The sequence below is a fragment of the Streptomyces himastatinicus ATCC 53653 genome (assembly GCF_000158915.1).
In the GTDB taxonomy this organism is placed as follows: domain Bacteria; phylum Actinomycetota; class Actinomycetes; order Streptomycetales; family Streptomycetaceae; genus Streptomyces; species Streptomyces himastatinicus.
The window spans coordinates 2,099,536-2,154,793 of sequence record NZ_GG657754.1; the positions used below are offsets into that span (position 1 = coordinate 2,099,536).

Here is a 55,258-nt window from a genome sequence, read left to right on the forward strand (position 1 = left end):
CGTACGGAACAACGGGCACCCATCCGCCTCGACCTCCAGCGCGGCGCGAATCGCGTCACCCTGCGCGGGACCGCTGGTGGAGATGCCGACCGTGACGCCCTCCGCCGCGAGCCGGGCCAGTCGGGCGTGGAGGGCGGGGTCGGTGAGGGCAGGGGACTCCGGCGTCACGGAGTGGATCTGGTAGAGGTCCAGGTGGTCGCCGAGGAGGGCGCGGGTCTCCTCGCGCTGACGCTCGTACGTGGCAAGCGAGTGATCCTTGACCTCGTGCGCGTCGGCGTCCATGCGCCAGTCGGCCACATACGTGTAGCCCCACTTGCTGCCGACCACCACGTCCCCCGCCGCCTCCGGCCGGGCCCGCAGCCAGTCGGCGAGGAACTCCTCGGCAAGCCCGTACGAGCGGGCCGCGTCCAGATAGCGCACCCCCGCCGCGTACGCGGCGTCCAGCAGCTCGTGCGAACGGCGCCGCATCGCCTCGACGGTGCGGTCGGCCGGGAGGTCCCGGTCCCGGCCGAGGTTGATGTAGCCGGGGCGGCCGACCGCGGCCAGGCCGAGCCCGATCCGGGACACCGGCGTGGCGGCGGCAGCAGCGGCAAGGGAGACGGACATCAGCGCTTCGCGTCCGCCCACGCCCGCTGCGCGGCGAGGTCCGTCTTGACCTCGGCCAGCTGCGCGGCCACGGCCGAAGGGGCGGTGCCACCGCGCCCGCTGCGCGAGGCCAGCGCGCCCGGCACGTTCAGCACGCCGCGCACCTCGGGGGTCAGATGCGGGGAGATCTTCGCGAACTGCTCATCCGTCAGCTGATCCAGCTCGATCCCGGTCAGCTCGCACTCCTTGACGCACGCGCCCGCGACCTCGTGCGCCACCCGGAACGGCACGCCCTCCCGGACGAGCCACTCGGCGATGTCGGTGGCCAGCGAGAACCCGGCGGGGGCCAGCTCCTCCATGCGCTCCCGGTTGACGGTCAGCGTCGCCATCATGCCGGTGAAGGCGGGGAGCAGGACCTCCAGCTGGTCGCAGGAGTCGAAGACCGGCTCCTTGTCCTCCTGGAGGTCGCGGTTGTACGCGAGCGGCAGGGCCTTCAGCGTGGCCAGCAGCCCGGTGAGGTTGCCGATGAGGCGGCCGGACTTGCCGCGGGCCAGCTCGGCGATGTCCGGGTTCTTCTTCTGCGGCATGATCGAGGAGCCGGTGGAGAAGGCGTCGTGGAGGGTCACGAAGGAGAACTCCTTCGTGTTCCAGATGATGATACTCCTCGGCGATCCGCGACAGGTCGATGCCGATCATCGCGGTGATGAAGCCGAACTCGGCGGCGAAGTCACGGGCCGCCGTGCCGTCGAGCGAGTTGGCGGACGAGCCGTGCTCGAAGCCCAGGTCGGCGGCGACGGCCTGCGGGTCCAGGCCCAGCGAGGACCCGGCGAGCGCGCCCGATCCGTACGGCGAGACGGCCGTCCGCTCGTCCCACTGCCGCAGCCGCTCCGCGTTCCGCGACATCGCCTGGACGTGGGCGAGGACGTGGTGGGCGAAGAGCACCGGCTGGGCGTGCTGGAGGTGGGTGCGGCCGGGCATCGCGACGTCCGGGTGGGCCTCGGCGAGCCCGACCAGCGCCTCCTGGAGGTCGGCGATCAGACCGCCGATGATCCGGGCGTGGTCGCGCAGGTACATCCGGAAGAGGGTGGCGATCTGGTCGTTCCGGGACCGCCCGGCGCGCAGCTTGCCGCCGAGGTCGGGGCCGAGCCGCTCCAGCAGCCCGCGCTCCAGCGCGGTGTGCACGTCCTCGTCGGCGATGGTGCCGGTGAAGTCGCCGGAGGCGACGTCGGCCTCCAGCCGGTCGAGCCCGGCGAGCATCCGCTCCAGCTCGTCGGCGGTCAGCAGATCGGCCGCGTGGAGCACCCGGGCGTGGGCACGGGAACCGGCGATGTCGTACGGCGCCAGGCGCCAGTCGAAGTGCACCGAGGCGCTGAGCTTCTCCAGTGCCTCCGCGGGCCCGTCGGCGAAGCGGCCGCCCCAGAGCCGGACGTCGCCTCCTTTGCCGTTGCTCACGCTGTTGCTCCTCAAGGCTGTGGGTGTGCGACCGCCTCCCCGCCGGGTGGCGGGAGGCGTGTCGTACGTCTGCTACGCAGTTACTGCTGAAGGTCCCGCTTCGCGGCGATCTTGCTGGACATCCCGAACAGCTCGATGAAGCCCTTGGACAGCGACTGGTCGAAGGTGTCGCCCGTGTCGTAGGTCGCCAGGTTGAAGTCGTACAGCGACTGCTCCGACTTCCGGCCGGTGACGACGGGGCGGCCGCCGTGGAGGGTCATCCGGATCTCGCCGGTGACGTGCTCGTTGGCCTCGGCGATGAAGCCGTCCAGGGCCCGCTTGAGCGGCGAGAACCACAGACCGTCGTAGACCAGCTCGCTCCACCGCTGCTCGACCTGCCGCTTGTAGCGGGCCAGCTCGCGCTCGACGGTGACGTTCTCCAGCTCCTGGTGGGCGGTGATCAGCGCGATGGCGCCGGGGGCCTCGTAGATCTCCCGGGACTTGATGCCGACGAGCCGGTCCTCGACCATGTCGATCCGCCCGATGCCCTGCGCCCCGGCCCGCTCGTTGAGCTGCTGGATGGCCTGGAGGACGGTCACGGGCTGGCCGTCGATGGCCACCGGGACGCCCGCCTTGAAGGTGATGATGACCTCGTCGGCGTCCCGCTGGGTGGCCGGGTTCGAGGTGTACTCGTACACGTCCTCGATCGGCGCGTTCCAGATGTCCTCCAGGAAGCCGGTCTCGACGGCCCGCCCGAAGACGTTCTGGTCGATCGAGTACGGGGACTTCTTGGTGGTCGCGATCGGCAGGCTCTTCGCCTCGCAGAAGGCGATGGCCTTGTCCCGCGTCATCGCGTAGTCACGGACCGGGGCGATGCACTTCAGGTCGGGCGCGAGGGAGGAGATCCCGGCCTCGAACCGCACCTGGTCGTTGCCCTTGCCGGTGCAGCCGTGGGCCACGGTCGTGGCGCCGTGCTTCCGCGCGGCGGCGACGAGGTGCTTGACGATGGTGGGCCGGGAGAGCGCCGAGACCAGCGGGTAGCGGTCCATGTACAGGGCGTTCGCCTTGATCGCCGGGAGGCAGTACTCGTCGGCGAACTCGTCCTTGGCGTCCGCGACCTCCGCCTCGACCGCCCCGCAGGCGAGCGCGCGCTTACGGATGACGTCCAGGTCCTCACCGCCCTGGCCGACATCCACGGCAACGGCGATGACCTCGGCGCCCGTCTCCTCGGCGATCCAGCCGATGGCGACGGAGGTGTCCAGGCCGCCCGAGTAGGCGAGTACGACGCGCTCGGTCACGGGTTTCTCCTTACGGTCCATGCACTGACTGGCATAAGTATGCACTGGCCCGTATGTTTCGTCAACGCGGCAGGTGAGGACCGGGGCACCTTGATGAAGGGGCCGCGGCGCTGGTGGCCCGGTGCCGCCCCGAGCGGCCGGTACCGGCGCGATCGGGGCGGTTGTGGCGGCTAGCTCAGGTGCCGGGTGAAGAACCGGGCCGCGGCGTCCCCCGCGGACTGCGGGACGCCGGTGTGCCCGCCCATGTTGGCGTTCAGTGTCTTCTCCTTCGAGCCGAAGGCGTCGAACAGATCCAGGGCCGCCTGCCGGTCGTTCCCTTCGTCGTCCCACTGGAGCAGGACATACAGCGGAATGGTGACCTGCCGGGCCTCCTCGAACAGGGCGCGGGGCACGAAACTCCCGGCGAACAGACCGGCGGCCACGATGCGCGGCTCGACCACCGCCAGCCGGACCCCGATGGCGATCACTCCCCCCGAGTACCCGACCGGGCCGCCGATCCCGGGCAGCGCAAGGAGGGCGTCCAGGGCGGCCTGCCATTCCGGGACCGCCTTTTCGACCAGCGGGAGGACGAGCCGGTCCACGATCTCGTCGTCGACCGGCTCGCCGGCCTCCAACGCCCGGTGCAGGTCGGCGCGGGCCTGCTCGGCAGCGGCGGAACGGGGCCGGTCACCGCTCCCGGGCAGCTCGATGGTGGCCGTGGCGAAGCCCTCCGCCGCGGAGTGCCGGGCCCGGGCCACCAGTCGGGGGTACATCTTGTGCAGTCCGCCGGGGTGGCCGAGCAGGATCAGCGGCACCGGTGCGGATGCGGATGCGGATCCGGGCGTCCACAGGATGCCGGGGATCTCGCCGAGGGTGAATGCGCGCTCGAGGACGCCGTCGTCGAGGCGCTGCTCAGAAGTGAATCGCATGGTCGTGCCTTTCGGGAGTGCGCGTGAACGGCGCTCCCGGACGACCTGCCTATCGCCCGACCGTGACCCCGGAGGGGAGCACCCATGTCGATACGTTCACGGGTACCACCTCCTCGTTCTCTCGCACGGCCTCCGGAAACGTAGCAGTGGTCGCCGTGGTCCGCCAACGGGTTTTCCGCGGAGGCTCCGCGGTCACCGGCTACGCCCCAACTACCGCCTCGCCAGGGGCACTTCACCAGGTACGTACGGACTATCATGCCCTCGCCACACGCCCACCCCGTCCCGCGCCAGAAACGAGTGATCGCCCATGTCCCGTCGCCGCGCCCATATCGCGATGGTCGGCGTCCCCACCATCAGCCACGTTCTGCCCAGCCTCCCGCTCATCCGTGAGCTGGTGGCCCGCGGGCACCGGGTCACCTACGCCAACGACCCGTCCGTGGCCGACCGGATCGAGTCCACCGGCGCGGAGCTGGTGCCCTGCACCTCCACCTTGCCCGTCGCGCACAGCGACTGGCCCGCCGATCCCATCGCCGCGGCGGGCCTCTTCCTGGACAACGCCGTCCAGGCGCTCCCGCAACTGCGCGCCGCCTACGACGACGATCCGGCCGACCTGTACCTCTACGACATCGGTGCCAGTGCCGCGCGTGCCCTCGCGGAAGCGCAGGGCCGTCCCCTCGTGCAGCTGTCCCCGACGTTCGTCGGCTGGGACGGCTTCCAGGAGGAAGTCGCGGTGCATCTGCGGAAGCTGCCGGGCGCCGACGCGTACCGGGACAGGTTCGCGCGGTGGCTCGCCGACTGCGGTGCAACCACCACGGACGTGGACGCGTTCTCCGGCCTGCCCGCCCGGGCGCTCGCCCTGATCCCGCGAGCGATGCAGCCGCACGCCGACCGCGTCGACACCGACACGGTGACCATCGTCGGCCCCTGCCTCGACACCGAAGCGGACACGGCTGGCTGGACCCGCCCGGCGGCCGCGGACAACGTCATGCTGATCTCGCTCGGTTCGTCGTACACGCGCCAGCTGGAGTTCTACCGCCAGTGCGTCGCCGCCTTCGGCGACCTGCCCGGCTGGCACGTTCTTCTCCAGATCGGCAAGCACATCGAGCCCGAGGAACTCGGCACCATCCCGCCCAACATCGAGGTGCACTCCTCCTGGATCCCGCAGCGGGCGATCCTGGAACAGGCCGACGCCTTCGTCACTCACGCGGGCATGGGCAGCTGCGGCATCGGGCTCCTCGCCGGGGTTCCCATGATCGTCGTGCCGCAGGCAGCCGAGCAGTTCATGAACGCCGACCGGCTCGTGGAACTCGGCGTCGCCCGCCGTGTGGACACCGCCGACGCCACCGCCGAGACCCTTCGCGCGGCACTGAACGACCTGGTCACGAATCCGGAACGCAGCGTCCGGTCCAAGCAGTTGCAGGCCGACACCCTGGCCGAGGGCGGCACCCCGCGCGCCGCCGACCTCATCGAGAGCATGCTGGCCGCCCGCTGACGCGGACGGCCGCCTCGGAGATCCGGGCGAGCAGTTCGGCGGTACGCACGGTCGTGGCGGCCCATGCGGCGTGGCCGGGGTCCGCCCCCGTGGCCTGCGTCCGCCGAACCGCGTCGGCGAAGGAGGCCACTGAGTTGGCGAACTGGTGCTCGGCGGGGAGCACGATCTCCTCGGCGTGGTCCTGCTCGTCGATGCGGATCACCGGCGACATGGTGTGCGGCGGAGTGAACGCCCGGTCGACGGTCAGTCGCGCCTTGCTGCCCCACAGCGTGTACGTCGAGCCGTAGCTGTGCTCGAAGCCGAAGGTGAGCGCGGCGGTGGCCCCGGCCGTCGCCACGAGCAGGGCGCTGCCCGCTACGTCGACCCCCGCCTCCGGCCCCTCGCGCAGTGCGGAACCGGCGACGGTCAGCTCGTCGCCGAGGAAGTACTGGGCGAGCCGGACGGGATAGATCCCGGTGTCGAGGAGGGCCCCGCCGCCGAGGTCCGCCCGATAGCGCACGTCGGTGGGGGGCAGCGGCGGGATGCAGAACGACGCCTCGACGTGCCGGAGTTCCCCGATGCGGTCGTCCGCCACCATCCCGGCCACCCGCCGGTGCAGCCCGTGATGGACGAACGCGATGTTCTCCCGCAGCACCAGTCTTCGCTCCGCCGCCAGCCGCACCAGCTCCGCGGTGTCCTGTGGAGTGGTGGTGAGCGGCTTTTCGGCCAGCACGTGTTTGCCGTGGGTGAGCAGTTCACGCACCCATGGGTAGTGCAGGGCATTGGGCAGCGAGACGTAGACGGCGTCGATGTCCTCGCGTTCGATCAGCCGCTCATAGCCCTGTACGGCGGCGCAGCCGAAGTCGGCGGCGAAGTCATCGGCCTTCTTGCGGTCGCGGCTGGCGATGGCGGCGACCGTGGTGTCCGGGCACTCGCGCAACGCGGGGAGTGTCCGCCGCCGGGCGATCGAGGACGCGCCGAGAACGCCGACGCGAAGGGGGGCGGACCCGGAGGGCTTGTCCATCGCTCAGCACCGCTCCTCTTCGTGTATCAGGCTGTGCAGACCGTACGACTCTCCGTTCACTTCTGAAACCTGTCTCAGCCCTATCTGGCAATCATGGCCGAAAGACAGCGGTGTCGGCGCCGGTGCGGTGATGCCACCATGGCTGACGGGCGGGGGGCTCATCTGCGGACCGAGGGGGAGTCGGTGGCGGATAGGAAGAACCAGATGATCGTGCTCGGCGTGGTCGTGGTGGGGGTCCTGTGGATCAACGGCCGGGGCGACGTCGACGACAAGGGCGACGGCAAGTCGCCCACGCCGCACCAGACGGGGAAGTATCCCGTCCACTTCGAGAACGACGACGCGAAGAAGGACGACGGGAAGAAGGGCACCAAGAAGCCGGTGCCGCGCTCCACGGTGTCCTATCCGATCAAGTTCGACCGCAAGTGAGGTCGATCTCGGCCCAGACCGTCTTGCCCGGCCCCCGCCGCTCGGCCACGCCCCAGCGCGCGGCGAGCCCCGCGACCAGCAGCAGGCCGCGGCCGGTCTCGGAGTCGGGCGGCGGCGCGGCCGGTGCCTCGTCGACGGGCGGCCGTCCCTCGGTACGGGTGTCCGTCACCTCGACGCGCAGCGCGGTAACGGTACGCGTGAGTTGGACCTCGAAGTCCCGGCCGGGGACGCGACCGTGGGTGACGGCGTTGGCCGCCAGTTCGGCGACGACCGCGGCGACGAGATCGGATACCTCGCCGCGGTAGGGGAACCCCCACTCGTCCAGCTGCTGGAGCACCAGCAGCCGGGCGAGGCGGGCGCCACGGCGGGTGGAGCTGAAGCGATGGGTGAACTGGTCAGAAGTCGTGCGTGGATGCGCTGGGATTGGCATGGCGTCACCGTTCCGGCTCGACGTATGACCGGACCAGATCGGCTTCTCGTACGCTCCGTCACTGTACGAGTACGCGTGGTGGACTGTACGAATAACGGACCGTGACCATGGCCGAGTTGGGCCGATAGTCAGGTTCAGTACGGATGGCACCACCGGAGGTGGCCGCAGATGGCGGACAACGCGGGCATGAACAACGAACCGGAGTCCTCGGACAGCCTCAAGACGTTCGGGGCGATCGTCAAGGTGTTTCGAGAACGCGCGGGCTACACCCAGGAGCAACTGGCGCCGCTGCTCCGGTACTCGGTCCAGACCCAGGCCTCGATCGAACAGGGGCGGCGATTTCCGCAACGGGAGTACGTGGATCGGGCAGAGGACGTTCTCGATGCGTTCGGGGTGCTGCGAGCGGCGGCGAAGTGTCTGGTGCGGAAGCCGGGGTTGGCGGCGTGGTTCAAGCAGTGGGCCGCACTTGAGGAGCAGGCGATCAGCCTGTGTACGTACGAGTGCCGGTTGATTCCGGGTTTGTTGCAGAACGAGGTGTACGGCCAGGCAGTGTTTCACAGCACGGTCCCACCACTGACGGACGATGAGATCGTGACGCGACTCGCCGCCCGCCGAGAACGTCAACGCCTGCTCTGGGACAGGCCGAACACCGCGTTCAGCTTCATCTTCGAGCAGGCGCTACTGAACCGGCACACGGGCGGCACCGAGGTGACCAAGGCGCTCATCGACCACTTGCTGGAGTGCGCTGAGCTGCGAAACGTCGAGATTCAGATCATCCCGCTCGTACAAGAGACACACTCGGCACTCGAAGGTCCCATGCAGTTACTGGAAACCCCGGACAACCAGTGGTTCGGCTACTTGGAAGGCCAGCGAAGCGGTCAGTTGATCACTGACCCGAAAGAGGTCAGCGTTCTCCAGATGCGGTATGCCAAACTGCGCTCACAGGCTCTTACGCCTGAAGACTCCGTGAGCTTGCTGAGGCAGATCCGAGGAGCGCTATGAGCACCGAGCTTGCCTGGTTCAAGAGCAGCTACTCCACTGGCGACGGCGACAGCTGCGTCGAGGTCGCCCTCTCCTGGCACAAGTCCACGTACAGCGGTGGCGATGGCGACAGCTGCGTCGAGGTCGCCACCTGCCCCGAGGACACCGTCCGCGTCCGGGACTCCAAGGACAAGCAGGGTCCCCAGCTCGCCTTCTCCCCCACCGCATGGGCCGCGTTCGTCACCCACACGGCGAACCGCTAACCTGACCGCCGTGTCCAGTCCAGAGGCATCCAGGCTCTAGCCACCGGTCGTTCGGTGGCGCCTTCATCACCGGGCTACCGGTCTCCGCAGTTCTCTCCGTCTTTCATGCCGGTGTGTGGAGTCTTCATGCCTTTTGCCATCTATGTGCTCGGACTGGCGGTCTTCGCCCAAGGCACATCCGAATTCATGCTGTCCGGCCTCGGGCCGGACATCGCAAGCGATCTGAACGTGTCCATCCCCGCCGCGGGCGCGCTGACCTCGGCGTTCGCGGTGGGGATGATCGTGGGGGCGCCCCTGATGGCGGTCCTCAGTATGCGGTGGCCGCAGCGCAGCGCGCTGCTGGTGTTTCTGACGGCGTTCATGGCCGTCCATGTCGTCGGCGCCGTCACCACCAGCTTTGCCGTGCTGCTGGCCACCCGGGTGCTCGGGGCGCTGGCCAACGCCGGGTTCCTGGCCGTGGGGCTCGCGGCGGCGACCGGGATGGTCTCGTCCAGCGCGAAGGGGCGGGCCACGTCCGCGCTGCTGGGCGGGGTCACGCTCGCGTGTGTCGCCGGGGTTCCGGCCGGGGCGCTGCTGGGGCAGGTCTGGGGGTGGCGTTCGGCGTTCTGGGCGGTGGCGCTCGTCTCCGTACCGGCGCTGTTCGCCATCGTGCGGTCGGTTCCGCGTACCGAAGCGGTGGAGGCGCCGAGCGCACGCGGTGAGCTGCGCGCGCTGCGCAGTCCCCGGCTGCTGGTGACGCTGGGGCTGGGGACACTCGTAAACGCCGCGACGTTCTGCACGTTCACCTATCTGTCGCCGCTCATCACGAACGTGAGCGGCTTCGGAGAGTCCTGGGTGCCCGCCGTGCTGGCGCTCTTCGGGCTCGGGTCGTTCGCCGGGGTGACCGTCGCAGGGCGGTGGTCCGACGCGCGGCCGATGCTGGTCCTGGTGCCGGGCGGGGCGGCCCTGCTCGTCGGCTGGCTGCTGCTGTCGGTGGGCGCGGACCGGCCGGGCGTGGCGGTCGTGCTGGTGCTCGTACAGGGGATGCTGTCGTTCGGTGTCGGCTCGACGCTGATCACGCGGGCGCTGTACGCGGCGGCCGAAGCGCCCGCGCTGGGCGGTGCGTTCGCGACCGCCGCCCTCAATGTGGGGGCGGCGGCCGGTCCCGCTCTGGGCGGGCTCACCCTGGGCGCGGGGCTCGGCTACCGTTCGCCGGTCTGGGTGAGCGCGCTGCTGGTGGCGCTGGCGTTCGCCGTGGCGGGGCTGGCAAGCGCGGCCCCGTCCGGGGCGCTCGCTAGCCGCCGCGGACGATGAGGAACAGGAACCACAGGATGGGCAGCAGCGCCACGTACGCCGCGGGGCGCTGAAGCACGGACTTCCCGGGGTCGGGGCGCGCACCGTACGGAGCGGGTCCCGGCTCCGGGAGCTTGTTGAGCTTCCCGCGGACCACCAGGTTGCTGATGATCGTGTACGGGTTGAAGATCACCATCGAGAACGGGCTCCACCAGCCCTGCCACAGCGTGTTGGTCGTCGCCTCACGGCGCATCGCCGTACCGCACGTACGGCAGTACGGTCCCGGCCACTTCTGGAACCGCATCATGATCAGCATGCCGACGTGGCCGCGGATGGTGACCTCCGCCGCCGGATACGACGCGCAGACCCGGCAGGCGGGCACCTGCGGCACCCCGGCCATCGGCTGGCCGTAACCGGCGGCCGGATGCGGATGCTGGCAGTAGTGGGGCTGCTGCTGCGGCTGACCGTACGGAGCGTGCGGTGTGGCGTACGGATTCCCCTGGGGCGGCGCGGAGGCGTACGGGTTCCCCTGCGGCTGGGGCGGCATCGACATGACGTTCCTAACCAAGAATGACGTGGTCAGCGATCATACGATCCCGAAACGAGCATCAGGTGTGCGGAGTTCTTGTGCCTGCGACGAAGAGGCTCACAGGCTCGTGGGCCTTTCGAGGGCTTGCAGCATCCCCGCGGGTAGCCGGTCGTTGCCCCAGCTGCGCTCGATGTAGCCGATGATCCGCGCGATGTCTTCGGCGGGCACCCGCTCCGGTTCGCCGCTTTCGAGCGGGTCGGCGTGGAAGATGTAGAGCCGCGAGGCGAACTGGTCGAACGGCAGGGATGCCTCGCCGAACCGCTCGCCGTTGCCCGCGGTGGAGACGACGACGCCGTCGCCCCAGTCCTGGCCGCTGTCGTTGTTCGGGTTGAAGAAATACACGCGCATGACGTCCTGTGGGTCCGGCGCGGCCCGCAGGATCGTGATCGCGTGCCAGCCGACGTAGCGGGCCGCGCTGTCGGTGACGGCGACGCCGGCCGGCTGCGGATGGATCAGCGGCTGCTCGCCGTTGTAGGACGGGTGGTAGGTGGCGTGGAACTGCCGCAGGAACTCGTCGAGGTCGACCAGGTTTCCGGTCGCGACATCGACGTTGATGTGGAACCCACGCCCCGCCCACCAGCCGTGAAACTCGGGGTTGACCCACCGGTGCGGGTCCCCCGGCCGCTCGGCGCAGCGCCGCCCCATCTCGGCGTAGATCCGGTCCAGGTGGGGCACCACGAGCAGCGACACGGGGTCCAGGTCCATCGGCAGCGTGCTCGCGACTCCGGTCGCGCTGTCCTTCGACGAGATCGGCTGACCCTCGAAGTGCATGATGATCTCGTCGTCGCGGGCCGCCCAGACGACCATTTGCAGCAGGTAGTCCGGGTCGTTGTAGGACCACATCGACAGCGCGCGGGCCGACTGGCAGGTGGGGTTGTCGCCCTGGCCGACGCCGAGCGGCTGGCCCAGCATCGAGAGCACCCCCGCGACCAGCCGCGCCTGCGGCCCCGGCGTCTCGCCGAAAACCGTCGTCAACCGCTCCCGCGCGACCGGGGACAGCTCAAGTGCCAGCTGGCGCCACAGCGAGGGCACCACCGGCGGCTCGTAAAGGATGCCGCGGTCGAGCAGCAGCGCCAGCCCGTAGACGCTTTGCGCGGTCTGCGGGTGCACGGCCACCTCGATCAGCCGGTGCACCAGTTCGCTGTAGCGCAGCAGGCAGTTCCGGCCGGTGTCGGACAGCCCGAGCGCCTCACCGACGAGGTAGTCGCTCTCGCGCAGGAGGAACCGGAGCAGTTCCGCGTGGTACGGCGACACCAGGCCGGTGTCGTGCATCGCCCGCGCGAACCCCGCCGCCTCGTATTGGAGGCCGCCGGCGTCCATCACCTCGAGCCGGGAGCGGAAGACGTCGATGCCCGGGTCCTCCCGGCACGACTCGGTGGTCCCGAACAGGCTCGTGATGAGCCGGTCGATGCCCAGCCCAGACGACACACCGAGAGCGACGTCCGGATCGTCGAGGTAGAGCGAGATCCGGGTGATCAGGGACTGCACCGCCTCGACCTGGATCGGACGCTGGCGCAGGATCCGCCAGATCTCGTCGACCAGGTTGTCCAGGACGCTGTCGTAACCGATCCCGTCGGCGAGGTGGCGGAACAGGTCCCGGATGAGCTGTGCGGTCCGGCCCGCTTGGGTTCGCTCCGCCTCGCTGGGCGGGGTGAACAGCAGCTCCAGGTTCATTGCCAGCACCTGGGACAGGAACTGGCGGGCGTCCTCGGCGGACAGCGTCGGGTGCGCGAAGCCACCGCGGGCGACGGCGAGCATCCGCAGCTCGCTGGTCGCCTCCATGACAACGGTGTCCGCGTCTCCGCTGTGCAGGCCCGGGCCGACCAGGGCCGGGATGAGGATCTCCGGTGACGCCCAGTCCGTCCCCTGGAAGAGCCCGGCTTCCTCAAGGGCCTGCGCCCTGGCCTGGACCGCCGCGGGGCCGCCCGGCTGCATGAGCACCCGCCGCAATGCTTCCAGGACCCGCCGCAGCTTCGTGTGCTTGCCGAAGTCGCGGGTTTCGGCCATGGCCTGGATGGCGTCGTCGAGTGAGGTCACGCGCTTGTCCAGCGTCGTGGCCTCACTGCTGACGTCGACGGTCGGTTTCAAAGGGTTTCCTCGGGTAGGTCTCCTGCGTCGACGGGGTCGTCAGACGTAGAAGTCGAGCTCTTCCTGCTTCTTCAACAGGTCGCGCATCCGGTAGGGGTCGTCACCGAAGAAGTACACCAGACCCCAGTGGGTGCCGAACGCGGTCCTCTTGGTGACAGTCTCCTCGAGCGGCGTCGAGAGGTCGTGCGACTCGTAGTAGTCGTCGTCCTCGGTCTCCTCCGGGATCTCCAGTTCGCTGACGACGCGGCGGCGCGGGTAGACACCGAAGCAGCCGGCGACCCCGGAGGCGTCGACCACCTCGCGCGGGAAGAAGGCGTCGATTTCCTCCTCGGTAGTCTTCGGGTCGAAGGCCAACACCAGCCCATGGTAGGCGTTGAACCCGTATGCCCGCTCCAGCAGCTCGAACACCTTGAAGCCCGGTGGCCGGTAGGCGACCTCACCAAAGTACATCTCGCCGTCACTGGTGACGAAATACTCTGGGTGAACGAAGCCGAACTCGATGTCGAACGTCTTGATGAGCTTCTCGATCTGCGCCGTGATCTGCGGGCGGTACCGCTCCAGTTCCGGGGTTGCCGGCACGAACACCGAATATCCCAGCGTGACGTATTCGGAGATATTGAGGAACTTGATCTTCCCGTTGTGTACCCACGCCTCGACCGCGAACTCCCAGCCATCGAGGTGGGATTCCATGAGAACCGGGAACTCATCGTCCGGAATCGTGTCGATCTCGTCCGGGGTGCGGATGACGCGGTGCCCGAGGCATCCTGCCTTGTCGAACGCCTTGAGGTGGATCGGGTCGTTCGGGTCACCGTCCAGCTTGAGCAGCGTCTGATTGACGCGTTTGAGGAAGCGGATCACGTCGTCCCGGTCGTGGGCTTCCTCGAATATTCCGACCCGGATGCCGCCGAGTTGCGCGCGGCGCTTCATCAGCGCCTTGTCCCGCAGCAGCATGGCCTGACCGTACAAGCGCGGGTTGTCCAGCAGAACGGAGTTGATCGCCCCTGCCCATTCGACCGTTTCCTCGAACAGCGGGATCGCGACGTCGACACCCTCGTTCTGAAGAGTCTCGGCGATCTCCATGGAGCGGTCGTTGAGCCGTTCGAAATTCCACGGCAGGTAGGGGATGTCGTGGTCGACGCAGTACTCCTCGGCCCACTCCGGCGCCACGACGACGTATCTCCGGTCGAACCGATCGAGGGCTTCCACCGCGTTGAGACTCCAGCCAAGAAGCGCTACATAGCCTTTGTCCGGGTTCCTGGTGGTCGGTTCGACCTGTGGCATAGACAGTTTCTCCTTCGGCGCGTACGCGCATCGACGACGTGGCTCGCGCCTACCCGGCGATCTGCCATGCACACCCCACTCCCGCAGCGCAAGGATTTGTGGCGAAGCCGACACTGTCGGGAGGTCCGGCAGCAGGCCAGGCACCAACCCCCGTACCCGGCGCCGCGGTTCCGCAAGAAACAGGTGAATTTCTTCGCCCTTTGAGTCATCGTCCGCTCCCGCCCGTACCCCTGTGCACCGGAGCCCATAGGAAGGGGACGGGCCGTGACGACGCTATTGAACAGCCGGGCCGGTCGACGGCTGGCCTTGCGCCAGATTCGGCCACGGCGCTCCCCCGCCGTGCCGCTGGTGCTGCTGAGCTGGGCAGGGGCGGCAGCGGTGCTGTCCCTGTGGTGGTTCAACACCCCGAACGTCACCGGCAACGCCGCCTGGCTGAACGGCGCCGGGCGGCTCAGCGGGCTGCTCGCCGGGTACGTCCTGGCGCTGGTGGTGCTCCAGATGGCGCGGGTGCCCGCGCTGGAGCGGCGGGTGGGGTCCGACCGGGTGGCGCGGTGGCACGCGATGAGCGGGCGGTACGCGCTGTGCCTGATCCTCGCTCATGTCGGGCTGATCATCGCGGGGTACGCGACCCAGGGCGGTATCTCGTTCGTCGAGCAGACCGAGACCATGGTGCTCACCTTCCCCGACATGCTCGAGGCGACGATCGGCACGGTGACGCTCGTGGTGATCGGGCTGATCTCGGCCGGGATGGTGCGCCGCAGGCTTCCGTACGAGGTCTGGTACTACCTGCATCTGCTCACCTACGCGGCCGTCTTCCTGACCTTCTGGCACCAGCTCAGCAACGGCGCCGAGTTCGTGGGCGACATGACGGCGCAGACGGCGTGGTACGTGCTGTACGGCGTGGTCAGCGCGCTGGCGATCTGGTACCGGCTGCTGGTGCCACTGCGGCTGAACATGCGGCACCGGATGAAGGTCGAGGCCGTCGTCCAGGAGGCGCCCGGGATCGTCTCGGTGCTGATCAAGGGGCGCAAGCTGCACCGGATCGGCGCGGAGGCGGGCCAGTTCTTCCGGTGGCGGTTCCTGGCCCCTGGGCTGCGGTGGGGTTCCCATCCGTACTCGCTGTCCGCCCCTCCCCGGCCCAATCTGCTGCGCATCACGGTGAAGGCGGTGGGCGGGGGCAGTACCCGGCTCGCCGACCTCAAGCCCGGCACCCGGATCTGGGCCGAGGGGCCGTACGGGGCGATGACCGCGTCCCGCCGCAGCCAGGGCAAGGTGCTGATGATCGCCGGTGGGGCGGGCATCACCCCCATCCGCGCCCTGTTCGAGACGCTGCCCGGCAAGGGCGGCGACCTGACCCTGCTCTACCGCGCCCGGACCGTCGAGGACCTGGCGCTGTGGGGCGAACTGAAGCAGATCGCGACCGAGCGGGACGCCCGGCTGCTGTACGCCGTCAACGGCCCCGACGGGGCCCGGCCGGAGATCAGCGCCGAGCGGCTGCGGGCGCTGCTGCCGGACATCGACGAGCACGACGTCTATCTGTGCGGGCCCCCGGGCCTGACCGAGCACGCGTACGAGGCGCTGCACGACGCGGGGGTCCCCGACCGCCGTATCCATCATGAATCCTTCGAGCTGTGACCTGAGGTGGAGCCATGAAGAGGAAGCATCCGCTGCGCCGTATCCTGCTGGGCACCGCCGCCACCGTCGCCGGTGTCGTGGCGCTGCTCGCGCTGAAGCAGCCCGCCGGCGGCCAGAACGTCGCCGGACCGCCCGCCGGGCAGGCACCGCCCGTCGCGGCCACCGCGCCCCAGGGAGCGGGCGGCGGCGGTGGGCAGACGCTCACCGGCGACGTCGTCGACACGCAGTACGGTCCGGTGCAGGTCAGCGTCACCATGAGCGGCGGGAAGGTCACCGCCGCGCAGGCCGTCAAGACGCCGAACTCCGGGCCGCGCAGCGAACAGATCGCCAAGGACTCCATCCCCCAGCTCAACCAGCAGGCGGTGTCCGCCGCGAAGGTCGACACCGTGTCCGGTGCGACGTACACCAGCGAGGGCTACGCCAAGTCCCTCCAGAGCGCTCTCGACAAGGCGGGTACCAAATGACGTCCTACAGCGAGTACGGCGAGCCCGAGCCGCTGCGCCATGTCGAACACGTCATGGGCACCGTCTTCTCCTTCGACCTGCGCGAGGTCCACGACGCCGACCGGCCCCGGGTGCTGGCCGCGCTGGACGGGGCCGTGGTGGGGCTGCACCGGGTGGACGAGCTGTTCTCCACGTACCGCCGGGACAGCCAGATCAGCCGTCTCGGGCGCGAGGAGCTGACGCTGTCGCAGTGCGAGCCGGAGGTACGGGACGTACTGGAGCTGTGCGAGGAGTTCACGTACCGCAGCGACGGCTGGTTCACCCCGCACTACGCCGGGGGGCGGCCCGATCCGACCGGTCTGGTCAAGGGGTGGGCGGGTCGAACGCGCCGCCCGGATGCTGGCCTCGGCGGGCGCCGGTTCGGTGTGCGTCAACGGCGGCGGCGACGTACAGGTGCACGGCGGCCCGTGGCGGGTGGGCATCGCCGACCCGACGCGGCGCGGTGAGCTGCTCGCGGTGGTCGAGGCACACGGCGAGCTGGCCGTGGCCACCTCGGGCCCGGCCGAGCGCGGCTGCCACATCCTGGACCCGCACACCGGCCGCCCCCCGGCGGACGGCCTCGCCTCCGTGACGGTGGTCGGCACCAGCCTGACGGAGGCGGACGCCTGGGCGACGGCGGCCTGCGCGATGGGCGCCGAGCGCGCCCGCCCGTGGCTCCAGCGGCAGCCGGGCGCGGAGGCGTTCGTGGTGACGGCGGAGGGGACGACGTGGCAGACGAGCGGTTTCACGCGTTACTCGGCTGAGCTGTGCGTGTCATGAGAGCCCCGCTGGCCCCGCTGCTCAGCGGTGGCCGCGTACGGCGTCGGCCAGGAGCCCGGCGTGGCCGTGGCTCAGGTCCTTCACGGCCGTGAGCAGCGTGAGCGTGCCGTGTCCGGCCAGCTCGCGCAGATGGTCCACGGCCTCGCGGTGCTCCGGTTCGGCCAGCTCCGCGCGGTACCGCCGCGCGAATTCCGCGTACCGCTCCGGTTCGTGCCCGTACCAGCGTCGTAGCTCGGTGGAGGGAGCTGCGGCCTTGGCCCATTCGTCCAGACGGGCGTCGGCCTTCGCCAGGCCACGCGGCCAGATCCGGTCCACCAGGACGCGGGTGCCGTCGTCCGGCTCCGGCGCGTCGTACACGCGGCGGACCCGGATCCCGGGGCGGTCCCGCCGACCGTTTTTGTCTGCCATGTCTCCATCGAACCATCCCTGTGGCCTGGACCTGGGCGGATAATGCGCCACATGGGCAAAGAGTACGAACGTATCGACGGCAGACTTCGCACATTCATCGAACAGCAGAAGATCTTCTTCACGGCCACCGCGCCACTGGCCGGGGACGGCACCGTGAACCTGTCCCCCAAAGGGGTGTCCGGGTCGTTCGCCGTGCTCGACGAACTGACCGTGGTCTACCTGGACTTCTCCGGGAGCAACGCGGAGACCATCGCCCATCTGCGGGAGAACGGCCGCATCACGCTGATGTGGTGCGCCTTTGACGGGCCGCCGAACATCGTGCGGGTGCACGGGCGGGGTGAGCCGGTGTTCCGCGACGACCCTCGCTTCGCCGAGCTGGTCAAGCACTTTCCGTCTGTCGATGTGCATACGCACGGGCTGCGGGCCGTGATCGTGGTGACCGCCGAGCTGATCCGGGACACGTGCGGGTACGCGGTGCCCTTCATGGACTACCGCGAGGACCGTACGCTGCACGCCCAGCGGTTCCGGCGCGAGGACGACGAGACGAAGCTGACCGCTTACTGCGAGCGGAAGGAGCATGTCGCCAGCAGCCTGGACGGGCTGCCGGGGCTGCCGCTTCCGCTGCCGCCGCTGTCGTTGTAGCGACCACATAACGAGACGGTCTTGCGTTACGGGGCTTGTACGGCGTTCGATCACGCGGTGCGATCCGAACCCAAGAGCCCCGCGACGGACTCCGTAGAGCCCGTTGCCGAGCCCGCCGACCGGGCGGCCCGGCGCGCCGTCACCGTCTTCCCCCTGCTCGTCCTCGCCGCCGGAGTGGCGGGCCTGAGCACGCCCGGCACCTTCACCGGCTGGGCGCCGCAGGTGCCCTACCTGCTCGGCGTGATCATGTTCTGCATGGGGCTCACCATGACCCCGCAGGACTTCACCGGTGTGCTGAAGCGGCCCTGGGCGGTGGCGCTCGGGCTGGTCGCGCACTACGTGATCATGCCCGGGCTGGGGTGGCTCATCGCCCAGGGGCTCGGGCTGTCCCCGCAGTTGGCCGCCGGGGTCATCCTGGTCGGCTGCGCGCCGAGCGGGACGGCGTCGAACGTGGTGACCTATCTGGCGCGGGGTGATGTGGCCCTGTCCGTCTCGGTCGCCACCGTCTCGACGGTGCTCGCGCCGTTGGTGACCCCGCCGTTGACTTTGCTGCTGGCGGGGGAATTCCTGCCCGTGGACGCCGCGTCGATGGTCACCGACATCCTGAAGACGGTGCTGCTGCCGGTGGTGGGCGGACTGGTCGTACGGCTCGTGGCCGGGCGGCTGATCGTCCGGGTGCTGGGGGTGCTGCCGTGGCTGTCGGCCGTGACGATCGGGGTGATTGTCGCGGTGGTCGTCGCGGGCAGCGCGGAGGCGATTCGGTCGGCGGCGGCGTTGGTGCTGCTGGCCGTTGTGCTGCACAACGGGCTGGGGTTGGCCTTGGGATACGCGGCGGGGAAGGTCGCCCGTCTGGGCGCGCCCGCGAGCCGGGCGATGGCCTTCGAAGTCGGCATGCAGAACTCCGGCCTGGCGGCCTCACTGGCTGCGGCGCACTTCAGCCCTCTTGCCGCCCTGCCTGCGGCCGTGTTCTCCGTGTGGCACAACGTGTCGGGGTCGGTGGTGGCGGCGTGGATGGCGCGCCGCGGCCGCCGGTCGGAGGCGGTCTAGCCCCCACCCCGCCCCTCCCCGAACCCGGAGCTCCGCCCCGGCCCCCGCTCCTCAAACGCCGGAGGGGCTGAGTGGTCCCCGAACGCCGGAGGGCTGCGCCCCGGGGCTCCGCCCCGGCTCCCCTGGCGGGGGCTCCGCCCCCGGACCCCGCTCCTCAAACGCCGGAGGGGCTGGTGGTTACGCCGCCCGGAGGGGCTTGGTGGTGGGCTTCCGTTCCAGATAGCGCTGAGGGCGGCGCGCGGGCGCCCCGGACCACCCCTCACTCGCCGGGCGACTGACCCCCGTTGTGGGCAATCGTTCCGCGGAGGGGGCACCTCCCAGCGGTAGCTGGGGGAGGAACGGGTGGGCACAACCCGGCCACCGGCCCGCACCCGGCAGCGAAGCCCCAGGGGGCACCGCCCCGACCACCGGGCCCGCGCCCGGCAGCGAAACCCAAGGGGAAGCAACCCGGCCACCGGGCCCGCACCCTGCCGACGAAGCGCCAAGGGGCAACGCCCCAACCACCGAGCCGCACCCCGGCAGCGAAACCGCAAGGGGCAGCGCCCCGGCCACCGGGCCGCGCCCGGTAGCGGGACGTCGGGCCCCGTCCGACTCAGCGGGCCTTTTGGGCCAGGCGTAGGAGGTGGTCGGCCAGGGCCTGGCCGCCGGCTGGGTCGCGGCTGATGAGGAGCACCGTGTCATCGCCCGCGATCGAGCCGAGAATCACGTGCAGCTCCGCCGAGTCGATGGCCGAGGCCAGGAACTGGGCCGCGCCGGGTGGGGTGCGGAGGACGACGAGGTTGGCGGAGGCCTCGGCCGAGATGAGGAGTTCGGCCGCGAGGCGCGCCATCCGCGCCTCGCTGGCCGACTCGCCGAGCGGCGCCCGAGGCGTACGGTCGCCGCCCTCGCTGGGGACGGCATAGATCAGCTCACCGCCCGTGTTGCGGATTTTGACCGCGCCCAGTTCGTCCAGGTCGCGGGAGAGCGTCGCCTGGGTGACGGAGAGTCCGTCGTCGGCGAGGAGCTTCGCGAGCTGGCTCTGGGAGCGGACCGGCTGCCGGTTCAGGATGTCCACGATCCGGCGGTGGCGGGCGGTGCGGGTCTGCGGCACGGACGGCCCGTTGTGGTTCCCGTCGGCGTCGTGGGCGGTGTCGTTCGCCGCGTCGGTGTGCTGCGCCTCGGTCATCGTCTCGTCAGTCTCCGGATCATCGTTCCCCTTGGCCCTCATGCGCGGCGTGCGCGGCGTTCAGGACGGCCGTCAGGACGCCGGGCAGTCCCCGGAGCAGGGTGTCCACCTCGTCGTCGCCGACGACGAGCGGCGGCGCGAGCCGGACCACGTCAGGACCGGTCGCGTTCACCAGGAGTCCCGCGTCCTGAGCCGCCTGCTGCACCTGCGGCGCGAGGGACTCTGTGAGCACGATACCGAGCAGCAGGCCCGCGCCACGGACGTGACCGATCAGAGCGTGGTCGAGCGATTCGATTCCGTCACGCAGCCGCTCCCCCGCCCGCTTCACGCGGTCGAGGATTCCGTCGGCCTCGATGGTGTCGAGGACGGCGACGGCGGCGGCGCAGGAGACGGGGTTCCCGCCGAAGGTGGACCCGTGCTGACCTGGGGTCAGCAGATCGGCGGCGGGGCCGAAGGCGAGGGTGGCGCCGATGGGGAGGCCGCCGCCGAGGCCCTTGGCGAGGGTGACGACGTCGGGCTCGACGCCCTGCGCCTGGTGCTCGAACCAGTGTCCGGTACGGCCGATTCCGGTCTGTACCTCGTCCAGCACGAGCAGCGTGCCGGTGGCCCGGGTGATCTCGCGGGCGGCGGCCAGATAGCCCGCCGGGGGGACGATGACACCGTTCTCGCCCTGGATGGGTTCGAGGATGACCAGTGCGGTGTCGGTGGTGACGGCCGCGCGCAGCGCTTCGACGTCGCCGTACGGCACATGGGTGACATCGCCCGGCAGCGGAAGGAAGGGTTCCTGCTTGGCGGGCTGGCCGGTCAGGGCCAGGGAGCCCATGGTGCGGCCGTGGAAGCCGCCGGTGGTGGCGACCATGTGGGTACGGCCGGTCCGCCGCCCGATCTTGAAGGCGGCCTCGACGGCCTCCGCGCCGGAGTTGGAGAAGTAGACCCGCCCGGCGCGGCCGAAGAGCTGGAGCAGCCGCTCGGCGAGCGCCACCGGGGGCTCGGCGACGAAGAGGTTCGAGACGTGGCCGAGCGTGGCGATCTGGTCGGATACGGCCCGTACGACGGCGGGGTGGGCGTGGCCGAGGGAGTTGACGGCGATACCGCTGACGAAGTCGAGGTATTCCTTGCCGTCCGCGTCCCACACCGTGGCGCCCTCGCCATGGGTGAGCGGGACGCGCGGGGTGCCGTAATTGTCCATCATCGCGCCCTGCCAGCGCTGCGTCAGTTCCACGTTGCTCACCGGTTCTCCCCCTCGTTCTCCGCGTCCGGCACGACCATCGTGCCGATTCCCTCGTCCGTGAAGATCTCCAGCAGGATCGAGTGCTGCACCCGCCCGTCGATGACGCGCGCGTTGGTGACACCGTTGCGTACGGCGTGCAGACAGCCCTGCATCTTGGGCACCATGCCGCTGGCCAGCTCCGGCAGCAGCTTCTCCAGCTCGCTCGCGCCGAGCTGGCTGATCACCTCGTCGCTGTGGGGCCAGTCCGCGTACAGGCCCTCGACGTCGGTGAGGACCATCAGCGTCTCGGCGTTCAGCGCGGCGGCGAGCGCGGCCGCCGCCGTGTCGGCGTTGACGTTGTAGACGTGGCCGTCGTCGGAGCTGCGCGCGATGGAGGAGACCACCGGGATGCGGCCGTCGTCCAGCAGCGCCTGGATGGCGCCGGTGTCGATGTCGGTGATCTGGCCGACCCGGCCGATGTCCACCTGTTCGCCGTCGATCTCGGCGAAGTGCTTGGTCGCGGACATCAGATGGGCGTCCTCGCCGGTCATGCCGACGGCGAGCGGGCCGTGCTGGTTGAGCAGCCCGACCAGCTCGCGCTGCACCTGCCCGGCCAGCACCATCCGTACGACGTCCATCGCGTCGTCGGTGGTGACCCGCAGGCCCGCCTTGAACTCGCTCACCAGGCCGTGCCGGTCGAGCTGCGCGCTGATCTGCGGGCCGCCGCCGTGGACGACGACCGGGCGCAGCCCGGCGTGCCGCAGGAAGACGACGTCCTGGGCGAAGGCGGCCTTCAGCTCGTCGTCCACCATGGCGTTGCCGCCGAACTTGATGACGACGGTCTTGCCGTGGTGCCGGGTCAGCCAGGGCAGCGCCTCGATGAGGATGCGGGCCTTGGGCTGGGCGGTGTGCTTGCGGGCGGTCGGCTGCTCCGCCTTCTGGGACTGGTCCGCCTTCTGGGGCGAATTCGGCTCGCTCATGAGGAGTAGGCGCTGTTCTCGTGGACGTAGTCGGCGGTCAGGTCGTTGGCCCAGATGACGGCGGTCTCGCTGCCCGCGGCCAGATCGGCGGTGACGCGCACCTCGCGGTAGCGCATGTCGACCAGCTCGCGGTCCTCGCCGACCGAACCGTTCTTGCAGACCCATACGTCGTTGATGGCGACGTTGAGCTGGTCGGGATCGAAGACGGCGGAGGTGGTGCCGATCGCGGACAGCACCCGGCCCCAGTTGGGGTCCTCGCCGTGGATGGCGCACTTGAGGAGGTTGTTACGGGCGATCGAGCGGCCCACCTCCACGGCGTCGTCCTCGGTGGCCGCGCCGACGACCTCGATGCGGATGTCCTTGGAGGCGCCCTCGGCGTCCCCGATCAGCTGCCGCGCGAGGTCGGCGCAGACGGTGCGGACCGCCTCGGCGAACGCGTCCCCGGCGGGGGTGATCCCGGAGGCGCCGGAGGCCAGCAGCAGCACGGTGTCGTTGGTCGACATGCAGCCGTCGGAGTCGATCCGGTCGAAGGTGGTGCGGGTGGCGTCGCGCAGCGCGGCGTCCAGCGCGGGGGCTTCGACGTCGGCGTCGGTGGTGAGGACGACGAGCATGGTGGCGAGGCCGGGGGCCAGCATGCCCGCGCCCTTGGCCATGCCGCCGACGGTCCACGCCCCGTCCGGGCCCTGGGCGACGGCCGTCTTGTGCACGGTGTCGGTGGTCTTGATGGCGATGGCGGCCTTCTCGCCGCCGTGCTCGCTGAGGGCGGCCACGGCCGTCTCGAGACCGGACAGCAGGGGGTCCATGGGCAGCCGGAGGCCGATGAGCCCGGTGGACGCGATGGCGACCTCGCCCGCGCTGTGCCCGAGGACCTCGGCGGCCTTCTCGGCTGTCTGGTGGGTGTCCTGGAAGCCGAGCGGGCCGGTGCAGGCGTTGGCGCCGCCGGAGTTGAGGACGACGGCGGAGACCTGGCCGCCCTTGAGCACCTGCTCGGACCAGAGCACCGGGGCGGCCTTGACGCGGTTGGAGGTGAAGACGCCCGCGGCGGCCAGCCGTGGTCCGTTGTTGACGACGAGGGCGAGATCGGGGTTGCCGTTCTCCTTGATCCCCGCCGCGACGCCGGAGGCGGTGAAACCCTTGGCTGCCGTCACACTCATGGAGCGACTCCGATCGTGGAAAGTCCCAGCTCCTCGGGGAGGCCGAGGGCGATGTTCATGCTCTGGACCGCGCCGCCCGCGGTGCCCTTGGTGAGGTTGTCGATCGCGCTGATCACGATGACCCGGCCCGCCGCCTCGTCGAGGGCGACCTGGAGCAGGGCGCTGTTGGATCCGTACACGGCTGCGGTGGAGGGCCACTGGCCCTCCGGCAGCAGGTGGACGAACGGTTCGTCGCCCAGCGCCTTCTCGTACGCGGCCCGCAGCGTCCCCGCCGTCACGCCGGGCTTCGCCGGGGCGCTGCACGTGGCCAGGATGCCGCGGGACATGGGGGCGAGGGTCGGGGTGAACGAGACCGAGACCCGCTCGCCCGCGGCGGCCGACAGGTTCTGGATCATCTCCGGGGTGTGCCGGTGGCCGCCGCCCACGCCGTACGGGCTCATGGAGCCCATGACCTCGCTGCCCAGCAGATGCGGCTTGGGCGACTTGCCCGCACCCGAGGTTCCGGTGGCGGCGACGATCACGGCCTCGGGCCCGACCAGCCCGGCCGCGTACGCCGGGAACAGCGCGAGCGAGACGGCGGTGGGGTAGCAGCCGGGCACCGCGACGCGCCGGGAGCCCTTGAGCGTGGCACGCGCCCCCGGCAGCTCGGGCAGGCCGTACGGCCAGGTCCCGGCGTGCGGCGAGCCGTAGAACTTCTCCCAGTCGGCCGCGTCCTCCAGCCGGAAGTCCGCACCGCAGTCGATCACCAGCACTTGATCGCCGAGCTGCTCGGCGACGGCGGCGGACTGCCCGTGCGGCAGCGCGAGGAAGACCACATCATGCCCGGCCAGGGCCTCCGCCCCGGTCGGCGCCAGCACCCGGTCGGCGAGCGGGAGGAGGTGCGGCTGGAGGGCCGCGAGCGGCTGGCCCGCGTTGCTGTTGCCGGTCAGCGCGCCGATCTCGACCTCGGGGTGCGCGAGCAGCAGCCGCAGCACCTCACCGCCCGCGTATCCGCTCGCTCCCGCCACCGCTGCGCGTATCGCCATTACCATCCTCCCTCACGGATGGCATGACTATACGATTGACGGCAGCTTTATGCAAAGAAGTTTCCGGAGGTCGCCCGCCCCGGCTGTGACCGAGATTTTTAGTTGGCACATAGAGAGCGCTAGTTGGCACATCTTGGCCCCGTAACGCTGCGTTGCGGTCAGTAACGAAGAAGCGTCCGTATCGCCGGTCGAGTGGTGCTGCTCTGGGTGAGTGGGCGAGGCAACGATTGCGAAGATCCCGTCGGATTCAAGTCATCTGGACCAGCTTGTCGTGGTGTACGACGGGGACGCCGAGCTGCGGGGGCGACTGCGGCTCGGGGACAGCTGGCCACGTCGGTGGAGTTCGACGTGGCAGGTGGGTGCAGGTGAGGTCTGCTGGCCTATCCGGGATATGGCTCACGTACCAGTGTTGTCGTCCCGGCCGATGCGGGGGTTCGCGTGGCGGGCGAAGCAGCGGCATCGCCCTGGGCTTGAGGTGATGGCGTCAACGGGCAGGAAGCATGGCTTCGAGTCGTTGGAGGAGATGCGGCTGCTGGTCGCGCTGGACTTTCTGCGGGCATCGGAGGTGCTGTCGCAGCCGTTCCGGCTGGACTTCGAGCATGCGGGCGGACAGTCCTGGCACATCCCTGATTTCCTGGCCGTGATCGGCGGCGGGATGTGGTTGCTGGACGTCCGCCCGATGGAGCTGATCAAGGAAGAGGACGCGTTGAAGTTCGCGGCGGCCAGGGAAGTGGCGGCCGCCTGCGGCTGGCGGTACTCGGTGGTCGCGGGCTGGCGACCGCATGTCTGGAGTGTCCTCGATCACCTGTCCTCGCGTCGACGGCCGGCGAGGGATCTGCTGGGCATGCGGGACCAGCTGCTCACCGCTATCGACGGCCGGGAGGGGCGAGTGATGACGTTCTCCGAGTTGGCGGACGCGACCAGCGTGCCTTCTGTTGGCCGGGCGAACATCGTCCGGCTGCTCTGGCAACGCGACCTCGGCATTGATCTGGGCAGTCCCTTGCGTGACAGCTCGCTGATCTGGGCGGCGTGATGGCCGCGAGGGGGTTCTTGCAGATCGCGCCGGGCCGGCGGGTCGCGCTCAACGGCGTCGAGTGGACGATCGAAGAGGTCCACGGCCAGTTGGGCCGGCTCGTCCTGGCGGATGACGGCGGCCGCACGGAGACCCGCTCGTTCCGTTGGCTCATCAATCATGCTGACCTGCGGCTTCTGCCGACGGTCGAAGCGTCGGGTCGCCCGTTGCCGGTCTCCCGGCAGCCGAGGACACTGGCCGACCTGACCAAGGACCAGCTGGATCGGGCCCGGCTGCGGGCTGCGCACGTGCTGGAGGCCGAGACGGGGTTCCGGGAGGGGCACTCGGCTCGGGCCCTGCCGGGTGAGCCCCGGCCGGCCTACGACCCTGACCGCACGACGCTGACCCAGCGCCGCTACGCGAAGGCGGCGGAGATGGAGGCGATGCCCCATCCGGAGGCGGTCCGGCTCGGTCTGCAGTACCTCAGCTATCGGACGCTGGTACGTCTGTCGGGACTGGCGGGCGACAGTCTCCTGCTGGCCTGCGCGGACGGGCGCTGGACACGGCGACGCAGCGGGCACCGCAGCATCACCGAGGAGGTCCGGGAGGCGATCTTCGCGGTCAAGGCCGAATGCAGCGAACGCGCCCGCGTGAGTCTGGCCGCCAGGCACCGGTTGATGCACCAGTACATGAGTGAGCGGTTCCCGACGTTCCCGACGGAGAAGATCCCTTCCCGCTGGACATTCGCGGCCGTCTGGGAGGAGTGGTTCGGGCCCGGCGGAGCCCGGCCGCGTTACGAGCGGACGGCCGAGGCCGCCGCGGAGGCCGGGGTCTCCGGCCGGATGGTGGTCCACCGGCCGGGCCAGGTTCTGGTGCTGGACTCGACCCCGATGCCGGTGAAGCTGCGCGAGACCGTATTCGGTGACGCGGTCACCGCGACACTGACCCTCGCGCTCGATCTCTACACGCACGGCCTGCCGGCCTTCCGGCTCACGCTGCAGTCCGACACCTCGGTCGACGTCGCGATGCTGCTTCGAGATGTGATGCTGCCGCTTCCGATGCGGGACGGCTGGGGCGAGGACATGGAATGGCCCTACGCCGGGGTCCCGGCCGACGTGATCGCCGAGTTCACCGGGCACCGGGTCGCCGCTCTGCCGTTCTTCGCCCCGGAGACGGTCACCACCGACCACGGCGGCCCCTACAAGAACCACGACCTAGTAGAGGCCGAGCGGGAGATCGGCTGCCGGATCCTGCCTGCCCGCGTCCTGCGCCAGACCGACAAATTCGCGGTCGAGCGCCAGTTCCTCACCGTTCAGACCATGCTCTTCGAGCATCTGCTGGGCTTCACCGGCGGCGACGTCGCGGACCGCGGGGCCGACCCGGAACGCGACGCGAGCCTTACGCTCGCGCAGGCCGAGCACATCATCGCGACCTGGATCGTCCAGATCTGGCAGAACCGCAAATTGGGTGAATACGCGCCGAGTTGGGCGCCGGGCGAGGAGCACAGCCCCAACACTCTGTTCGCCGCGGCGATGGAACAGGGCGGCTTCGACCTGGACTTCCCCGAACCGAGCTTCTACTACAAGGTCCTGCGCAAGCACCACGTGAAAATCCATCCGCGACGCGGGGTGAAGATCCTCGGGCTTTGGTATCACCACCCGGTCCTCGACGAGCCGCGCTTCCTGCAGCCCTCCGCCCGAGGCGGCAAGCACGCGGGCCAGTGGGTGGTCCGCAGTGACCGAAGGGACCGCCGGCAGGTGTTCTTCCAGAACGACGCCGATCATGAGACCTGGCACATCCTGCGCTGGCGAGGGCTTCCGGCCGAAGGCGAGATCCCCGCCTTCTCAGACAAGACCGCTGGTGCCCTCCTGGCACATGTGAAGGCGAACAACATCAGGATCCACTCCGAGAGTGAGCTCTTGGAACATCTGCTGGGGATCCTCGGCTCGGTCACCCCCGTCGACCAGTGGCCCAGCCAGGCCAAGAAGAAGGCCGGGAAGAAGCGGCGCGTCGCCCAGGCCCGCGAGATCACCCGGGCACAGGCTGCGGCGGCCGACCGCCCCGCCGCACCGGCCGCCGCAGACGAGCCGACTCCCGCCGAGATGCCCGTGGCCTGGGCCGAGCACGCTCGCACGATCGATCGCGCGGTCGACGCCGACCGTCGTCGGCGACGCGAAGAAGCACTCGCCGGAACCAGACCTGTCGCCCCGCCGACGCTGCACGAGGCCTTGAGACGGCGGCCCATGTTCCTGCTTCCGCCCCGCGACGCCTCAGAAGCCGACAGGTTTGCCGGGGAGGAAGAGGCGTGACCAGAGCACTTTCCCACGGCGATCCGCTGGAGGGCCTGCCCTCACGGGCCAAGGTCGCCGAGTTGATTCTGGGCGGCCACCCGCCCCGCGACACCTACGTTGGCTGGCAGCACTACCGCACCCACTGCGGCCTGCTCGTCCCCGCCCCGGTGATCTCGCTGCAGCAGTGGTCGGTGATCCCCGAGAGCCGCCGGGCCGACTACGACCTCTACCGGCAGTTGACGAACACGAACCTCCCGCTGCAGGACACGCCCATGCACGACAAGGTCGGCAAGCTGATCCGGCGCCGATTGCGCGGCAACACGATGAAGCAGGACGATCCGACGCGCGCCGGCATCATGGTCAGCGGCTGGGGCAACTACGGCAAGACCGCGTCCGTCTGCTCTGCCGGAGCCGCCTTTGAAGACCAGTGGCTGGAACTGCACAGTTATCTCAACCCCGGGGCTCTGCCAGGCACTCGGGATCTCCACGCGCCGGTCGTCTATGTCTCGACCCCGGTGACAGCGACCCCGAAGAGCCTTTGTGCATCGATCCTGGGTTTCTTCCGGGCCCAGACCCGCAAGTCCGCCACCCTGCCGGAACTGGTCCGACAGGTCGCCGACTCCCTCCACGACCACGGTGTCAAAGCGCTGATCCTGGACGACATCAGCCGGCTGCGGATGCACAGAGCCGACGACCAGGACGTCCTCGACCTGATGCGGGCCTTCATGAGCCTGGACGTCACCCTGATCCTGACCGGCGTCAACATCCCCGGCATCGGGCTCCTGCGCGAGGCCAAGTGGAACAAGAAGACCCGGCAGTGGGAGATGCCACCGCTGGAGTCGACCCGCATCCACGGCCTGGAGATCACCCAGACCGAGCACCGCTTCGAGCTCATCGAACTCGACCGCTTCCGCGACACCACCCCGAAGCAAATCCAGGCTTTCGTCGACCATTTGGAGGGGATCGAGCAGCACCTGCGGCTGCTGAACGCGAAGGAAGGCATGCTCACCGGCGGCACCATGCCGGAGTACTTGATGCGTCGCACCGACGGCGTCGTCGGCCTGCTGGGACGCCTGCTCGAGGACGGCGCTCAGGAGGCCATGGAGTCCGGGAAAGAATTGATCGACGAGAGCCTGCTGGACGAGATCGTGCTCCGGCGGGACGAGCCCGAACAACCGCCGGACGAGCCCGTGATCCCAGCCGACCCGCTGGCCACCGGCAAGAAGACTTCGCAAGCGAAACGGCGCCGGAACTCCGTTTTCGATGACCACGGTCCGGCTGCGCGCGCGGGCACCTGACGACTGGAGCCGTGATGCATCCACTGCCCCGGAGTCTCGACCCCGTGTCGGGAGAATCCCTGGTCAGCTACCTGCTTCGGCTTGGGCACCGTCTCGGCCTCTCGCCTCTGCACCTGATCCGTGCGGCGGGCTGGACCGAGCACGCTTACCCGAATCACTTCCCCGGCAGTCTGCTGCTGGACCTCCCCAGGCCGCAGGCCGAGGCATTCGCCCGGCTGACGAAGCAGACGGCCGGGGAAGTCTCGGCACTGACGCTGGCCCAGTGGCGAGACCGATATCCGCCGATCACCCGGTCTATGCCCAGCCGACGCTTGATGAGGCCGGACGCATGGCTCTTCGTCGGCTCGCCCCGGTACTGCCCCTCCTGCCTGGCGGGCGACGGCACTCCGGCCCAGCAACTGCACGGCGGGCCCTGGCACAAGCTCTGGCACCTTCCCGTCGTCTTCACCTGCGTCGAGCATCAGACCTATCTGGAAGCCGACTGCCCACACTGCGGCCAGCCCCACGACACACCAGGGCACCTGATCCAGCGGGCCAACGACCACACTCTGCATCCAGCGCAATGCCGGTGGACGATTGACACCCAGACACAGAAAAGGAAGTCCCGCGCCTGCGGCGGCCGACTCGACCAGCCCCTCGCCCCGCTCGCCGACGACCGGCCACAACCGGAAGCGGACATTCTCCGTTTCCAGCAGACCCTCCTTGCCCGCCTGGCGCCGCAGAATCCGGCCACGGACGCGTCCGAGTACTTCACCGATCTCCGACTGGCCGCCGCGCTGGTCAGCACCACCTGGCCGCAGGGCTGGCACCTCTTCGACACCGACGCCGCTGATCTGATCGACTCGTACTCTCGGAAACTGCATCGTGATACGGGCAGAGCCCGATACCAACGACTCCGCGACGCACCACCGCGTGATGCCATCGCCTGCGGAGCCCTCCTGGTGGCCGCAGACCGCCTACTTTCGAGGGACGATCTCCCCGAACTTCTCTCCGACTTCGTCCTTGCCGCCTTCAAAGACCGTCCGAGCCGGACGCCTTGGGCTCTCGTCTTCGACCGGCATGAGGACGCCTGTTCCGAGCGGCTCCGACAGGCCGCCGAGCCCGTGACCCGCTCTTTCCGCCGAGTCAACGGCTCCCGAGGCATTCGAGCACCGCTGCGAACCGTCTACCGGCCTGAGTACATCCCGGCATTCCTGGAGCCGGACTGGTACCAGCGTCATCTCGCCGATTGCGCGGGCTCCGCGTCCAAGATCGTGCGAAGAACGGCCGCCGTCCGCCTCGTCCAGTGGGCCATGGGCGGGTCCCAGGACGACGCCGCGACGTTCCTCGGGATCACATCCGCCCAGGCGCACTTCGCGGCCCGCAGCGATACCCGGCGCTGGCTACGGGCCGGATGCGAGCCCGTTGAGTTCGACCGAGCTCTCCGGGCTCTGGCTGCAGAACTGCAAACTCCACGTCAACCGCCAACTGACTACCGACGCAGGCGACAAGCGCTCCTCGACTGGACACTCAGTCTCGACATCTGGAACACGCTCATCAGCGATCTTCCTCGGTCCCCTTACTCCACCCGCTCTGACTCCGGCGATCGGAAGCGACAAGCGGCATCTGTCTACGTCTGGACCCTCGTCACACGAGGCGAGCACCACTTCGCTCCGCGCCCACTTGAAGCCACACAACTCCCCGAAGTCCGGCGGCAATGGGCCTTGCAGCGGAACACAACATGGTTCCAGCTCGCCCGTCCCGACCCGATCGGACACTACGCTGACCTGCGACAAGCTCTCGCCAAATACGCTCAGCAACTCGCCCGGGACATCGATTCAGGTGCTGGTCCCGCTGGGGAAGGGGCTAGTCAGGGCCACTCCGAAACTCACGCACAGTGAACACCCACGGCCATGATCCGCCAACTAGCCCCCTCAAGGGTGGCCAGGGTCTGGCTCTCGCGGATCCTTCGTGGCTGGTCGACTTCGTTCCACGTGGTGATCCGTTCGAGTCGGTACATCCGTGACACTCGGGCACAGTCGGCGACCACTGGACGTCATCCGCTCGTCCTCACGCTCCGTCGGTCTCGTAGAGCCGCCATGCCGGGTAGCGCGAGGCCTTGCCTTGCTGCTCCGTGTCCTCCAGAAGACCCCGGCGGTGCAGCATCAGCCTCAGATGACGGGCGGGATCGTCGCCGTTTTCTGGACCGGGGTCCAGCAGCACGGCGCGCGGGGTGCCGTTGTCATGGTGCACGAGCGCGTCGGCCGGATGGCCGTTGACCGTTTCACCGAGTGCGACGCGCGTGCCCGGTCGTGTGGACAGGGCCACGTAGAGGCGTCGTAGGAGGTCGCCGCCGTCCGGTTCGCCGACACGGGGGTTGTCGGTGGTGGCGGCGCTGAGGAGTTCGGCGGCCACGCCGCCTTCCCTCGCCCAGAGGTCCTTGTCTCCGACGATGACGAGGTGGCTGCGGGCGCGGGTGATGGCGACGTTCCAGAGGTTGTGCTGGCGGTTGACCCAGCTGATCGCGCCGGGATGCATGCCGTCGCCGGCCACCAGAGAGAACACCATGACGTCGCGTTCCCCGCCCTGGAAGGTGTGCACGGTGCCGATGCGGACGCGTTGCTCATCGTACTGGCGGAGCGCATCGCGCAGTTCGTCGGCCTGGCCTCGGAAGGGGGTGACGACGCCGATGGTGGCTTCGGTCGGCAGATGCTCGAACAGGTTGCGCACGAAGCTGTGCACCTGGCGGGTCTCTTCGGTGTTGACCCAGGAACTGCCGTAGCGCGGGCGGGTGGCACGCCCCTGCACGTGAGACCAGAAGAGGGCCGGCCGCGGCAGGGACGGCCGTTGGCGGATGTCCGTCAGAACCGTCAGTCCGCCGTCGTAGAAGAGCCGGTTGGACAGGACGGCGATGTGCGGGTGGCAGCGGAAGTGCTCGTCGAGGAGGAGGGTTCCGCCCACGGCCTGCTCGGCTGCGTGGAAGGCGGAGTGACGCAGGTAGGCGATACGGTGTTTCTCCAGCCACTCGGAGCGCAGCCCGTATCTGCGGCGGATCAGGGCCTCGCGTTCCGGGCCGATCTTCGTGATGTGCGAGAGCTGCATGGCGTCGCCGATGACGAGGGCGCGGCGTGCGCGGAAGAGCAGGGGCAGCACGTGGGGGATGGCGCACTGGCTAGCCTCGTCGACGATGACCAGGTCGAAGAGGGCCGGGTCCGGGGGGAAGCGCCGGGCGGAGAGACTGGTGACCGCCCAGCCGGGTGCCGCGGGCAGGACCTCCCGGACGGCGGGCCAGTCAGGACTTCCCTTGGCGCGTAACAGGTTGGAGATGCGTTGCCGTCCGGAGCAGGCAGTTGTGCGGACGGCGCTCGCGAACAGCGTGTGAGCAGCGGACTGCACACGCGACTCGCTGCTCGTGAGGGTGGCGGTCAGTGCCCCGTCATCAACGGTGGTGAGCTGCTCGTACATGCTGCGCCACGTCGTCTGGGCCGCGGCGAAATCAGCGACGGTGAGACAGACATCGACCAGGTCACCGTCGTGCCCGTCCAGGCCGAGTCCGCGCAGGAAGCGGGCGCGCCGTCGCCGGCCGAAGAAGCGGGCGCCAGCACGGCGTCTGGCCTTCTCCTGCAGCTTGTGCAGGGTCGGTGCGTGGGAGCAGGCGTCAGCGAGGTCGGCCACCGACAGGCCGAGCCGTGCTGCAAGCTCCTCGCGTGCCGCACCCGTCGTGCGCAGGTCCCGCTCGGCTGTCGCGATACGGGCGTAGTCCTGGCGTACGCGGGCCAGTTGGTCGGCGGCGACCTCGGCGTGCATGGCCGCGGTCGACACGTTGGGCTCGGGATCCGCAGCGGCACGCAGGAGGTGCAGAGCGTCGGTCTCGGTTTCCTGGTAGCTCTTTCCTGTTCTCGCCCGGGCAGAGCCGGTACGCACGACGCTGCCGGGGACCAGCCGTTCACAGCGGTGCCACACCTCGTCCACGGCCTCATTGTTGGTAGACGCCACCAGTACCGTCTGCCCCCGGGTAATGGCGGTGGCGACGAGGTTGGCCACGAGCTGGCTTTTGCCCGTGCCGGGCGGCCCAGTCGCAACCGTGAGACGGTGCGACATCGCCGAGCGCAGGACCGCGGCCTGGGCTTCGTTGCACGGCAGGGGCGTCACCAGGTGCGGCGGCGCGGGGTCGGCCAGTTCCAGCGCACGGGCGCGCTCCGCTGTGTCCGGGGACAGGGCGGCGAGCGCTGTCTGAGGGATCCGGTCGATTCTCTTCGCAATGTCGGCGAAGTCGTCGAGGAGTTTCTTCGCGTAGCCGGTGTCGGGCAGCGCCGTGAACAGCACGGCGGTGTTGCGGGCACCGTGGGTGGGCGTGTGAATGTCGATGTGGTCGGCCAGCGCGTCGGGGTGGAGCGCCTGGACGCAGGGCAGTTCGAATTCCTGCTCGAGCAGCAGGCGTATGTCGGCGGCCATACGGTCGTGCTGACCGCGGTGCCAGGTGGGCTGGTAGGCGTCGGCGAGCTGAGCCGCCTCCTCCTCGCCCAGCCAGTCCTTGGCCAGTTGACGGTGCGGCTGGACCGGACCGTACGGCTTCAGCCGCACCTCGCCGCCCGCCGAGACGACTTCCACCCGCCGAACCAGCAGCGGGGCGAACTTCGGATGCCGCCACGGCCGCCCACCGCGGGGGCCGTTGACCACCACGGCTGGGTAGCCCGCCCACAGTTCGGCGTCCTGCTCGGCCGCCACGTCGATCAGCGGCTGGGCGTGCGACGGAAGGGCCATGCAGCCGTCGTCGTCGACCTCGCCGGACAGAAGGCGTTCCACACCGTGCAGGCACACGTACGAGCCGTCCTGGTCGCCTACCGGCATCAGCGGGGTTTCGGTGTCGTCGGCGAGGACACACTCGCGGTAGTAGTCGAGCAGCCGACCCCATGTTGGCTGAGATGAGACGGCCTTGGGGGTCGGCCGGGCCGGGCCGGTCTGCGGCATCGCGGTCCGTCCGCTGAACGGCACGAGGATCGGGACGGTGCCGAGCGGGCAGTCCGCGAGGACGATGCGGTCGTCGACGCCGTGCGTGGACTGCACCGGGACCTGACCGCCCTGGGCGCGCATGCGCCGGTTGACGTAGTGGAAGAGGTCGTCCACCGACACGTCGCCGTGGCCGTCCTTGCTGACCTTGCCTGTGCGCAGCGCCTCAATCACCTGCGCCGTGAACGCGGACGGCTGGACCTCCGCGCCGGCCGGCCCCGCATCGGCGTACGAGTCCTCGCTGGCCCGGGAGGAGGAGAGCACATGGACGCCACGGCTGGTCAGCAGCGCCTTCTCGCCGGACTTCGCGATTTTGCCGGTCTCCTGCCGGTCCGTGGTGCGCAGCCCCACGGCGAAGCCGCCGCTGCGGCAGCAGTCGATCATGACGACTTTCTGCGGGGCCCAGCATGCCTCGAGCTGCTCGTTGACGAAGCCGGCGTCCACTGCTGTGTCCGCGATCCGGTCGAAGTCGGTGTCCTTGGCGATGAAGTAGAACTGGCCGCCGTCCCGGACCAGGCGCGCACCATGCCCGGACACGTACACCAGCGCCAGCTCGTCCTGCTCGCAGGCCTCCAGGAACTCACTGATCGCGGCCCTCATGTCGTCGGCCGTGAGGTTGTCCAAGTGCGTGACGGACGTGAACCCGCCGATGTTGCGGTGCTGCAGGACCTGCCGCATGCCCCAGATGTCGGCCAGCGTGGACGGCAGCGCTGCGAAGCGGCCGTCGTCGTAGAGTTCGTTACCAATCAGCAGAGCGCGCCGTTTGTTCAGTCTGGTCACTCGCCGCTGCCCTCCGGCGTGCCAGGCTCGCCGGCGGCCACCTTGTCGAGAAAGTCGCTGATCACCCGCTGCTGCGCGGCATCGGGCCTGCCGGTGATCGCGGCGGAGTGACCGTTGAAGGTGACTTCGACCTTTCGGTGGCGATCCCTGGCACACCACTCCGTGATCGCGGTGATGAGGATGCGGGCCACCGGCCGGGCGACCGCTCCTGCCGTGGCCGCCCAAAGCGCGATGTCGCCCACGCCGGTGCCCTTGTGACCCGGCGCGACGGGTTTGTCGGCGTCGGTGAACCCGACGCTCAGGCCGTCAGTCTCCTGCAGCGCGGCGTGGAGATCGCGGGTGAGCCGTTCCTGCCGGAGCCCGTCTCCTCCCGTCTCCACCACGAGCTGCCACCGGAGTCCCCCGTCCCGCATCCGCCACTCCTTGCTGTTGGTCCGTCACATGGGATGACTTTGACATGAGGGTGTCTGCGGGAATAGCTCGGCGGACAGCCGAGGGGACGGCATTCGGCCAGTCGCACGCGAGTCGTGTGGCCGTTCACACGGAGCTGAGACGGCGGCGTCTCCTCCGGGGCGGCTCCGGCAGCAGCTGCATCGCCATGACGGAGCCGTCCTCCCGCACGGACACCGGCCCGTCCCAGTCATGCTGACCGCGCAGGGAGCGCCACCGCGGCCGCATCGCATGCGCCTCGCGCCGGTACTCCTCCACCCGCCCATCCCTTAGAAGATCGAACAGGTTCTCCGCGAGGCCGGAGAACGCCTCGACACGGGTGCCGTTCAGCCGGAACACGTGGTCCGTCCCGACGAAGTTGATCCCGCCGATCTCCTGCTCGACGTCCTGGACGATGCCGGTCCCGGCATGAGTGAAACCCTCGAAATGCCGCCGCCCCTGCCGCTTCGTCAGGTATCGGGCGGTGGGCTCCCCGCCGCCGGTGAACCCCATCAACCCGGCAGCGCCCGCCCGTACCAGAACCGAACGGAACCACGCGTACCGGTCCGGCAACACCTGAAACCCGCTGACGCGCTCGTCGTCCTCATCACCATCGCCCGGGATGCACACATCGGGGTAAATGTTCAGGTCCTCCACCGGCAGGTCCGCGCCCGGGGCATCGGGTTGGACGGTCAGTGAGCCGTCGCCCGGGGCGTGCAGGACGTGCACGCTGATCCCGCCCTGCCCGAGCAGTTCCGTGGAGGTGACCAGCGTCGGTGTCTGGTCCCAGGGACCGATGTGCAGCGCCTCCACTCGGGCCGAGGCGCTGGCCAGCTGGGTGTGCACGTACGACGGTTTGCTGTGGGTGCCCTTACACGCCAGGGGAATGACTTTCGAGGGTTGTCCCGGCTTCCACGCCTCCAGGAGGAAATCGGGCCGTAAACTCACCCAGTCCCGGCGCTTGACCTCCTTGCCCACCAGCGCCCAGCCGGCCTGCAGCGCGATGTCGGCGTCCACGACCGACACGACGTGATCCGGATACCGCTGCTTCAGAACACGCTCGGCCACGGTGAGCGCGAAGCCGATCCCCAACTCGCCGGACTGCACTGTCTTGTAGTGCCGCCGCGGGTTCAGCCCTTCCTCCGACAGGGCCATGTACCGGCCGGTGCTGCCCTCCAGCGCTTGGCAGTATTTGAGGCATCCCCAGTGCTCGGCCAGGCCCCGCCCCGCCCCCTGCCGGGACAGAACCTGGGCACGCCCCAGCGCGTGCAATATCTCCCACGGCGTCAGTGTGAATGACTGGCCGACCTCAGCGGACGGCAGCGCTCGCAGCCCCGCTTTCCGCCGCAGCGGTTCGCGGTCTTCTTCGCGGCGCTCCTTGTCGTCTTTCGCCGCGGCGTCGGCGACGGCCGCTGCGAGTGCGGTCGTTGAGTTGACCTGCACGTTCCATGGCCTCACCAGGTCTTCGAGTACTTCTTGGGCAACAGCCACTCGTCTCCCCCTCCGCTCCGGCCGCGATACGGCAAGAGGCGCGACGCTACGGCGACCGCGAGGGGCGCACACAAGAGTGCAGTAGCGCACGGAGGCCGAAACCATCCTTTGCCTCCCGTTGTGCTGATTTCACAGGATGCGGGCACTTCCAGGGCTTGAACGGTCCTCGACCCCTCGGACAAGACAGCGCCGTCAGCGCGGGGAAATGGCTCGTTTCCGGGGGCGCCCCAGAGGCAGGTACTCGGATTGCTCCGCCCACGAGATACAGATAAGAGCGTGATGCGCCCAGCGGTTCAATGGTGACCAGCGCTGGCGAACCCGGCCCGACAAGGACCGTAAGAGGCCTTGCTCAACCGGCGGGGACCGCTGCGGCGACGATTGACGGTCCGCACGAGTCCGCCGGTCACCGCCCCGGCGCTAGAGTCCAGTGCACGTCACCTGAATCCGGGCAGATCCTCCACCCTTCCAGAACGCCGTTCGCCGTCAGACGGCTGAGCACGCCATGAAACCCCTGATCACGCAGGCCGCAGTCACGGATGATCCGATCCCATTCACTCAAGCCCTCTCCCGAAGACGGATCGCTGCGCGCCGCGAGATAGACAGCCGACAGCCGCTGTTGCGGCTCCAGCCCACCGATCCGGGCAGGGCACCCGATGCGCAGTGCCCAGTCGGCTGCGCGCCGCCGGTCAGGGCGGGCCGGCGACTGGGCGAGCAGCGTCGCATCGCGAAGCTCCGCAGCCACCCCGGCCGTTTTAGGGCCGTTCACCACGCTCAGCCACTGCGCGCGCTCCAACTCATGGCACGCCCCCTCCGCGTCGATACGAAGGCTGCACAGCAGGCCCGCACGCAGTTCGACGTGCATGTACGCGTTCATACGCAGGGCGCACTGCAGCGCGAGGAGCCTCGCCCCGGCGGACACGTCCGCAGGCAGGGCCGCGGCCAGGTAGCTGAGGATCTCACTCACGCGGACACGCTCCCCCGGTCCCCGGCAGGGCCGGGGACCGCGTGGCCGCGCGGAAGGCGGGTGGAGCGGTGCGGCCAGTACGGTGTCGGGCACGACGGCGGCCTGGGTGGTAGCCGCGGCGCAGGCACCGCATGCGTCGGCGAGGCGCCAGACGCGGCCGCCGCGTTCGCAGGCCAGGAGCAGGCGGATGGGCCCCGCGCACCCGCGGTGGCGCCGGTGCCAGCGACAGCCACGTTCATGACACTGACAGATCCGCAGGTGCGGCGCCCTCAGATCACTACGGGCATGCCGGGCGAGATGGGCCAGGGCCGCCGAGCGCGCAGACTCCGCCGTGACCCGTCGGCCGTCCTGGGGACAGTGCTGGCAGACGAGGACGAGCCCTCCCGTCTGGCATCTCAGTTCCACCGTCCAGGTCCGCGACGCCTGCCACACGGTGCGCAGCCTCATGGACGTGTGTTCCTCCCATCCCGATCCGGCGCCACCCCCACCCCGCCGTACGGCGGGGCGGCCGACACCGTAGTGCAGACCCCTGCCCTCCCGACGGTAGACCCATCGGGAGAAATAGGGCAGAGGTCTGCACTGACAGGGCAGGGGTCTGCACCGTCGGATGGTCGGGTGACGATCTTGCCGCCCGATCCGGACCTCAACGCGCTCCGACTGGAGCTGGGGCGCCTGCGGGCTGAGCGCGGGTGGAGCTATGACGAGCTCGCCTCCCGCAGCGGTCTGGCCAGGCGCACCGTGATCGAGATCGAGCAGGGTCGCACCGTCGGCACCCTCAAGACATGGCACGCCCTCGCGCACGCCCTGGACACACCGTTCGACGAGCTCTTCGCCACTCTCTGCCACGAGCACGACCTACCTGGGGCCAGCGACAGCTCGGACAGCTGATCCGGGCCCGTCCGACGCCGACGGCGATTCACCCGATCCGGCAACGCCGTGTCGAATACGTGAGCAGTCGTTCGCACTGTTGTCGCCCCGCTCTGCTCTGCCCGGGGGTACACCCGGGCCAGGTGCCGCCGGTGGGGCGTGTCGGCTGGCAGGTTCGCCAGCATGCACTCCCCCTCCTCTCCTTCTGCACGGCGCTGGGACGGCAGCCGCGCGAGCGCACCTCAGCGGCGATCCCTGCGTATCGCCCCCGTTAGCGCCAGCAGGTTGCTTCGCTGCGGCCAGACCACCTCCTGCAGCCAATGCGGCAATCCGGTCGAGTGGTACCCGGGGGCCGACGACCGACTGGTGCAGCTGCATCCGCACGAACTGCGGGTGGCCAGGGTGCCGGAGTCCTGCCGCTGGCATGTCAGCCGCGGCATCGCCCATCCCTCGGGCGACGGGAGCAACTGGTGCCGACTGACCCATGACGTGCTGTGCCCAGCCCGCCCGGCGCCGACTACCGCGCCGCAGCTGTCCGGCCTGCGCCGGTCCCTTGCCCTGCGCACCCGCCGTCTGCTCGACACCGGAGTCCTCACTCCGCCTGCCACACCGGCCGAAGGGGCGCCGCCGGGCGAGGCCGTCTGCCGTCCGGCCCGGCCCATCGTGCAGCTGCTGTTCGTCCGCTACCTGGCCTCCCGCCCCGTCGATGAGATCCAGTGCGTCGCCCAGACCCGGCGCCGAACCCGCTGCACAGCCGAGATCCTCGGCCCCAGCGGGTTGCACGGGGTGTGGACCCTGGCACCCGTTACCGTGCACCACGGTCAGCTCGCACTGCCGTCGGATGTCATGGCCGTCTACAGCCTGTCCGCGCTGCCGTACCAAGAACAGCTGCGCTGGCGAGCCCAACGGTGTCGGGACCATGCCGCCGCGTCCACCGCCGGTGACCTCGCCGTCGCGGACTGGGAGCCCTTCGACCCACTCCGCCACCACGCGTACATCCACACCCGCCTGCCCACGCACGGGCGCCGCCCCGGCGGCCACGCGCCCCGGCGGGTCTGATCGTGACGCATCAGTACGCCGTCGAGATCGTCCTGACCCGGCCAGCCACCGCTCGGGAACTTCACCGGGCCCGCTGCCACGTGACGTTCGCCGCAAACGCCGACCGCACCCGGCTAATGACCGTGCAACGCGGCAAAAGCCAGGGCCACACCCTGCACCGCCTGCGGCGCAGACTGGACACGGTCCTGCCGATCGACGTGCTCACCACGCACTATCCCGATCGCCATGGGCGAGCGAGTCCTGCTCAATGTCGTCCTCAGCCGCCGCGCTGACACGCAGATCCGCCGAGAGGCGGCCGCTCTTGGCCGGCACGCCGCGGACGTCCTGGCCGAGCGGATCACGGCCGACCTCGCGCGCAGGCAACACCAGCGGCGTCACCGCCTCGAATCACAGATGCAGCGTCTGCTCACCCATCACACCCCGGAAGAAGTTCTGGCCTGCGCGGCAGGCCACCTACTCCAGGCGGCGTCTACCGCGCTCAACCCGCCGGCATTTCCCAGCCCGGCGCAGGCACCCGCTGCGTCCCCTTCCGGCCGTTCCCATCCCACGGAGTCCTAGTTGCACACCCCCACCCACGAGCAGGTCCACGCAGCGGACACATTCCGCGCCGGCCGGCACCTCGCACTGCAGGCCGGAGCCGGAACCGGGAAGACCAGCACCCTGTGCCTGCTCGCCTCCAACACCAAACGCCGGGGCCGCTACATGGCCTTCAACAAGGACATTGCGCAGGACGCCGCAGCCCGCTTCCCGTCCACAGTGCAGTGCCGAACCGCCCACGCCACAGCCTTCGCCGCGCTCGGCCACCGCTATGCCGACCGGCTCAACAGCCCCCGCCAGCCGGCCTGGAAGACCGGCCAGTCCCTCGGCATCCTCCGACCCGTGCGGATCGCCGACCACGAGATCAGCCCAAGAATCCTGTCCCACAACGTGCTGCGCACCGTCACCCGCTTCTGCCACTCCGCCGACGGCGCACTGGCCCGCCACCATGTACCGCGCCTGCGCGGCCTCAACACTCCCGCCGAGCACCGGCAGTTCACTGAAGTCGTGCTCCCCTTCGCCGCCAAGGCCTGGGCAGACCTTCAGCGCCCCGACCACGGCGTCGTCCGCTTCGAGCACGACCACTACCTCAAGATGTGGGCGCTGACCGGCCCGAAGATCGAGGTCGACTTCCTCTTCCTCGACGAGGCCCAGGACACCAACCCGGTGCTGGAGCAGGTGTTCACCGCACAGCGTGACCACGCCCAGCTCGTCATGGTCGGCGACTCCGCCCAGGCCATCTACGGATGGCGGGGCGCAACCGACGTGATGACCGGCTTCGAAGCCGAACAACTGACCCTCACCCGCTCGTTCCGCTTCGGACCACAGATCGCCGACGAGGCCAACCGGTGGCTCGCGCTCGCCGACGCGCCTATCCGGCTGACGGGAACCACCAGTGTTCCCACAGAGGTCAGCAGCATCGACCACCCCGACGCCGTGCTGTGCCGCACCAACATCGGGGCCATGACGGAGGTCATGCGCCTGCTCGGCGAGGGACACCGCGTCGCCCTCACCCGAGGAGGCCAGCAGCTGGCGCAACTCGCTTCTGCTGCACGCGACTTGAAAGAAGGACGCCGCACCCACCATCCCGAACTGGTGCTTTTCGCGTCCTGGGGCGACCTGCAGGACTACGCCGCCTACGATCCGGCTGGCCACGACCTGCAGCCCTTCGTCGACCTCGTCGACACCCACGGTCCCGAGGCCATCCTCGCTGCCGTGTCCGCACTCACCGAGGAGGCACACGCCGACGTCACCGTCTCCACCGCCCACAAAGCCAAAGGCCGCGAATGGCCGACCGTCAGGGTCGGCAACGACTTTCCCCAGCCGCAGGACACCGCCCCCGGCACAAACGCGACTGCCCAGGCCCCAGATGTAAGCGACACGGACGCCCGTCTCGCCTACGTCGCCGTCACTCGCGCACGTCACCGACTCGACCTCGGCGGCCTGGCGCGGAACGCCACCGCCCAGGAAGACGAAAGTGGATGACGCCACAGACCTCGAGGGGCAGCCGGTTCCCTGGACCGCACACGACCAGCGCTGCCGAGTCCTGACACAACCCGCTGGCAATCCAGCAAAACTGGGCGCGGCGCCGGAGCAGCACATGGTTCCAACTTTCCCGCCCCGATCCGCAGCGTCACTATGCTGACCTGCAGAGAGCGCTGATCGATCACGGACGAAGCTTGCCAGGTACATCGGCGCGGGAGAGCTTCGACGTAAGCATCCCAAGGAGGTCAGCCAATTGCGGCGCGAAGCGGCGGAACTCCTACAGAGCCAGGGTGACCTGGTCCAGGAGATCGGCCTGGGCCTTCGCGATCGCGTTGGACAGCTCGTCCTCGCTCAGGATGCGGGCGTCCTGGCGCCTGCGAAGGCTCTCTCCCTCGCGGCGCTGCTTCCAGTTCTCCAGTTCACTCACCGAATAAGGGGCGCTGTACTTCCCGTCGATCAGCTTGTGACGCGGAGCAACAGCAGATTGGCGAGGCTATTCAAACCCCCGTGCCAGGTCGGGTCAGCCCGCGGGCCGTGGGCCTCGAAAGCGCGAATGTGCAACCTGCTTGGCCGAGAGCAGCCAGGGGTGCGCGGAACTCGACTAGCTGACCCGGGCGGTCGGCCTCTCGACGCCTGCCCTGGCCGCCCTGCTGGGCCAACTCGTGGCCGACAGGCCTCTCCTGGGCTGGTGCCTGAACATGACGGCCCAAGAAGTCCACTCCCCTCGGCCCGTAGGGACCCACCTCAAACCACCGCCCGCCCCTCTTACGCGCAGCCCACCTCATGGGGAGAAGGTGGCACGACCACCACGGATGCCCCCGGTGCCCGTGCCGTGGGTGGCGCTACATCCATCAGACAGGCGCACTGCAGGGCCTGATGGGGAACTCTCGCGAACCCACGCGCGTCCTCGCTCGTATAGTGCTGGGATCACCATCGGACGGAGGCCGGGCGTGACGGCAGGGACCAACGCGGAGGAGGCCACGCCCTTGCAAGTGCGGCAGGTCCGGCAAGCCCTCGCAAGCGAGTTCGACGGGCTGATCGATCTGGGGGACGGCGAGTTCGCCCGAAACCGCGAGACCGTGTTCTTCTCCCGCGCCCTGGCGGCGAAGGCCATGCGGATCACAACCGACTGCACCCCGCAGGAGGCGGCCGCCGCTGTCACTGACGGAGCCGATGACTTCGGCATCGATGCCGTGGCCACGTCCCCGGCAACCGGCGAGTTGTGGCTGATTCAGGCCAAGTGGAGTGACCGGGGCACTGCCCGGTTCACGTCCGCCGACGCCTCCAAACTCCTCCATGCCTTCCGGATGCTGGACAACTTGGACTTCGATCGCTTCAACGCCCGGTTTCAGGCCTTCGCTGACCGGATCCGCCATGTGCTCGCCCAGCCAACGCCCCAGGTCCACCTCGTCGCTGCCGTTATGGGGCCAGCAGCACCAGCGACTCGTGCCCTGCAGCTAATCCACGGGGAGTCCGCCGACCTGGACACTCGCACCGATCTGAGGGTGCTGGCGAGCAGCGACCTGTACGCCGCTATCCGCCAGGACGTGGCGCCGCAGCCGCTGATCGTGACCGCTACCTTCACCGACGGCTGGTTCGGGCAAGATCTGCCCTATCCCTCCCACGTCGGTACGGTCACCGCAGACGAGATCGCCCATTGGTATGAGCTGCACGGCGCAGAACTGTTCAACGTGAACGTACGCCGCCCGCTGGGGCACACATCCGTCAACGCCACACTTGATGACAGCCTGGCCAAAAACCCTGAGCACTTCTGGTATTTCAACAACGGCATCACGGTGCTGTGCGAGTCGACCACCGCTGAGTACTTCGGCCGCCGCGCCCAGGGCGCGCCGGTGCGCCTCACCATGACCGACGCGCAGATCGTCAACGGCGCACAGACCGTGGCAGCGCTGTACCGCGCCTTCGCGGACGATCCGCAGACGCTCGCGGAGGCCAAGGCGATGGTGCGGATCATCACCATCGGACAGACCCCGCCAGGGTTCGCCAACTCGGTCACGGTGGCCACCAATACCCAAAACCATGTAGAGCAGCGCGACTTCATCGCGCTGGACCAGGCGCAGGCGTACATTCGCGACGACTTCCGAATCACCCTGGACAAGGACTACGTCATCAAGCGCGGAGAGCTTGAGCCCGCGCCCGATGCAGGCTGCACCGTGCTGGAAGCAGCCACTGCGCTGGCCTGCGCCCATCCCGACGCGCGGATGGCCGCAGGGGCCCGCGCCTCCACTGATTTCCTGTGGCAATCTGCCCCGGAGGGCGGCTATACGCAGCTGTTTGCGGAGCCACCCAACGCCGTGCAGATCTGGCGCTCGGTGCAGCTGCTGCGTACCGTGCAGCAGACCGTCCACGACCTCTCGGCGACCTTGCCCGGCCGCGCCGCCGCGATCGCAGAGAGCGGCGTACTCCTGGTGGCCCATCTTGTGTTCCAGCGCGCAGACACTGAGGCGATCGACGACCTAGACGCAGACTGGCAGCCCGCACTGAATGCGGCTCCGGAACTCACCGCGCAGACCCTGGCCCATCTCATCTCCGAAGTCGACCGGCAGTACGGGCCGCACAGCTTCGTCTCGCGCACCTTCACACAGGCGGCCGCCTCCCGGGAACTGGCGGCAGCAGTCCTGGCCTCGTTCGACGGCCAGGGGCACTACCCCGAACTTGCCTCCTACCAGCGTTCCACCGAGCCACGTCGCGGGCGGCGTCCCAACCCGACGCGAGTCCTGGTCGATCAGCACCGGCTGCAGGACGGCACCCAGCTCATGTATCACCCCAGGCCCCGGGAGGACGAGGCAATCGGGGAGTGGCTGAACGCCGACCCGAACCGGTTCATGGCGACATGGACTAACGACAAGGCCAAGCCCCTGCTGTGGGCGGCTGACGGAGCGCGCTATTCCCCGGCCGGGCTGATCCTGCACATGTGGCGGCAGGCAGGCTGGGACGACGCCCCGCTCGCGGTGCAGGCCAGCACGCAGTGGGCCCTGCCCGGCGGCCCCACATTGAGCGAGCTTGCGCAGGAGCTGTGGCACGAGGCCCGGAGCACCGAGCCGCACTCGGGCGAAACCGGCGGAGACGTGAGGCGGGGGGACGGCACGAACGGTGCCTGAGCCACGGATCATCGCCAAGCGCTACGCGCTGCGTGAATCAATCGAGGAAGGCGGGATGGGCCAGGTCTGGCGCGCCAACGACCTGATCCTGGGGCGCGATGTCGCCGTCAAACTCATCCTGGACAACCTCGCTGCCCACCGTGATGGCGACGCCGTCGTGGAGCGCTTCCGCCGGGAGGTGCGCGTGACCGCGCAGCTGCATCACCCAGGCATCCCCCAGGTGTACGACGCCTTCTTAAATGGCACCGCAGACCGCATGTTCATGGTCATGGAACTCGTGCAGGGCGTTTCCCTGAAGCAAGTGATCGACACTTCCGGGAGTGTGCCTACGGTGTGGGCCGTGTGTCTGGCACTGCACATATGTGCCGCTCTGCACCACGCGCACGATGTCCACGTGATCCACCGTGACATCAAGCCAGCCAACATCATGATCGCGGTCGACGGCACCGTGAAGGTCCTGGACTTCGGCATCGCCATGGCCCTAGGCCTGGATGCGCCCAGCCGCCTGACGAAGCCCCAACAGATCATCGGCAGCCCGCACTACATGGCCCCCGAGCAGTTCGATGCGGGTCACATCACGCCCCAGACCGACCTCTACGCCCTGGGCGTAGTCCTGTACGAGCTCCTGACCGGTGAGCGGCCGTTCGACGGGGGCAACGTCGTCAACCTGATGTGTGCGCATGTGCTCCAGCAGCCTGCACCACTACGCAGCCACCGTGCGAACGTCGACCCGCAACTCGAACGGCTCGTCCTCGAGCTGTTGGCCAAGCGCGCCGATGCGCGCCCCAGCAGCGCCCGCCACGTGATGGACGAGCTCCTGGGCCACCTGCCGCACCAGCATCACGGGTACCTCTCCTTCCCCGGACTGCCGACCCTGACGGTGCCCCCAGTCCTTATGCCCGGCCCCGACACACCTCGAGTCCCGGCAGTCGCCTCGAGGGGCGTTCGCCATGTGCTCCCCGAGCCGGTCAGTACGGAAGGGCACACCGACCGCCTGGGAACAGCGCGAGCTCTGTTCGAGGCAGGTCGGCTGAGCGAGGCGCTGTCGGTCTACGAGGCCCTAGCTCATGAGTTCGACCTCCTCGGCGTGCAGGGTGCTGAGGATGCCCTGACCTGCCGCATCCAGGCCGCCCGTTGCCGGATCGGACTCGGCCAACATCAACGCGCGCTAAGCGATCTCCAGCGCGAACTGGCCCAGTTGCGCGCCCACCGCGCACCCACGGACACCGTGGTTCTTGAGGTGCGCCTGCAGGCAGGGCTGTTGCTGCGCGATGTGCACCGCTTCGCAGAGTCGGTACAGGAGTTGGGCAGCCTGTACAACGACTTGGTAGGCAAGCATGGTCCGGATTCTGCCCTGGCGAACCAGGCACGCGACGCTCTCGTCGCGATTCGTCGTCGGCCGCCGGGCGGCCGCTCCATCTGATGAGGCTGGGGCAACCCACGCTTAGGTGTCTTCACCGTCCTCGGGGACGTCGACGCTGATGCTCGCAAGGTTCGCCTCGCGGTGCCCAGTACCGAAGCCGTCCTCGGGGATCAGGTACTTGTCCGGTGGAAAGTCCCAGGGCAGGCACCAGGTCATGGCCTTGCCGCGCATCCCGTTGTCGCGCGTGGTGACGGTGATCTGGCGCGGTGCGATGGCCTGCTGCAGGTGGGCCGCGCGGGCCACGGCTTCGTCGTCGTTGTTCGGCAGGCGTCGGTGCCCAGGCTCGTCGCGTTGGACCTGATCCTCGGTGCCGTCGTGCAGTTCGAAGCGGCCGTTGGGGGGACAGGCCCTTGAGGACATCGCCCAGCAGCTCGTAAACCCCGCGCGCTCGTTTCCTGATCTTCTCGCTACCCTCGGAGTAGGACTTGGTGTCGATCTCCTCCACCACCACGTGCGGGATCACCAGCGTTGCTGGGCCCTTCCCGCACACCCGAGACCACGGAATCTTGTCGAAGCGCTGACAGTGCAGCAGGGTGTTCGTGTCCACGACCAGCACACGCTGCCGGTAGCTGCGGTAGTCCTCCACGGTCTGCCGCATCCGGTTCTGCAGTTCCATGAAGTACGTCGCCAGCTCGTCCAACTCCCAGTGCACCAGCAGCGTGGTTCGGTAAGGCGTCAAAGAACTGTGCACGATGTGGCTGTAGTGCTCGCCGCGCAGCCGCGCCGGCACCGCGGGGTCGGCGAAGACACCCGCCAGTTGCCGGGCGGTCGTCGCGGTCCACTGGGCGTACTGCCGCAGCGTCACCACCAGGTCGGGCCCGGCCAGCTTCGAGGGCTCCACGCCCGCCAGCGTCGGCTGGGCGAAGTGCGGGACGGAGTTGCGGACGTCGTTGAGCCCGCCCTGGACCAGATCGTCGAGGAACTTGATCGCCTTCTCGCAGGTGACCCCGGGCCGCAGCAGCATGGACAACTCCCTCGCCTCTCGGGCTGCCGCACCGTTGCGAGCGGCTTCGCCAGCCACATCGTGGCAGCCGATCCCGGCAAGCGGCCACCGAGATCCGCAGGTCTGCCGCACCCTGACGCTCGTTGAACCAGCAGAGACCGTCCTCCATGGTCGATTCCAGGGGCGAGGGCTCATGACACGGTCGTTAGCGGTACCCCTGGTTGTGAGAACCGTGCGGCATAGGTCCACAAGTCGGCGCCCCGCAGGTGAGGAATCAAGGAGAGCAAGTCTGGGGAACCCGTGAGCAACGGGTGGGGAAAATCAAGGTTCTGGCCCCGATTTCGTGAATGATCTTCGGCTTCTGGCTTGGCCTGCCGAGCTCCTGCTCCCGATCGGAAGACGGCGGTGTTCTCAGGTGACAGAGTCGCCGCCTCCTCAGTGTCCGGCCGGGGCTCCCCGTCAAGGGCGCCTTCGGCGTCGCTCACTCGATGGGCTTCGACCCCGTGCTGTCAGTGCCGCCTTCTACAGTGCTTCCATGTCTGACAACGAACGGCCGCCGAACCGCAGGCTGGTGGAGGCCGTGTATCCCGCCGGCACCCACCTCGACTACTCCCGCGCCTCCTCCAACGGGATGCGCGGCAACGTACGCGACGACCGGGACAACTCGCTCATCGGCCAGGCCGAACTCTTCGACGCCCCCGACCGGTACGCCGACGGCTACCACGACGGCTACGACCACCGATCCCACGACGACGAGTTCCGCCGTCACGTCGCGGACCTCCTCGCCCGCGAGGTGGTCCTCTTCTTGGGGGACCTCGCTTATGACACGGCGGCCCGCGGCTTGGCCACCGCCCTCCCACACGTCAACGCCTGGGTGCGCCAACGCGTGGACAAGCTGCGCAGCCGCTCAACGAGGGTCGCTGCAGCCGCCCTCCCCGAGCCCGCGCAGGAACCCGGTCCCGAGCACGCACCGCCGCGACCGGCCGCCGCGACCGCGGTCCACCACCGGGTGGACCCCGTGCTGCGCGCCGACCAGGGCGATACCTGCGCGAACGCCGCCCTGGAGCGGATCAGCGCTCGGGCGGTCGAGGTCCACGGGATGGCCGCGCACTACGCCGCTGACCTGCCCGCGGCCGACGCCGCCGACGAGGCCATGCGCCAGGCCGTGGCTGCGGCTGCGCCCGGACTAGCCGCCGCCGCTCTCCAACTCATCGCCTCTGACGAGGCGCTGGGCCTGACCCCTGAGCAGCAGATGTACATGTGGGAGCGTGCCGCCGAACTCGACCTCGCCGTGGTCGAAGACCTCACTGGCGCCCACACCATGCCGGCAGAGGTCGTCGCGCCGCAGCCCTTCGGCCGCGAGTAGGAGCGTGATGCCCCGGGCCGGCGGATCCGAAGATCATTCACGAAATTGCGGTCAGAACCAAAATCAACGAGTCTCATCAACGACCGAGGCGAGCATCGCGCTGTTCGGGTAGATGGACGGTTTTTACAACTCCCGGCACAGCCAGAAACGGCTCGGCTACCTCAGCCCACCGAGTTCGAAGGGAAGCACCACACCGACCAGGCAACGGCCGAACGCACCTGAAAACCGAGAACCCCTGACCATCCGATAAAAGTAACCACCGCACGCAGGATGAACCTCAGACAGCACCCTCGGCCGCCTGCCGGTCCGCTTCGACGGCGCCCCCTCGATCCCATACATAGGGGTCCAGATCAAGAGCGGCGTCTCCCATTGCCTCGCTTGTCCCGAACGAGCTCTGCGGCGACCCACTGCTCGAATTCGCCGATAGGGACTACTGGCACGCTGGAGGCAAGCACTCGGGGAGCCATGAGATCCCTGCTGGTGACGATGGCGGATGTAACAGTCCAGCTGGTGGTATCGCGATCCTTGAGGAAGTGAGTCAACATTGCCCCAAGGTTTTGGTGTACCCACGCTGTGCGGCGACCAAGTTTGAAGAGAGCACTTTTGTCGCCGCGCAATAGAGCATCGGCTTCGTTGGCCATTTCGGTCGGATTACGTGACATCTCGAAATCCTTGGCTTCGATAACGATGATCACACGTCTAGCCGCGTCGATACCAAGCGCATCGATGTCGCCCAGATCGTGCCCCTCGGCCGACACGAGTCTACGTCCCGCGATTTTGGAAACACCCCTGACAGCGATGGAACAGCCTCCAGCCTTGAGTGTTTCGACGACATGCGCTTCGAAAGCCTTGTTCTCGTCCTGCCGAATCACTCCCAGCAGTTTCTTCATCGCTGGTGACGTGCTGCGCAACCGTCCGGAGTAGATGAGGTTGACCCAATACGAGCCACTGCTCCAAGTGTGTCTGGCTCCCCAGACGAGTTGAGAGCCGTCCCCTGTACCCACGCGGATTAGCGGGCGTCGAACGTACGACCACTCACGGTTGTAGCGCCACGGCCACGCATCGGAGTTGACAGAAAGGAATTTGGCCCGGGGACGCAGTGTGAGCAGATCGAGGAAGGTCTGTGCTTTCTCATGTTCCCAGTGCAGCGTCGTGGACAAGTGATCGGCAACAACCGACTCTGGAAGGGTGTAGGGCTCTGACTGGCAGCGTTCATCCCCCAGAGCGATGACCTCGCCGATACCCTGCGCCAAGTCAGTGAGAGAGAAGCCGAACTCGGCAACCATTGCTTCTTCTACCTGCGTGGTGGACCCTTGGGGCTCGGATCCCCGGCGGGAATGACGAGTCGGCGCCGTAAGTAGGAGTGCCTCTGCTCGGGCTGTAGCAAGGGCGTTGGAGCCGGATTCGTATTGGTCGCCGCGGGAGACACCGAGTCGGCCAGAGGCCAACAAGGCAAGTTGAGCCTCTGAGAAGTCGTGGTGAATTGCTTCCGAGAGAGTGGCACGAGAGATGAGTTCTGCAGACAACGCCATGAGGTGGTCGTAGGTGTCCAGGGTGAGTGACGAGTCTCCACTGGGAGGTTGGGCAGCGACGTATTCGATGAGGAATCGACTGGCCTGAGCAGCTTCCACTTGGCGCTTGGTGGTCCTGACAAGGTTCTCGGCCGGCTGGCTTGCCTCTCCGAAGCAGGCAATGCGCGATGGGAGGATCTGGTCGTTGAAGGCCTCGTCGTACAGGAGCGCTTCGTGCCGGGAAATCAGCGACTCGATGAGTCCCTCGGCCGCCAGACCGGCCACAGTATCCTCGATGAGCGCGAAGTAGTGCCCTACGACCTTCTGCAGAACCTGGGTGCGCTCGTCCGATGGGATGGCCCCAACAGGCGTACCGGCGCTATCGAGATACCGGCCCAGTTCGTCGAGAACCGCGGCGGAAGCGGCCGGTTGTACCAGTCGAGCCGTAGGAAGCGGACCGGGACGCAGCGGAACGCGTGGGTTCAGCTCGACGTGCAACATCTGTTTGGGGCCTTCGGGCGCCAGTTGATCGACGAGCGCGCTGCGGGAAGCGTCAGGATCCTCGTCCACCAATCCGGCGGTTTGCGTGATGCCTTCAAGCAGGGCGCGTAGCAGGATGCGGTCGGCTCCATTTGCGTCTGTGAGAAGGCTGGCCATCCCCTCCGCGCAGAGGCGCAGATCGACGAGCCCAGGTTCGGCGCCATGCACGCCGACCCAGGGGCGTTCACTTTCTGTACCAGGATTGCCGTCCAACGCAGCCTGCCACGCTGAGGGATTATCGAAGGAAAGGCTCACGTACAGCTCGCCCGTAGACGCGGCTCGCGGCAAGAGGTCGGGGCGGGCGGTGGAAATCTGCCAGGTCCAGAAGGCTGCTGCTTCTACCGTCAGGTGATGGAAATCCTTCAGCCCGTCAGCAACTTCATGGTCGCCAGCACCCAACCACACATTTACGTCTGGGACTTCGACGAGTCTCCCCACCTCGGGTACGTCTGGAAGAGGTCGATAGATCGGCGCCGTAGACGTGCCGTATACGGAGACCACCGGCACGTAGACAGGCCTGTGGGGGCTGGGAACGTCATGACGGTCGTAGCGTTGCTGAACTTCAACGCGCAGCGCTCGAGAGTGGTCCTGTTCGACGAGAAGCATCGTAGGTCTCGTGTCGTCTGACACGTAGTAGCTGTACTCGCAGTTCCGGTAGAGCCCGTAGTTGTCCAGTGCGCTCCACGACTGCACATGGGTCGTCTCGTGCAGCTCCGTTTCCGCTTGCGCAAATCGCCATAGGAACAGGGGGTCTGAGCCGTCCAGCTCTGCCATGACCTGAAGGTCGCTGAGAGAGGTCACGACGACCGGGCCGGGGCGACGCTGGTCCGCGAGTCCTAAGAACGAGGATCGGCCCACGCCTTCGTTGATTATGAGGCGAAGAGTGCGGGCGTCCTCGGGAAGAGGCGGGCCGACAGGGTCAATGACGTTCTGTACCCGCAGACCAAGATCCCGGATGGGCCAGTGACCTGCCGGATTGGTGTCGTCGTAGTCGGACAGGTCATCCATGACCACGGCAAGGTCGAGGATCTTGTCCTCAGCGAACGTGAAGGTGCGGCGGGTGATCAGGTCATCACCCGTCTGTTGAGCCGACCCTGTCGGGACCGCACCACACAGCGTCAAAAGGCGGCCGGTGTCTCTCATCGTCTGATCGCGCAGTAGGCGCGCAAGCTGAGGTCGGCATTCGTGCAACCCGGCTTGAACGATGAGTTCATGGCGCAGCGCCGTAACCAGTTCGGCTGGATTTGCGACGATCAAGCCGTCTTCCATGAGGAGAAGAGGTTTGACTACGAGTCCATCGTCCGGCCCTGGTCCCGTGGTGAGCGTGTGCTCGCCGGGCCGGATACCCCATCCAGCGAGGAGATCGACGGAACTGGCCGGCAGCAGGTGAGACAGGTCGGTGAAGCGATAGCGGACGGCTTCCCGCAGGGCGGTGAGAGTCTTCTCTCCCGGAACGAACACCTCGTCGCCGTGTCGCTGCGGCGGAGCGATACCCCGGTGAAGCCCGGCCCGACGCAGCATGGCGTCGCTCAACCTCAATGCCGTGTGCGCCCACAGCTGCGTCTCCTTGACGAACTGCGTCGGCAATACGGCCTGTCCATCAGGCCCGAGGATGCTACGCAGCATGAGATCGAGGGTGTGAGCACACCGTGATGTCAGTCCTTGCGCGACGAGACATGGCCCGCCGTGGAAGGAAACCTCGGCGGTGTACAGGTCGTCGTACAAATCTTCTTGGGCCCGGATCTGAGAGCCGCTGACCAGGGGATCCTTGAGCAGCGCCCGGAGCTTGCTGGGTGACAGCCGAGGTACATCCGGACGGCTGGGGAGGCACGCGCCGATGGAAGCAAGGCGCTGAAGCCTCACAAGGCGCGGAATGTTCTGAGGAATCAACTGCAGAGCGGCTGCCGACGCGACAAGCGAGGGGCCGTCTACATCGTGCCAAGGGCGGCCGGTCAAGCGGGCAGCGGTCATGCGCGTCTCCTAGGGCTGGCGGACGATTCTTGATGCAGCCGAAGAATTCACTGCGACCAGCAACAAGCGCCTCCGTGCGTCACGGTAGCGCCCAGGACTGACAACGGACGCCTCTTCCCAACCCCGAACGCCCGACGCCTACGGGATCGAGTTCACCAGGCGCTCGGCATCGCCGACGCGGAACCGGCTCACCCCCGTCACTCACTCACAGTGAGCATCCAAACCCATGATTCGCCAACTAAGCCTCTCATGATTTGCCAACAAGGATTCTCCACGTGCTCCCGACCTGCGCGTCTCAGTCCATGATTCGCCAACTAAAGCTCTCGGTCACACCGGCGGTTCATCGCCTTTCGTGCCCTGTCGGCTGCGGGCTAGTGTTCACGCAGCGAGTGACCCACGAGGAGCGAAGACATGCCCGGTCGTCCGAGCACGCGTTGACGTTTGAGGCCGTGAGCGGCCTGTCATCGCGTGCCTGCCCTTGAAGCGCGGCACAGCGAGCCTTCCTTTCCCGCTGCCTGAATGCGGGTCTCGTCTTCGGTCATCCGAGGGGTCTCCGTGCCGTCCTCTTCTTCTGCTTCCTCCGCTTCCCCTGCTTCTTCCGCTTCCTCTGCTGTATCCGATTCCGGTCGACCTGTTCCATCACACCTGTGGCGGGACCGCGACTTCCGCAGGCTCTGGGTGGGCCAAACGGCCTCCCAACTGGGCGAACAGGCAAGTCTGGTGGTGCTGCCGCTCTTCGCCGTCCTGACGCTCAACGCCAGTGCCGGCCAGTTGGGCGCCCTGCGCGCGGTGGGACAGGCGCCGATCCTGCTGCTGTCGCTCTTCGTCGGCGCATGGGTGGACAGGTGGCGGACCCGTACGGTGATGGTGCTGACGGACGCCGGTCGGGCCCTGGCCCTGGGCGCCGCGGCCGTGGCCGGCCTCCTCGGTGGGCTCGGCCTGCCGACGCTGCTCGTGGTCGCCTTCACCGTCGGGGCCCTGTCCGTGTTCTTCGACGTGGCATACCACGCGTCCTTGGTACGGCTGGTGAAACGCGATCAGTTGGTACGGGGCAACAGCGCGCTCGAGGGCAGTCGGTCCGCCGCGCAGATCGGCGGTCCCGCCCTCGGTGGTGCGCTGGTGTCGGCGCTGTCGGCGCCGATCGCCGCCGCCTCCAGTGCGGTGTTCTTCGCGCTGTCGTTCCTGTCGATCCGACGGATCGGTCGCCGCGAAGCCGTCCCGGAACACTCGGAACGTCCCCCTCGGGTCTGGCGGCGGATCCATGAGGGCCTCCGCTTTGTCGCCCGCGATACCTCGCTGCGGACCGTGTGCCTCGCGTCGGCCGCCTTCCAGTTCTCCTTCGCGGCGGTGATGACCGTCTACCTGCTGTTCCTGCCACGGGACCTGCACCTGTCGGGCACCGTCGTCGGGCTGGCACTCGCGGCGACGGGGCCGGGCGCCCTCCTGGGCTCGCTACTGGCCGCCCACCTGCCGGGCCGCTTCGGATATGGCGCTGTGCTCGTGTCCGCGGCGGCACTCGGCGACGGCGTGTTCCTGTTCGTGCCCGCACTGCACGGCTCCTCTGTGGTGACGGTTCCCGCGCTCCTCACGGTCGGCTTCGTCTTCGGGACCTTCAGCCAGCTGGTGAACGTCACGATCATGGCCGTCCGGCAGACCGTCACCCCGGACGGGATGCAAGGCCGCGCGGCCGCGACGATCAGCTTTGTCGGCGGGGGGCTGACCCCGCTCGGCTCGCTGCTCGGCGGCTTTCTCGCGGAAGCGTGGGGAACACGCACGAGCCTCCTGGTGACAGCCGCGGGCATGCTGCTGTCACCGGCGCTGATGGCCCTGTCCCCACTCGCCCGCCTGGGACGGACGCTCCCCGCCCCGCCGGAGAATCCGGCCCCGTCCGCGTGACGGCTTCTGCCGCCGCGAGCAGCCCCTCACGGCTGAGACCTCAGCACGGCGACCTCGGGCGACGGGTCGAAGCCGTGCTCGACCAGCCGGCGGACCACCCGCAGGCTTCGCAACGACCACCACGCGCGGCGTCGAGGTGCGATGCGATCTCGTCGAGGCCCCGGCCGGGCCAGGGCGGCAGCGGCGCGTCGTGCAGCATCCGTGCGGCCGCAGCCGCCGCGGCCCACGCCGCCGACGGCGCGGGCGACGGCTCGCCGAGGCGGCCGCCCGCCCGGGGACGGTTCATCCCTAGGACCGCGTCGCCCTCGCGCACTCGTCCCCGGAGGACTCGCCGCGCCCGACCGGCGCGGTGCGGTCGTAGGGGTCGACCTCCGTGCCGGTCTCGTCCGCCCGGCGGTCGGAGCCGAAGGGCGGGGTGAAGTAGCCCGTGGGGGCGCCGCAGCCGCCGTTGGTCATGTCGTACTTGTACGAGACGATCGAGAACGTGCCCGGCTCGGTGATCACCTTGGCCGGGTTGTCCCAGCTCAGGACCAGCTCGCGCCGGACGATCGTGCGCACGATCTCGTCGCCGCCGCCCGCGTCCGCGCGGGTGACCGGGTAGACGAAGGTGACGTCGGCGGTCACCTGGAGCGCGCCGCGCTCGCCCTCCCGGTAGGTGAGCCGGCCCCGGGTCTTCACGATGTCGCCGACCAGTTGGGCACGAGAGGGC

The 55,258-nt window shown here is 68.8% G+C and carries 42 protein-coding genes and 3 pseudogenes; 21 read left to right on the forward strand and 24 right to left on the reverse strand.

Annotated elements, in window-relative coordinates:
- The 4 genes and pseudogenes from SSOG_RS08250 to SSOG_RS08265 form a co-directional block, all read right to left on the reverse strand.
- Nucleotides 1-606, reverse strand: a 606-nt coding sequence (locus SSOG_RS08250) for an aldo/keto reductase (RefSeq protein WP_009713752.1), incomplete at its 3' end; no start/stop codon positions are given.
- Nucleotides 606-2,037, reverse strand: a pseudogene (argH, locus tag SSOG_RS08255) (argininosuccinate lyase). The pseudogene argH and the gene SSOG_RS08250, both read right to left, overlap by 1 nt.
- Before the next feature lie 80 nt (nt 2,038-2,117).
- Nucleotides 2,118-3,314 (reverse strand): argininosuccinate synthase, encoded by a 1,197-nt coding sequence (locus SSOG_RS08260; RefSeq protein WP_039936912.1) that lies wholly within the window; start codon nt 3,312-3,314, stop codon nt 2,118-2,120.
- Nucleotides 3,315-3,484: 170 nt separating this feature from the next.
- Entirely contained in the window at nt 3,485-4,222 is a 738-nt protein-coding gene (locus SSOG_RS08265) for an alpha/beta hydrolase (protein WP_009713755.1), read from the reverse strand.
- Between the two features lie 307 nt (nt 4,223-4,529).
- Here SSOG_RS08265 and SSOG_RS08270 point away from each other — a divergent pair, with 307 nt between their 5' ends.
- A complete protein-coding gene (locus SSOG_RS08270; RefSeq protein WP_009713756.1) occupies nt 4,530-5,714 on the forward strand; it encodes a macrolide family glycosyltransferase in 1,185 nt (394 codons plus the stop codon).
- Here the strand turns inward: SSOG_RS08270 and SSOG_RS08275 are convergent.
- Complete coding sequence (locus tag SSOG_RS08275; RefSeq protein ID WP_009713757.1) at nt 5,686-6,717, reverse strand: Gfo/Idh/MocA family oxidoreductase; 1,032 nt, start codon at nt 6,715-6,717, stop codon at nt 5,686-5,688. The two genes, SSOG_RS08270 and SSOG_RS08275, sit on opposite strands and share 29 nt — an antisense overlap.
- A gap of 138 nt (nt 6,718-6,855) precedes the next feature.
- Between SSOG_RS08275 and SSOG_RS08280 the strand changes: the two genes are divergently transcribed.
- Nucleotides 6,856-7,143, forward strand: coding sequence for a hypothetical protein (locus SSOG_RS08280; RefSeq protein ID WP_154685907.1), 288 nt, complete (start codon nt 6,856-6,858; stop codon nt 7,141-7,143).
- Here the strand turns inward: SSOG_RS08280 and SSOG_RS08285 are convergent.
- The gene (locus tag SSOG_RS08285) at nt 7,124-7,573 is read right to left on the reverse strand and encodes an ATP-binding protein (protein WP_039936916.1); all 450 of its coding nucleotides are present in this window, start codon (nt 7,571-7,573) and stop codon (nt 7,124-7,126) included. The two genes, SSOG_RS08280 and SSOG_RS08285, sit on opposite strands and share 20 nt — an antisense overlap.
- A gap of 168 nt (nt 7,574-7,741) precedes the next feature.
- Here SSOG_RS08285 and SSOG_RS08290 point away from each other — a divergent pair, with 168 nt between their 5' ends.
- The 3 genes from SSOG_RS08290 (at nt 7,742) to SSOG_RS08300 (ending at nt 10,110) form a co-directional block, all read left to right on the forward strand.
- Nucleotides 7,742-8,575, forward strand: coding sequence for a helix-turn-helix domain-containing protein (locus SSOG_RS08290; RefSeq protein ID WP_009713760.1), 834 nt, complete (start codon nt 7,742-7,744; stop codon nt 8,573-8,575).
- Nucleotides 8,572-8,817, forward strand: a complete 246-nt coding sequence (locus SSOG_RS08295) for a DUF397 domain-containing protein (protein WP_009713761.1) — start codon at nt 8,572-8,574, stop codon at nt 8,815-8,817. Before SSOG_RS08290 ends, SSOG_RS08295 begins: the two co-directional genes overlap by 4 nt.
- A 126-nt stretch (nt 8,818-8,943) precedes the next feature.
- The gene (locus SSOG_RS08300; protein WP_039936918.1) at nt 8,944-10,110 is read left to right on the forward strand and encodes a Cmx/CmrA family chloramphenicol efflux MFS transporter; all 1,167 of its coding nucleotides are present in this window, start codon (nt 8,944-8,946) and stop codon (nt 10,108-10,110) included.
- On the opposite strand, the gene SSOG_RS08305 is transcribed toward SSOG_RS08300, so the two are convergent.
- The 3 genes from SSOG_RS08305 to SSOG_RS08315 form a co-directional block, all read right to left on the reverse strand.
- Entirely contained in the window at nt 10,091-10,642 is a 552-nt protein-coding gene (locus SSOG_RS08305; RefSeq protein ID WP_009713763.1) for a hypothetical protein, read from the reverse strand. The genes SSOG_RS08300 and SSOG_RS08305 overlap by 20 nt on opposite strands.
- 93 nt (nt 10,643-10,735) lie before the next feature.
- Nucleotides 10,736-12,766: a hypothetical protein gene (locus SSOG_RS08310; RefSeq protein ID WP_009713764.1), complete on the reverse strand. Its 2,031-nt coding sequence runs from the start codon at nt 12,764-12,766 to the stop codon at nt 10,736-10,738.
- Between the two features lie 39 nt (nt 12,767-12,805).
- On the reverse strand, nt 12,806-14,047 hold the full coding sequence (locus SSOG_RS08315; protein WP_009713765.1) for an ATP-grasp domain-containing protein: 1,242 nt from the start codon (nt 14,045-14,047) through the stop codon (nt 12,806-12,808).
- A 264-nt stretch (nt 14,048-14,311) separates the two neighbouring features.
- On the opposite strand from SSOG_RS08315, the gene SSOG_RS08320 reads away from it, so the two are divergent.
- The 3 genes and pseudogenes from SSOG_RS08320 to SSOG_RS08330 all read left to right on the forward strand — a co-directional run bounded on the left by SSOG_RS08320 (nt 14,312) and on the right by SSOG_RS08330 (nt 16,944).
- Nucleotides 14,312-15,682, forward strand: coding sequence for a ferredoxin reductase family protein (locus tag SSOG_RS08320; RefSeq protein WP_009713766.1), 1,371 nt, complete (start codon nt 14,312-14,314; stop codon nt 15,680-15,682).
- 14 nt (nt 15,683-15,696) lie between these two features.
- Nucleotides 15,697-16,146: an FMN-binding protein gene (locus SSOG_RS08325; RefSeq protein ID WP_009713767.1), complete on the forward strand. Its 450-nt coding sequence runs from the start codon at nt 15,697-15,699 to the stop codon at nt 16,144-16,146.
- A 53-nt stretch (nt 16,147-16,199) separates the two neighbouring features.
- Nucleotides 16,200-16,944, forward strand: a pseudogene (locus SSOG_RS08330) (FAD:protein FMN transferase).
- A gap of 21 nt (nt 16,945-16,965) precedes the next feature.
- Here the strand turns inward: SSOG_RS08330 and SSOG_RS08335 are convergent.
- Nucleotides 16,966-17,352 carry a DUF488 domain-containing protein gene (locus tag SSOG_RS08335; RefSeq protein ID WP_039936921.1) on the reverse strand — a complete coding sequence of 129 codons (387 nt, stop codon included), beginning with the start codon at nt 17,350-17,352 and terminating at the stop codon, nt 16,966-16,968.
- Between the two features lie 51 nt (nt 17,353-17,403).
- On the opposite strand from SSOG_RS08335, the gene SSOG_RS08340 reads away from it, so the two are divergent.
- Both SSOG_RS08340 and SSOG_RS08345 read left to right on the forward strand, forming a co-directional pair.
- On the forward strand, nt 17,404-17,994 hold the full coding sequence (locus tag SSOG_RS08340; RefSeq protein WP_009713770.1) for a pyridoxamine 5'-phosphate oxidase family protein: 591 nt from the start codon (nt 17,404-17,406) through the stop codon (nt 17,992-17,994).
- 57 nt (nt 17,995-18,051) lie between these two features.
- Nucleotides 18,052-19,041, forward strand: a complete 990-nt coding sequence (locus tag SSOG_RS08345; RefSeq protein ID WP_009713771.1) for a bile acid:sodium symporter family protein — start codon at nt 18,052-18,054, stop codon at nt 19,039-19,041.
- Between the two features lie 592 nt (nt 19,042-19,633).
- Here the strand turns inward: SSOG_RS08345 and SSOG_RS08350 are convergent.
- From SSOG_RS08350 to argC, 5 genes are read right to left on the reverse strand one after another with little or no spacing between them, the layout of a single operon-like run.
- Nucleotides 19,634-20,206, reverse strand: coding sequence for an arginine repressor (locus SSOG_RS08350; protein ID WP_009713772.1), 573 nt, complete (start codon nt 20,204-20,206; stop codon nt 19,634-19,636).
- A gap of 19 nt (nt 20,207-20,225) precedes the next feature.
- Nucleotides 20,226-21,437, reverse strand: coding sequence for an acetylornithine transaminase (locus SSOG_RS08355; protein WP_009713773.1), 1,212 nt, complete (start codon nt 21,435-21,437; stop codon nt 20,226-20,228).
- Entirely contained in the window at nt 21,434-22,396 is a 963-nt protein-coding gene (gene argB, locus SSOG_RS08360; protein ID WP_009713774.1) for an acetylglutamate kinase, read from the reverse strand. Before argB ends, SSOG_RS08355 begins: the two co-directional genes overlap by 4 nt.
- Complete coding sequence (argJ, locus tag SSOG_RS08365) at nt 22,393-23,550, reverse strand: bifunctional glutamate N-acetyltransferase/amino-acid acetyltransferase ArgJ (RefSeq protein WP_009713775.1); 1,158 nt, start codon at nt 23,548-23,550, stop codon at nt 22,393-22,395. Before argJ ends, argB begins: the two co-directional genes overlap by 4 nt.
- A complete protein-coding gene (gene argC / locus SSOG_RS08370; RefSeq protein WP_009713776.1) occupies nt 23,547-24,575 on the reverse strand; it encodes an N-acetyl-gamma-glutamyl-phosphate reductase in 1,029 nt (342 codons plus the stop codon). The genes argJ and argC overlap by 4 nt, the downstream gene beginning before the upstream one ends.
- A 424-nt stretch (nt 24,576-24,999) precedes the next feature.
- On the opposite strand from argC, the gene SSOG_RS08375 reads away from it, so the two are divergent.
- The 4 genes from SSOG_RS08375 (at nt 25,000) to SSOG_RS08390 (ending at nt 31,056) form a co-directional block, all read left to right on the forward strand.
- The gene (locus SSOG_RS08375) at nt 25,000-25,608 is read left to right on the forward strand and encodes a hypothetical protein (protein WP_245606244.1); all 609 of its coding nucleotides are present in this window, start codon (nt 25,000-25,002) and stop codon (nt 25,606-25,608) included.
- A complete protein-coding gene (locus SSOG_RS57415) occupies nt 25,608-27,896 on the forward strand; it encodes a hypothetical protein (protein ID WP_039936925.1) in 2,289 nt (762 codons plus the stop codon). The genes SSOG_RS08375 and SSOG_RS57415 overlap by 1 nt, the downstream gene beginning before the upstream one ends.
- A 62-nt stretch (nt 27,897-27,958) precedes the next feature.
- Nucleotides 27,959-29,176 (forward strand): TniB family NTP-binding protein, encoded by a 1,218-nt coding sequence (locus SSOG_RS08385; RefSeq protein WP_245606245.1) that lies wholly within the window; start codon nt 27,959-27,961, stop codon nt 29,174-29,176.
- Nucleotides 29,177-29,190: 14 nt separating this feature from the next.
- Nucleotides 29,191-31,056, forward strand: coding sequence for a TniQ family protein (locus tag SSOG_RS08390; protein ID WP_009713780.1), 1,866 nt, complete (start codon nt 29,191-29,193; stop codon nt 31,054-31,056).
- A 169-nt stretch (nt 31,057-31,225) separates the two neighbouring features.
- Here the strand turns inward: SSOG_RS08390 and SSOG_RS08395 are convergent, their stop codons facing one another.
- The 4 genes from SSOG_RS08395 to SSOG_RS08410 form a co-directional block, all read right to left on the reverse strand.
- On the reverse strand, nt 31,226-34,945 hold the full coding sequence (locus tag SSOG_RS08395) for a caspase, EACC1-associated type (protein ID WP_009713781.1): 3,720 nt from the start codon (nt 34,943-34,945) through the stop codon (nt 31,226-31,228).
- On the reverse strand, nt 34,942-35,358 hold the full coding sequence (locus SSOG_RS08400) for an effector-associated constant component EACC1 (RefSeq protein WP_009713782.1): 417 nt from the start codon (nt 35,356-35,358) through the stop codon (nt 34,942-34,944). The genes SSOG_RS08395 and SSOG_RS08400 overlap by 4 nt, the downstream gene beginning before the upstream one ends.
- Before the next feature lie 124 nt (nt 35,359-35,482).
- Nucleotides 35,483-36,970, reverse strand: coding sequence for a hypothetical protein (locus tag SSOG_RS08405; protein ID WP_245606247.1), 1,488 nt, complete (start codon nt 36,968-36,970; stop codon nt 35,483-35,485).
- Between the two features lie 298 nt (nt 36,971-37,268).
- Nucleotides 37,269-37,829 (reverse strand): hypothetical protein, encoded by a 561-nt coding sequence (locus SSOG_RS08410; protein WP_039936926.1) that lies wholly within the window; start codon nt 37,827-37,829, stop codon nt 37,269-37,271.
- Nucleotides 37,830-38,444: 615 nt separating this feature from the next.
- Here SSOG_RS08410 and SSOG_RS08415 point away from each other — a divergent pair.
- On the forward strand, nt 38,445-38,717 hold the full coding sequence (locus SSOG_RS08415; RefSeq protein ID WP_009713785.1) for a helix-turn-helix transcriptional regulator: 273 nt from the start codon (nt 38,445-38,447) through the stop codon (nt 38,715-38,717).
- Between the two features lie 162 nt (nt 38,718-38,879).
- Nucleotides 38,880-39,755 (forward strand): DUF6083 domain-containing protein, encoded by an 876-nt coding sequence (locus SSOG_RS08420; protein WP_039940808.1) that lies wholly within the window; start codon nt 38,880-38,882, stop codon nt 39,753-39,755.
- 201 nt (nt 39,756-39,956) lie between these two features.
- On the opposite strand, the gene SSOG_RS52265 is transcribed toward SSOG_RS08420, so the two are convergent.
- Nucleotides 39,957-40,133 (reverse strand): hypothetical protein, encoded by a 177-nt coding sequence (locus SSOG_RS52265; RefSeq protein ID WP_154685908.1) that lies wholly within the window; start codon nt 40,131-40,133, stop codon nt 39,957-39,959.
- A 180-nt stretch (nt 40,134-40,313) separates the two neighbouring features.
- On the opposite strand from SSOG_RS52265, the gene SSOG_RS08425 reads away from it, so the two are divergent.
- Nucleotides 40,314-41,777, forward strand: a complete 1,464-nt coding sequence (locus tag SSOG_RS08425) for a UvrD-helicase domain-containing protein (RefSeq protein WP_009713788.1) — start codon at nt 40,314-40,316, stop codon at nt 41,775-41,777.
- Nucleotides 41,778-42,054: 277 nt separating this feature from the next.
- Here the strand turns inward: SSOG_RS08425 and SSOG_RS52270 are convergent, their stop codons facing one another.
- Nucleotides 42,055-42,204, reverse strand: coding sequence for a hypothetical protein (locus SSOG_RS52270; RefSeq protein WP_009713789.1), 150 nt, complete (start codon nt 42,202-42,204; stop codon nt 42,055-42,057).
- 523 nt (nt 42,205-42,727) lie between these two features.
- Here SSOG_RS52270 and SSOG_RS08430 point away from each other — a divergent pair.
- Together SSOG_RS08430 and SSOG_RS08435 are read left to right on the forward strand one after the other, a co-directional pair.
- Nucleotides 42,728-44,899 (forward strand): AIPR family protein, encoded by a 2,172-nt coding sequence (locus tag SSOG_RS08430; RefSeq protein WP_050799815.1) that lies wholly within the window; start codon nt 42,728-42,730, stop codon nt 44,897-44,899.
- Complete coding sequence (locus SSOG_RS08435; RefSeq protein WP_009713791.1) at nt 44,892-46,322, forward strand: serine/threonine-protein kinase; 1,431 nt, start codon at nt 44,892-44,894, stop codon at nt 46,320-46,322. Before SSOG_RS08430 ends, SSOG_RS08435 begins: the two co-directional genes overlap by 8 nt.
- 31 nt (nt 46,323-46,353) lie before the next feature.
- Here SSOG_RS08435 and SSOG_RS48255 read toward each other — a convergent pair whose 3' ends face one another.
- Entirely contained in the window at nt 46,354-47,286 is a 933-nt protein-coding gene (locus SSOG_RS48255; RefSeq protein WP_167542476.1) for a PIN domain-containing protein, read from the reverse strand.
- A 514-nt stretch (nt 47,287-47,800) separates the two neighbouring features.
- On the opposite strand from SSOG_RS48255, the gene SSOG_RS08445 reads away from it, so the two are divergent.
- Nucleotides 47,801-48,631, forward strand: coding sequence for a hypothetical protein (locus SSOG_RS08445; protein ID WP_245606248.1), 831 nt, complete (start codon nt 47,801-47,803; stop codon nt 48,629-48,631).
- Nucleotides 48,632-48,981: 350 nt separating this feature from the next.
- On the opposite strand, the gene SSOG_RS08450 is transcribed toward SSOG_RS08445, so the two are convergent.
- Nucleotides 48,982-52,653, reverse strand: coding sequence for a hypothetical protein (locus tag SSOG_RS08450; protein WP_009713794.1), 3,672 nt, complete (start codon nt 52,651-52,653; stop codon nt 48,982-48,984).
- Between the two features lie 555 nt (nt 52,654-53,208).
- On the opposite strand from SSOG_RS08450, the gene SSOG_RS08455 reads away from it, so the two are divergent.
- On the forward strand, nt 53,209-54,549 hold the full coding sequence (locus SSOG_RS08455) for an MFS transporter (RefSeq protein ID WP_009713795.1): 1,341 nt from the start codon (nt 53,209-53,211) through the stop codon (nt 54,547-54,549).
- A 288-nt stretch (nt 54,550-54,837) separates the two neighbouring features.
- Here the strand turns inward: SSOG_RS08455 and SSOG_RS08460 are convergent.
- A pseudogene (locus SSOG_RS08460) lies at nt 54,838-55,258 on the reverse strand (hypothetical protein); the annotation flags it as partial.

What these genes read in the sequence shown, in the direction of transcription:
- SSOG_RS08265 (WP_009713755.1), bottom strand. Translation starts at nt 4,222, where the DNA reads ATGCGATTCACTTCTGAGCAGCGCCTCGACGACGGCGTCCTCGAGCGC.
- SSOG_RS08270 (WP_009713756.1), top strand. Translation starts at nt 4,530, where the DNA reads ATGTCCCGTCGCCGCGCCCATATCGCGATGGTCGGCGTCCCCACCATC.
- SSOG_RS08275 (WP_009713757.1), bottom strand. Translation starts at nt 6,717, where the DNA reads ATGGACAAGCCCTCCGGGTCCGCCCCCCTTCGCGTCGGCGTTCTCGGC.
- SSOG_RS08280 (WP_154685907.1), top strand. Translation starts at nt 6,856, where the DNA reads ATGGCTGACGGGCGGGGGGCTCATCTGCGGACCGAGGGGGAGTCGGTG.
- SSOG_RS08285 (WP_039936916.1), bottom strand. Translation starts at nt 7,573, where the DNA reads ATGCCAATCCCAGCGCATCCACGCACGACTTCTGACCAGTTCACCCAT.
- SSOG_RS08290 (WP_009713760.1), top strand. Translation starts at nt 7,742, where the DNA reads ATGGCGGACAACGCGGGCATGAACAACGAACCGGAGTCCTCGGACAGC.
- SSOG_RS08295 (WP_009713761.1), top strand. Translation starts at nt 8,572, where the DNA reads ATGAGCACCGAGCTTGCCTGGTTCAAGAGCAGCTACTCCACTGGCGAC.
- SSOG_RS08300 (WP_039936918.1), top strand. Translation starts at nt 8,944, where the DNA reads ATGCCTTTTGCCATCTATGTGCTCGGACTGGCGGTCTTCGCCCAAGGC.
- SSOG_RS08305 (WP_009713763.1), bottom strand. Translation starts at nt 10,642, where the DNA reads ATGTCGATGCCGCCCCAGCCGCAGGGGAACCCGTACGCCTCCGCGCCG.
- SSOG_RS08315 (WP_009713765.1), bottom strand. Translation starts at nt 14,047, where the DNA reads ATGCCACAGGTCGAACCGACCACCAGGAACCCGGACAAAGGCTATGTA.
- SSOG_RS08325 (WP_009713767.1), top strand. Translation starts at nt 15,697, where the DNA reads ATGAAGAGGAAGCATCCGCTGCGCCGTATCCTGCTGGGCACCGCCGCC.
- SSOG_RS08335 (WP_039936921.1), bottom strand. Translation starts at nt 17,352, where the DNA reads ATGGCAGACAAAAACGGTCGGCGGGACCGCCCCGGGATCCGGGTCCGC.
- SSOG_RS08340 (WP_009713770.1), top strand. Translation starts at nt 17,404, where the DNA reads ATGGGCAAAGAGTACGAACGTATCGACGGCAGACTTCGCACATTCATC.
- SSOG_RS08350 (WP_009713772.1), bottom strand. Translation starts at nt 20,206, where the DNA reads ATGACCGAGGCGCAGCACACCGACGCGGCGAACGACACCGCCCACGAC.
- argB (WP_009713774.1), bottom strand. Translation starts at nt 22,396, where the DNA reads ATGAGCGAGCCGAATTCGCCCCAGAAGGCGGACCAGTCCCAGAAGGCG.
- argJ (WP_009713775.1), bottom strand. Translation starts at nt 23,550, where the DNA reads ATGAGTGTGACGGCAGCCAAGGGTTTCACCGCCTCCGGCGTCGCGGCG.
- argC (WP_009713776.1), bottom strand. Translation starts at nt 24,575, where the DNA reads ATGGCGATACGCGCAGCGGTGGCGGGAGCGAGCGGATACGCGGGCGGT.
- SSOG_RS08375 (WP_245606244.1), top strand. Translation starts at nt 25,000, where the DNA reads ATGCGGGGGTTCGCGTGGCGGGCGAAGCAGCGGCATCGCCCTGGGCTT.
- SSOG_RS57415 (WP_039936925.1), top strand. Translation starts at nt 25,608, where the DNA reads ATGGCCGCGAGGGGGTTCTTGCAGATCGCGCCGGGCCGGCGGGTCGCG.
- SSOG_RS08390 (WP_009713780.1), top strand. Translation starts at nt 29,191, where the DNA reads ATGCATCCACTGCCCCGGAGTCTCGACCCCGTGTCGGGAGAATCCCTG.
- SSOG_RS08400 (WP_009713782.1), bottom strand. Translation starts at nt 35,358, where the DNA reads ATGCGGGACGGGGGACTCCGGTGGCAGCTCGTGGTGGAGACGGGAGGA.
- SSOG_RS08405 (WP_245606247.1), bottom strand. Translation starts at nt 36,970, where the DNA reads ATGGTTTCGGCCTCCGTGCGCTACTGCACTCTTGTGTGCGCCCCTCGC.
- SSOG_RS08420 (WP_039940808.1), top strand. Translation starts at nt 38,880, where the DNA reads ATGCACTCCCCCTCCTCTCCTTCTGCACGGCGCTGGGACGGCAGCCGC.
- SSOG_RS48255 (WP_167542476.1), bottom strand. Translation starts at nt 47,286, where the DNA reads ATGCTGCTGCGGCCCGGGGTCACCTGCGAGAAGGCGATCAAGTTCCTC.
- SSOG_RS08445 (WP_245606248.1), top strand. Translation starts at nt 47,801, where the DNA reads ATGTCTGACAACGAACGGCCGCCGAACCGCAGGCTGGTGGAGGCCGTG.
- SSOG_RS08450 (WP_009713794.1), bottom strand. Translation starts at nt 52,653, where the DNA reads ATGACCGCTGCCCGCTTGACCGGCCGCCCTTGGCACGATGTAGACGGC.